Here is a 57,671-nt window from a genome sequence, read left to right as displayed (position 1 = left end):
GGATCACCTCGCCCCCGGGGGCGGGCTGGCCAGGCTGGGGCAGTTCGGCCGCCGCGTTCAGGCGCGGGGCCGGCAGCGCCAGTTCCAGCGCCGCCTCGGCCGTGGCCCAGACCTGCGCCAGCATCGCCGGATCGTCGTTCAGCTTGACGCCATAGCTGGGCACGATCTGGCGCAGCTTCGACTGCCATTCGGGCGTCTGCAGGCGCTGCGGGAAGACCCGCTCCAGCAGGTGCAGCATGATCGGCGCGGCGGTCGAAGCGCCGGGCGAGGCGCCCAGAAGCGCGGCCAGCGAGCCCTCGGCGCCGCTCACGACCTCGGTGCCCAGCTTCAGGACGCCGCCCTCTTCCGGGTCGCGCTTGATGATCTGGACGCGCTGGCCCGCCTGCCAAAGGCGCCAGTCCTCGTCGCGGGCTTCCGGATAGTATTCGCGCAGCGCGGCCATCTGGTCTTCGTGCGACTGCATCAGCTGGCCCGCCAGGTATTTCACCAGGTCGAACTCATCCCATCCGACGTTCAGCATCGGCCAGATGTTGTCCAGCGTGACAGAGGCCGGCAGATCCCAGAGCGAGCCGTTCTTCAGGAACTTGGTCGAGAAGGTCGCAAAGGGTCCGAACAGCAGCACCTGCTTTCCATCCAGGATCCGGGTGTCCAGGTGCGGCACCGACATGGGCGGCGATCCGACGCTGGCCTTGCCATAGACCTTGGCCAGGTGCTGCCGGACGACCTCGGGGTTCTCGGTCACCAGGAACGACCCGCCGACAGGGAAGCCGGCATAATCGTCGCCCTCGGGAATGCCCGACATCTGCAGCAGCGGCAGCGCACCTCCGCCCCCGCCCAGGAAGACGAAGCGCGCGTTGACCACCGTCTCGGTCCCGTCGGCCATGCTCTCCGAGGTGACGCGCCAAGTGCCGTCCTCGTTGCGGAAGATCGCGCGGACCTCGTGCCCGGTCTCGAGCGTGAACTGCTCGCGCGTTTCCAGATAGGCGACGTATTGGCGGGTGATCTCGCCGAAATTGACGTCCGTTCCCAGGTTCGACCGCGTCGCGGCAAGCACCTGCTCCGGGTCGCGACCTGCCATCATCAGCGGCACCCATTCCGCGATCTGCGCCGGATCGGTCGTGAACTCCATCCCCGCGAACAGCGGGCTGGCCTTCAGCGCCTCGTACCGCTTGCGCAGGTATTCGACATTCTCGTCGCCCCAGACCAGGTTCATGTGGGGGGTCGAGTTGATGAAGCGGCGGGGTTCCGTCAGCACGCCCGCGCCGATCTGGTGGCTCAGGAACTGGCGGGTGATCTGGAACTGCTCGTTGATCTCGATCGCCTTGGTGATCTGGACGTTGCCGTCCTTGTCCTCGGGCGTATAGTTCAGCTCGCACAGCGCCGAATGGCCGGTGCCTGCGTTGTTCCACCCGTTAGAGCTTTCCTCGGCCACCGCGTCCAGGCGTTCCACCATGCGGATCGTCCATTCGGGTTCCAGCTCGTGGAGCAGGATGCCCAGGGTGGCGCTCATGATGCCGCCGCCGATCAGCAGCACATCCACGGTCGCATCCGCAGCCTGGGCGCGCGCACCTGTGACGGGCAGCGCCGACAGGGCTGCGGCGGCGATGGTCGTTCCCAGAAGCTGACGGCGAGTCAGGTTCACCCGACCGCGCGTGGCCCCTTCGCTGCGCGCGGTCTCTTTGCTCTTGAATTCGTAGGGGGCTCTCAAGGGTCTGCCTTTCTAGTTTGTCTCGGCTCCCCCTCCCAAGGGCACCCCACCTATGCCCATTTTGAGGCGACTTCAAGAAAGGGTATGCCATGGCACACATGCTTTTCGGGCAGGGCCGCCATGCGTTGCCTGCATCCCCATCCCGCATAGCGCCGCAGGACACGGCACAGCACCGCCATCCGTCGCGGCTGCGCCTCGGCCTTCGGGGTGCGCCGACATCACCATGCTCAGGCGTCGGACCTGCGGGTTCCCGGACCTGAAGGGCTTCTGGGGCGGCGCTGGTCCTCAAGCTGACCGAGCGCCGCGCTGCCCTTCAGGTTACGGCAGCGGAATGAACTCCGCATCATCGCCAGGCGGCAATTGAAAGCGGCCATGCGCCCAATCGCCCTGGCGCCATGCCTCCTTGGCGGCATCGATGCGTTCCTGCGAGGAGGCGACGAAGTTCCATGAGATATAGCGCGGCCCGTTGAGCGTCTCGCCCCCCAGGACCATCAGGCGGGCGCCGCGGTCCCCCGCGGTCAGGGTGATGCGGTCGCCGGGGCGGAACACCATCATGCGGCCCGCCTCGAAGGTGTCGCCGGCAATGGTGACCGAACCTTCGGACACATAGACGCCGCGATCCTCGTGGTTGTCGGGCAGCGGCAGTTTCGCGCCCGCCGCCAGCACGGCATCGGCATAGAAGGTTTCGGTAAAGGTCTTGACCGGGGCCGTCGCGCCATAGGCCGAGCCGAGGATCAGGCGGACCTGCTTGCCACCCTCGTCGATGAAGGGCAGCGCCTCGCGCCCGTGATGCTCGAAGCTGGCCGCCGTATCCTCGGCATGCTCGGGCAGCGCCACCCAGGTCTGGATGCCGAAAAGCGAGCCGGGCCTCGTCTGCATCTCCTCGGAGGTGCGTTCGGAATGGGTGACGCCGTTGCCGGCGATCATCCAGTTCACCTCGCCCGGATAAACCATCTGGTCGGCGCCGGTGCTGTCGCGGTGATGAAACTCGCCCTTGTAGAGATAGGTCACGGTGGCAAGGCCGATATGGGGATGGGGGCGCACATCGATGCCGCCGCCGGTCAGGAACTCGGCCGGACCCATCTGGTCGAAGAAGATGAACGGCCCGACCATCTGGCGCTTCGGCGCGGGCAGCGCGCGGCGCACCTCGAACCCGCCAAGATCACGGGCGCGGGGAATGATCAGCGTCTCGATGCTGTCCAGGCGGTCCAGCGGGCAGTCGGGGTTCTGGGTGGGGTTCCAGCTCATGGGGTCAGACCTTTCCGGGTGCGATGGTGTGGTGGATGTCGGGAGGATTGCTCAAAGGCGCTGATGTCGTCCTGCAGGGACCAGGGGGCGGCGGCCGCGCGGGAGGGGGCAATCAAGGCTCAGTCCTTGATGGGCTCAAGATGCTGTTCCAGTTTGGCGCGCAGATGTTCGTGCTGGCGCGGCAGCTTGAGCGACTGGCCCAGCTGGTCCAGGGGCTCGTCGCGGGCGAAGCCGGGCTCGGCGGTGGCGACCTCGAAGAGGACGCCGCCGGGCGTGCGGAAGTAGATCGCCCAGAAGTAGTCGCGGTCGATCGGCGGCGTCACCTGATAGCCGGTATCGGCGATCGCCTTGCGGACCTGGTCCTGCGCCGCCCGGTCGGGAACCGAGAAGGCGACATGGTGGACAGAGCCGCCACCCTGCCGCGCGGCCGCGGCTTCGGGCAGCGTTTCCAGGTCGATGATGTCGGCCCCGTTGCCGTCCGGCAGCCGGAAGCGGGTCAGGTTGCCGTCGCTTGCCTCGGCTTCATAGCCCATGAAGCGCAGCAGTTCCGCCGTGGCACCCTTGTCGCGCAGCCGCAGGGTGGCGCCGCGAAAACCGCGCACCGCGTGGTCTCCGTCCACCGCGCCGGTCCAGCCTTGGCGAGGATCATCCGTCTCGACCAGGGCGAACCGGTCGCCATCCGGTCCGCGGAAGCGCAGCCGCGTTTCGCCAAAGCTGGTCTCATCCTGGCCGCCAAGGCGGTCCTTCCAGAAACCCAGGCTGCCGGGCGGGACGGCGAACACCGTTTCGGCCACCTCGCCCGTGCCGGGACGGCCGCGCGCGATATGGGGAAACGGGAAATAGGTCATCACGCTGCCGGGCCTGCCCTGCGCATCGCCGTAATACAGGTGATACACGTCTGGCGCATCGAAGTTGACGGTCTTCTTGACGCGGCGCAGGCCCAGCCTCCTGGTGAAGAAGTCGCTGTTCGCCTGCGGATCCGAGGCAAGCGAGGTGACGTGATGAAGTCCGGTGATCGGAAGGCTCATGGGGGTGCTCCTCGGGGGCGGTTGTCCTGAAGATGGGCCACGCTGCCGTTCCCGATAAGACAGATAACAGGCCATTCACTATTTCATCCATGGCAACTATCACTTGGCTCGAACCTGCAACCAGACGCGGCGCCATTGGCTGCGTCCCATCCGAGGCATTTGCATGGGCGAGGTCGAGGATCTGCGCGTCTTTCTGGCCGTGGCCCGCGAGGGCAGCTTTGTCGGCGCGTCCCGTGCCCTGGCGATGACCCCGCCGTCCGTCACCCGCGCCATCGCCGGACTGGAGGACCGGCTGGGTGTTCAGCTTTTCATCCGGACGACCCGGCGTGTGTCGCTCACCCCGGCAGGTGCCGCCTATGCGGCCCGCACGAGCCCGCTTGTCGAGGATCTGCAGCGTGCCGTCGAGGAGCTGCGCGAACGGCATGGCGACACGGCGGGGCTGATCCGGCTCAATGCACCGCTGGCCTTCGGCACACGCATCCTTCCCGATCTGATTTCCCAGTTCCGCGTGCTTCATCCGTCCGTGACCTTCTCGGTCACGCTGACGGACAGCTTCGTGGACAGCGTGGACGACAGCTTCGATCTGGCGATCCGCATATCCCGCGCGCCGCGCGAGGTGCTGAGCATCTGGCGCAAGATCTGTCGTGTCGACCGCACCCTTGCCGCTTCGGGCAATTACCTGCGCCTCCATGGCGTGCCAGGTCACCCTGCCGATCTGGATCGCCACGCTTGCATCGCACATGACCCCCTCGCCCTGTCAGAAACATGGGAGTTGCGGAACGGTGACGAGGTCTGCCGCGTCCGGGCCGGCAGCGTCCTGGCCGCGAACAATGCGATGCTGATGACGGGACTGGCGCGCAACGGCCAAGGGATCGTGCTGTTGCCCCGCTTCATGATCCAGCCGGATCTGGAAAACGGGACCTTGCAGCGCCTTCTTCCCGCATGGAGCGCGCCCGAGCTGTGGCTGACACTCTACTACCCGCCTCTGGACCGCATTCCGGCCCGCTTAGCGCTGTTCTCGGAGTTCTTCGAACAACGGGTCAAGGAGGACTACGCCTTCTTCAACTGACACGATGGCCAGACGGATCTTGTTGGCGGGCAGGTGCGCTCCAGAAAGGGCGGGCAGAGCCTCCCGACACATCTGCCAGTCTGAAGATTGTGCCAGCGGCACCATGATTCGTGCACTCAGGCAGTCAGAAAGCGCGCCGCCCGAAGTCGCGCGACCGCCCACTATCCACCAAGCAAGGCGCGCCTGGCGTCAGCCGATTTCGTTTTCAAGCGGGATGATTGACAACTCTTGCACCGCAGCATCCTCCCGGATCGCCCGGGCGAGACTTTCCGCATTGATGTCCTGCTTGTAGGCCGAGCCCAGAAGCGTATAGCGGCGCAGACCGGTCGCGCGCTCATGCTCAATCGAGGGAGAAGTCGCCCGAAGGCCCTGGGCCGCAAGAAGACTTGCAAGGCGGGCGGCGTCATAGCTGCTTTCTGCGTTCACGGCGACCTTGATGCGAACAACCGGCTGCGGCGGAGAGATGCGCCGCAAGGTGCGCTGGAATACAAGAACAACAAGGGCGATGGCCGTGGAAATGGTCGCAAGCTCCAGAAGGCCCGCGCCGAAGACGATGCCCAGTGACGCCGTCAACCAGAGCGATGCCGCCGTGGTCAGCCCGTGAACCGAAATTCCTGACCGAAAGATGACGCCCGCCCCCAGAAAACCTATGCCGGTCAGGATGGCATGCGGCATCCGCGCCATGTCCGACACGATCTGGGTGCCTTCGGGAAAGACCACTGTCCATTCCGCCATTCTCAAGCCCAGCAAGGTCATCAGGGCGGAAGCAAAGCACACAAGTGCATGGGTGCGCAGTCCGGCCGGCTTGCCCAAGAACTCGCGATCCGCGCCGATCAGGGCGCCCGCAATGACGCTGCCCAGCAGGGGCAGCATCGCGTCCGTGTCGCTCAATGCGGAAACCAGGCTGTCGAATGTCATATAGGCTCCTGCCGGCCGTGATCAGATCAGTATCTGACAGTCCGCCGTATCCCTCGGCAACAAGCATGTTGCCGTGCCGCCGCAGGATGGCCGGAAGGCCGTGGCTGTCAATCGGTCGTCGGGTGGCAATGGAGGATCAAGGCGGATGCGGTTCGTTCATCGGCAGGCAGGAAGGTCTCGATGACAAGGTCCGCAAGCGTGACGTCCACGGCCTTGCCGAAGACCGTCGTGGCACCGAGGAAGGACAGCGGGCCGTCGGGGCAGTCGAGGATCAGGGGAACGGCAATCTCAGGCGGCGGTCCGCGCTGAGGTCGATGTCATGGGAAAGCCTGCGCAGGATGTGACCCCGCCATGCGTCGAAGTTGACGATCCGCGGCGCAAGGCCCAGGGGGTGAAGGGTCAGGCGCAGCGCATTGACATCTCCCTCCAGCAAGGACGGATCGACACCCTCCGTCAGCAGGGCAACGGCCCTGTTCATGGCCAGGATTTTCCAGCCGCGATCCAGCGCCAGGGCCGGGTGGGGTTCGTATCCGGTCAGGATGCGCTCGATCAGCAAGCGCATTCCGGCCATGTCCGGGGATGCAAGGGGACGCTCTGCAAATGCAGGCGCATGTCCGGCCGCAACCAGCATGGCGTTTTGTTCGCGCAACGGCACCTGCAACTGCTCGGCCAGGCGCAGGACCACTTCGCGGCTTGGCCTGGAGCGTCCGGATTCCACGAAGCTGAGATGACGCTGAGAGATGCCCGCGTCCAGGGCAAGTGCAAGCTGGCTGAAACGCCGACGCTCGCGCCACAAGCGCAACAGCTCGCCGATGGAGGGAAGAGGCACGGTCATGGCGGCACGATGATACGGGAACGAAAGCGTTTCCATTACCTCCAAGGTAATCGCCCGGAAGACCCGCATGCCTGATGATCCGGGAAGCGAAACGGATTCGTGGAGACATCACCGTGGAAAAAACAACCAGCCTGCGACACTTGATGACCTCGGCCGCCGGGACCTGCCCCCGGATGGGAACGGCGACGACTTTGGTGGGGGGTTGGCAATGAGCGCCTATGCCATCGGCCAGTTGCGCAATGTCCGTCTGAATGAGGGAGTCGTCGCCTACCTGCACGGGATAGACGCGACGCTGGGGCCGTTCGGCGGGTGCTTCATCATCCACGGCGGCCCGAAGGAGATCCTCGAGGGTACGCCCCGCAACGACCTTGTCGTGATTGCCTTTCCGACGATCGAGGCGGCGCGGGCGTGGTATGCCTCTCCCGCGTATCAAGCGCTCATTCCGCTGCGGACCCAGGGTGCCGAAGGCGAGATTTTCCTCATCCAGGGCGTCGATGAAGCGCACCGCGCCACCGACATCCTTCGCTGACGCGGATGCGCGCGTCCGCATTCCCGGCTGTTCGGAATGGGTCGCCGCTGCCCCTGTTTCAAGATGCTGACGCGGTCACGGAGGACCGGTTCTGAGAAGCAGCAGCGCAGCACCATACCCGGCTTGATGGGCAGCTTGGGGCCGCATCTGTTCATCCACGGGTTGTCACAGCCCCTGCTTCCGCCCCTGCCTCAGCCGACACTGGCATGGACGAAGTCGATGAAGGCCTTGATGCGGACGGCGAGATGCGGGTGGCCGGCAAACACGGCATGGATGGTTTCGGGTTCGGGTTCGGCAAAGTCGGGCAGGACCTCGACCAGCCGGCCGGCGGCGATATCCTGGGCTACGACCGCGTCGCCCGACCACATGAGGCCCAGTCCCGCAAGGCAGGCCTGTCGCAGGATGGTCCCGTCGCTGGCGGACAGGGGGCCGCGAACCGGCTGCAGGATCCGGTCGCCGCTTCGGGGATCGTGGAAGGGCCATTCGTGCCCCATGAAGTTGTAGCGCAGGCAGGCATGGGCTTCGAGATCTGCGGGAACCCGGGGGATACCCCGCCGCGCCAGATAGTCGGGGCTTGCCACGACCACCCTCCGCATGGTGGCGATCCGCCGCGCCTTCAGCGCCGAGGACTTGAGCCGCCCGGACCGCAGGGCGACATCCGTGCGCTCCTGCCACAGATCGACCACCGCATCGCTGAGCGTCAGGTCCAGTTCGACCTCGGGATAGGTTTCCAGGAACCGCGGGACCAGCGGCACGAGCACCATGGCGCCGAAGCCCACCGTGACGCTGACGCGCAGCAGGCCGCGCGGCGTGCGGGCGCGTTGCCCGATGCGGCTTTCCAGGTCCTCCAACTGGTCCAGCAAGGTGCGGGCCTCGGCCAGATAGGCTTCGCCCTCGGCCGTGGGGGTCAGGCTGCGGGTCGAGCGGACCAGAAGGCGCACCCGCAACCGCTCCTCCAGCCGGGTGATCGCCCGGCTTACGGCCGAAGGCGTTTGCCCAAGCTGTCGCGCCGCCGCCGAGAAGCTTCCGGTCGCGACAACGCGTGTGAAGACCTCCATGTCCGCCAGACGATTGTCCATGCGCCACCTTTGCATCCCATGCACAAGCATTTCGCGATTGGGCGTGATTATCAAGGGAGCAGGGACACAGCATATCGGCACCGACAAAAGAAACGGAGCCCTTCATGCCCCCTGCCCTTATCGCGCTGACGATCGCGGCCTATGCGATCGGCACGACCGAGTTCGTGATCGTCGGCCTGCTGCCCACGGTCGCAAGCGACCTTTCCATCGACCTTCCCCTGGCCGGCCTGATCGTCAGCGTCTACGCGCTTGGCGTGACCTTCGGCGCCCCCATCTTGACGGCCCTGACGGCGCGGCTGCCGCGCAAGCCGCTGCTGATCGGGCTCATGGGCCTGTTCATCCTGGGCAATGCCGTGGCGGCGCTCAGCCCCTCCTATGCGCCACTGCTGGTCGGGCGGGTACTGTCGGCCTTTGCGCACGGTGTCTTCTTCTCGGTCGGGGCGACGATCGCCGCCAGCCTTGTCGCGCCCGACAAGCGGGCTTCGGCCATCGCGCTGATGTTCATGGGCCTGACCTTCGCCATCGTGACGGGCGTTCCGCTGGGCACCCTGATCGGCCAGACCTTCGGCTGGCGCGCGACCTTCTGGGGCGTCAGCCTGCTGGGAGCGATCGCCCTGGCCGGAATCGCGCTGCTGCTGCCCTCGACCATCGAGCGGCCTGCCGCCGCGCCGCTGAAGCATCAGCTTGGCGTCCTGACCAGCGGAAGGCTGCTGCTGGTCTATGCCATGACCGCGCTTGGCTATGGCGGCACCTTCGTGACCTTCACCTATCTGGCGGTCATCCTGGAACGCATCACCGGCTTTGCGTCGGGAACGGTCAGCCTGATCCTGGTGCTTTACGGCCTGGCCATCGCGGCGGGCAACCTGCTTGGCGGGCGCATCGCCAACCACGATCCGGCGCAGGCGCTGATCCGGCTGTTCGCGCTGCAGGCGGCCGTGCTGGTCCTGTTCACCTTCACGGCGCCTCATCCCGTGCTGGCGCTGGTCACGCTGGCGGCCCTGGGCTTCCTGTCCTTCGCCAACGTGCCGGGCTTGCAGCTTTATGTCGTGCAACTGGCGCAAGCCGAACGGCCCGGTTCCGTCGATGTGGCCTCGGCCTTCAACATCGCGGCGTTCAACCTGGGGATCGCGCTTGGCGCTTGGGTCGGCGGCCTCGTCGTCGCATCGCCGCTGGGGCTCGGAGCGACGCCCTGGGTCGGCGGAATGCTTGCGGCCGGCGCCCTGGTCCTGACCCTGCGCAGCGCGGCACTGGACCGCGCCCGCCCGCAGACCATACTGACCGCCTGAAAGGAGACCATCATGCCCAACGTCACCTCAAACGGGGCCAGCATCCCCGCGCTTGGCTTCGGCACCTTCCGGATGGACGACCGCGAGGTCGCCGAGGTCCTGCCCGAGGCCCTGCGCCTTGGCTTCCGCCACGTCGACACCGCGCAGATCTATGGCAACGAGACCGCCGTGGGCACCGCCATTGCCGCCTCGGGGATCCCGCGCGCCGAGATCTTCCTGACCACGAAGGTCTGGGTCGACAAGTTCGCCCCCGCCGACTTCATCCCCTCGGTCGAGGAAAGCCTGCGCAAGCTGGGCACCGATCATGTCGACCTTCTGCTGTTGCACTGGCCCGGCGGCAGCGACATTCCGCGCGAAGTCCAAATCGACGGGCTGAACAAGGCCCGCGCGGCTGGCATGACCCGGCATGTCGGCGTGTCGAACTACTCCTCGGCCCAGATGCGCGAGGCGGCCGGGATCAGCGCGGCGCCCTTGGTGACGAACCAGGTCGAATACCATCCCTGGCTGGACCAAGGCGCCGTGCTGGCGACGGCGGCCGATCTGGGCATGTCCGTGACCGCCTATTACGCCATGGCAGACGGCAGGTCGGCCACCGACCCGACGCTGGCCCGGATCGGCGCCCGGCATGGCAAGACAGCGGCCCAGGTGGCCTTGCGCTGGCAGGTGCAGCAGCCCGGCGTCATCACGCTGAGCAAGACCGCCAAGGTCAAGCGCCTGCCCGAGAACCTGGCGATCTTCGACTTCCAGTTGAGCGATGACGAGATGGTGGCGATCCATGCCCTGGCGCGGACCGACGGCCGGATCGTCAGCCCCAAGGAACTGTCGCCGGCTTGGGACTGAATAGTGACACCTGGCGCCAGGTTCCGCACCTGCGCGGTGCGCCTCGAGTTAGGAAAATGCCTGCTCGAGGGGGCTGAGGGGGGAATAGGGCCGGAAAGGGAACCGGCAGCCCTGTCCCCCCGGCCGTCGGGGCGGTCGCAGCATCACTGCGGCCGCAGCCGGAACCGAAAGCGTCCCAGATAACTGCCAAGCAGCTTGACCAACTCGGGCAGCAGCAGCAGTGGAAGCACCGCCAGCACGATCCGCAGCCAGACCTCGGGCCCTGGCAAGGCGGCGCCAAGAAGATTCTGCAGCAGCGGCATGGTCAGCGCGAGCAGTTGGAGAAGAGCCACGACAAGCACGGCCGCCAGCAAGACCGGATTCGATAGGGGCTGCGTCAAAAGCACCGGCACCCTGAGAGACCGAAAGGCAAAGACTGTCGCCAATTCGATCGCCGCCAGTGCCGTGAAGGCGGCGCTTCGGGCTTCGGTTTCGCCGCCAGGCAGCACCGTGCCATAGATCCAGAGCGTTGCGAGGCCCCCATAAAGGCCAAAGCCGAGGATCAGGCCCATTCCCCGCGCGTCGAGCAGTCTGGCGCCTCGGCCTTGCGGCGGGCGGGTCATCTGCCCGGCCTCGCGGGCTTCGAACCCAAGCGCCAGCGCAACCACCGAGTCCGTCACGAGATTGATCCAAAGCAGTTGCGGCACGCTCAGCAGCAGCGGCCAGCCGAGGAGCAGCGATGCGGCAAGGGCCACGACCTCGCCAAGGTTCGAGCAAAGCAGATACAGGACGACCTTGCGGATGTTGTCGAACTGTCGCCGGCCTTCGGCAATGCCCTGGATGATGGTGGCGAAGTTGTCATCCAAAAGCACCATGTCGGCTGCCTGCCGGGCCACTTCGGTGCCCCGCTGGCCCATGGCGATGCCGATATCGGCGGCCTTGAGCGCCGGGGCATCGTTCACGCCGTCGCCGGTCATGGCGACCACCTCGCCGGCCGCCTGCAGCACCCGCACCACCCTGCTCTTGTCCTCGGGACGCACGCGGGCCAGAACCGGCTCGGTTTCAAGGATCCGGGCGAATTCGTCGTCGGTCAACGCATCCAGCTCGCTTCCGGTCAGGACCGGCGGGCTGCCCAGTCCGACGGTGCGGGCGACGGCGGCGGCAGTTTCCGGCCCGTCGCCAGTGATCATCACCACCCGCACGCACGCCCTCCGGCAGGCAGCGATCGCGGCCGGCACCTCGGGGCGCGGCGGATCGATCAGGCCCACGAAGCCCAGGAAGGTCATGCCTTCTTCCAGCGTGTCGCCCTCGCTGGCCCGCCGGCTGGCCAGGGCGATGACCCGCAGCCCCTGTGCCGCCATGTCCCGGTAAGCGGCCAAGGCCTCGGACCGCGCGGCATCGTCCAGGATGGCGATACCTGCCTGATCAAGGTGATGGTCCGAAATCGCGACAATGATCTCGGGCGCACCCTTGGCATGCAGCACATATCCCTCTTCGTCCTTCACCAGGACGCTCATGCGCTTGCGCGTGCTCGAGAACGGGATCTGGTCCACGACGGCACCGCGCCCGGGCTCGGGGGCCTTTCCCTTGAGGGCCATGACGAGCAGTGCCGCATCCGTCGGCGATCCGGCGGGGCGCCAGCCACCCTTTTCGTCCCCTTCCAGCCGCGCGCTGTTGCAGAGCCGCGAGGACACCAGAAGCCCGGCTAGGATCGGATCTCCCGCCGCATGCCGCTGCTCGCCCTCTGCCGTGATATGCCCCGCCGAGCCGTCACCCGGACCCGTAACCTCATAGCTGCCAGTCGGCGTCCAGATCTGCACGGCCGTCATCTGGTTGCTGGTCAGGGTGCCGGTCTTGTCAGTGCAGATCACGGTGGCCGCGCCAAGCGTTTCCAGGGCCGGAAGACGGCGAACCAGGGCCCGTTGCCGCGCCAGCATCGAGGCGCCCAGGGCCAGGGACAGGGTCAGCACTGCCGGAAGCCCCTCGGGCACGATGGCAACGGCAAGGGCGGTGGCGGTCATGACCATTGTCGCAGGCGTTTCGCCCAGCCAGATGCCGAAGCCAAGAACGACAATGGCGACAAGAAGCGAGGCAAGACCGATCAGGCGGCTCAGCCGCGCGACGCGCGCTTCCAGCGTACCCGGCAGGCGCCTGGCGCCGACCGTCATGGCTGCGATATGGCCGAACCGGGTGGCAGCGCCGGTGGCTGTCACTCGGCCTTCGCCATGTCCGGTCAACATCAACGTGCCTTGAAAAGTCATCTCTCCCGCGCCGCGATCCACCGGAACGGACTCGCCCGTCAACGCGCTTTCATCGACCTGCAGATCCGACCCGGGGCCAAGCGCGATATCGGCGGGAACGCTCTCTCCAGCGCCAAGCCTGACAAGATCGCCCGGAACCAACTCCTCGGCTGCGATTTGCTGCAGCCGTCCGTCGCGCACCACCTGCGCGACGGGCGCAAGCATTCTGTCAAGCGCTGCCAGCGCGGTTTCGGCTCGCCATTCCTGAAAAATGCCGAGAGCTCCATTGACGAAAACCACCGCCATGATGGCAAGCGCCTCGACACGTTCGCCAACAAGGACTGCCACAAGCGCCGCGACAGCCAGCAGGGCCACCATCGGATTCAGAACTTGCCGCGCCACCAGCTTGGTCCAGAGCCTGCCTTGTGGCGCAGGAAGGCGGTTGGGCCCGTGGATCGCCCTCAGCCGCGCGACTTCGGTGCTTGCCAGTCCGGTCTCGGTTGCTGTGGGCTCATGCGGCACGCGTTGCTCCCTCGAGCCATGCCCGAATGTTGGTGACGGGGCCTGATCAGGCGCCAGCTTGAGGTTGCTTGATCCCGCCCCTGACCTCAATGCCTTGCATGATCTTTGGGGCTGGCGCCGCCGGTCGCTTGGCCCGGCGGCGCTTTCCGGACCCTGCTCCTGATCCGGATGCGCGATCAGTTCGGCGCCCGGGATTGCCGCGCAGAACCCCAGGCCGGCGACTTGTCCTTCCAGCCGCCTGCCTTGCGAAATTTCCTGTGTGGCGTCCGGCGTGCCACCGGATCCCTGCCGCTGCGCGTCGGGCCAATGCCCCGAGCGGGACGCTGGGCGCAAGGATCCAAGAAGGCCGACTGCGAGTTGCAAAAGAGAACATTTGACGGGCTGCGGACCACAGCCGCGCGTCAATCAGCGAAGGACCACCCTATGAGAAACACGGCTGAAAAAGACATGGGTTGGGCAATACCGCTCATGCAGGTTGGGTATTCCGGCCGGGGCCTTGTCTACCTTGCCGTCGCAGGCATCTCGCTTTACTCGATCTGGCGCGGCGGCCACGCGCAAGACACCTCCTCCGCCCTTGGCTGGCTCGAGCACACCTGGGGCGGAGGCGTGGCCCTGTTCCTCATCCTGCTCGGAATGCTGGCCTATGCTGTCTGGCGCACTCTCGACGCCGCATATGACCTCGAGGATTACGGCAGGGACGGAAAGGGCATCGTGGCCCGCCTCGGGATGCTGGTGACCGGCGGTCTTCATCTCGCGATCGGCGTCCTTGCCTTTTCCCTGCTGTTCGGTGCCGGCGGCTCAGAGGGACAGTCCAGCATTCCACGCTATGTCGGGGCCGTGATGGAGTGGCCCGGCGGTCGCTGGATCATCGGCCTGGCCGCGATCCTGATCCTGGCGACAGGCGGGTACTATCTCCGCCAAGGCTGGAAGAACGAGTACCGCCAGCATCTCCGGGCGAACCACTTCACGACACGCTGGAACCCGGTGCTGAAGGCAGGGGTGATGGCGCATGGCGTTGTCATCGGGGTGATCGGGCTGCTGTTCCTGTTCGCAGCATGGCGCGCCGACCCGCAGGCCGCGGGCGGCGTGGGCGAGGCTTTCTCCTGGCTCTCGAACCAGGCGTACGGGCGCCTCCTTGTGATTGCAGTATGCGTCGGTCTGGTCGGTTTCGCGCTTTTCTGCTTCGTCAACGCAGCCTACCGGATCATTCCGAAGGCTTCGGGTCCAGATATTCAGAGCCTGGCTGACAAGCTTATCGGGTAAGTTTTCACGCGGGTCCCCGATGATAGTGCCCCCGGGCATGGTGTATGAGCGCCGACCCCCGGAAAGATTGGGGTTCGATCAGGATGCCACGGCGGGCAGCCTGACGTTGGGATTGTCGGTGACGCGAGCGATCGTTTCAAGGCTCATATAGAGCCGGGCGACGGTCCATTCGTCGTTTGTCTCGAGCATCAGCGCGCCGACGAGACGAATGATTGCATTGTCGTTCGGAAAGATGCCGATGACGTCAGCGCGTCTCTTCACCTCGCGGTTCACCCGCTCCAGTGGATTTGTGCTGGCGATCTGGGCCCAGTGTTCGCGGGGGAAGGACATGTAGGCCAGCACGTCGTCACGGGAGGCGTCCATCAAAACGCCCAGCTTCGGCTGCTTCTCACGGAGCGCATCCGCGACAATATCCCACTGCTTTTCCGCCTCGGCCTTGGTTTCCTGGGCAAAGATCGTCTTCAGCATCGCCGCTATGGCGGTGCGGCTCTTGGCTGAAGCATGGGCCAAGGCGTTGCGCATCCAATGAACCCGGCATCTTTGGTGAGTTGCGTTGAAGACCCGGCGTGCCGCAGCCCGCAGCCCCTTGTGGTCGTCGGCGATCACCAGCTTGACGCCACGCAGGCCGTGGTCGGCACGGCTGCGGAGGAGCTGCATCCAGAACGCCTCGGCCTCCGAGAGGCCGGTCGCGACCCCCGGGACCTCGCGCTTTCCGTCCTCCTTGACCCCGACGGCGATTATCACGGCATGGCTGACAATCCGCCCGCCTTCCCGCACCTTCAGGTAGGTCGCGTCGAGCCACAGGTATGGCCAAGCGCCCTCCAGCGGACGGCTCAGGAACGCATTCACCCGCTCGTCGATCTCGGCACACAGGCGGCTGACCTGACTCTTGGACATGCCGCCCGCGCCCATGGCCTTGACCAGGTCGTCGGCCGAGCGGGTCGAGACGCCGTGGACATAGGCCTCCTGGAGCGAGCCATTGTCCGCCATTGGTTCGAGGACAATGGCGAGCGCCACCAAGGCCTTCTCGGCCGTGCGGCACGTTTCCAGGAAACTCGGGAAGTAGCTGCCCTTCCGGAGCTTCGGGATCTCCAGCGTGATCCGTCCTGCACGGGTGTCCCAATCGCGGTCGCGGTATCCGTTGCGCTGAACCTCCCGCAGCGGCGTTCGCGCGCCCTTGGCAGCCCCGGTCCGCGCCTCAACTTCGGCTTCCATGATCCGCTCGGCCGCAAAGGCCAGCATTTCGCGCACGCGATTGCCATCAGCCTGCTTCTCAACCAGCTCGAATAGCGCCATTCTGTCATCGGTCATCATTCGCCATTGTCGCTCGCACCAATGCCGCGACATGGCTCATTCTCCGTTCCAGGTTTCAGGTCTCGCAACCCAAACCCACTCCGAAGATCGGCGATGACCGCCAGCGTTACCCCCGGCCGCGCGGCTCGCGCTACGCCGAAGGCTCCGCGCGCGGCCTCCTACACCACCACATGGGACACAGCCCCCCGAGCGGATGAAAGCATCGGGGGCTGCTCGAAGCGTTGCAGTATTGAAGCAATGAACGGCATCGCAGCGACTGCCACGCTGTGGCGAGAGCATGGTCCATTGCGAACCTTAACCCGCAGCACACCGCAGACGAGGAAGGATCAGAAAGCCGGTGCCGGTGCGCTGTTTCCGCCCGCCCCAATGGCTTTGCCGTTCCAAGACGCCGTTCAGAACGGCATCAGTGACAGGGCCGATCAGATCGGCGACGGCTTGCAACCCGTATCGGCATGAAAAAGGCGGCTCCACCCCGGAGCCGCCTGGAAGTCGTCGCCGACAGATCGATCAGTTCGCTGCAGTCTGCAGCAGATCGGTGATCCGGCGCACCGATGCGCGGCGGTTCTCGCGAACGTCACCTTCCTGCTGGATCTTCGGAAACTGCTCCCCGTAACCCTGGACAACCATGTTTTCCGGCGGAACCTGGAAATACTCGGTCAGGGCCAGCGCGACGGACTCGGCGCGACGATCCGACAGCGCAAGATTGGCAGCTGCGTCGCCCACGGTGTCGGTGTGACCCTCGATCAGGAAGATTTCCTTCGGGTTGCTGCCGATCGCTTCACGGATCACATTGCCCAGATTGGTCAGCTGCTTGGCCTGGTCGGGGCTGATGGCAGCCGAGTTCGTCTCGAACGTGATGGCGCTGACGTCGACCGGGGCAACCAGCGACCGGACCTGCGGGATGTCGCGGATCTGCGACAGGCTGAAACGGCGGTCGACGGCCGATTCAGCCATCAGGGCTTCGCGCAGTTGCGTCTCGTCCAGATCGGCGGCAGGCCCGTCATAGCCTTTTGCCGGGGCGGGAAGGCTTGCGATGTCGACAGGCTCCACAGCCGTGGTTTCATCCAGCAGAACCGTTTGCGTGCCATCGGCCGACACCAGGGTGCGGCGCAGGACGCGCAGGTCGGCGTCGCGGATCGTCACGACGCGGCTGCCATCCGAGCGGGTGACCACCGTGCGCGAAGACCCGTCATCGAAGTTCTCGGTCGCGACGGTCGAACCCGGCTGGCGCAGCAGGGCCACGTCGTCCTTGATCAGCTGCTGGCTGCCATCCGAACGCGTCACGACGATACGATCAGGCGTCGACAGCGCCACCTGACGGTTGTTGTTCAGCATCGCGCCAACAGCAACGCCGCCCAGCCCCAGCAGAAGCGCCTTGGCCAGGTCGTTGTCGTCATCCTCATCGCCGTCCGGACGCGCCTGGTTGCCCTCGGTCGAGGTCGCCTGCTGCAGCGTCGTGTCGAAATCTTCACTCGACGAGCGGCTGTTTTCCTCGGTGACCTCTTCCTCCGTCACCTCGGCAGTGGCCGCGTCGTCAAGCGCGGCAGCGGCCGGCGGTTCGGTGCGCTGTGCGGCGTCGCGTGCAACCTCCGTTTCGGCTGCGCTCGACTCGGCGGACGCCTCGCCCCCGGCAGTGGTCGTTGCCCGCGCGTCGGTCGAAGTCTTGGCCCCGGTTGCGGCACCAGCGTCCGTTGCGGTCGTCCCGGCCTCGGGCGATGTTCCGGCGGCCTCGGGCGCGGCAGCATCGGCGCCCTTTTGCTCCGCAGCCATCGCCTCGTCCAGCGATGTTTCACCGCCGGCAGTGTCGGCTTTAGCGGCTGCATCGCTCTCGGTCGCTGCCTCGGCGGGTGCAGTCGAGGTCTCGGACGCAGTTCCGGTTGCCTCGGGCGCGGCAGCAACGGCGCCCTCTTGCTCGGCAGCCATCGCCTCATCCAGCGATGTTTCATCGCCGGCCGTATCGGCTTCAGCGGCTGCATCGGCGTCCGCGCCGGACGGAGCTGCCGCAGCGGGTGCATTGGTTTCGCCCTCTGCAGGGGCAGCCGAAGCCTCGGAGGGGGTTTCGGCTGTCCCGGTGGCCGCAGCATCGGCGCCCTCTTGCTCTGCAGCCATTGCCTCGTCCAGCGATGCTTCGTCGCCGGCCGTATCGGCTTCAGCGGCTGCATCCGCCTCCGTGTCGGACGGAGCTGCCGCAGCGGGTGCATCGGTTTCGCCCTCTGCAGGTGCGGCCGAAGCCTTCGAGGGGGCTTCGGGCGCCCCGGTGGCGGCAGCATCGGCGCCCTCTTGCTCCGCAGGCATCGTCTCGTCCGACAGCTGCTCCTCGGTGGCAGAAGCACCGCTTGTGTCCGTCTCAGCTTCCATCGCCGCGCCAGGCTCGGCGGAAGGCTCCTCACCCTCGGTCGCTGCCGGTGTGTCGGTCCCTGCCTCGGCAGCTTCCGCCGGGCTTGCCTCGGCGGCATTGCCCTCGGCAGGCGCGGCATCCTTGGTGGCTGCTCCGGTCGCGGCATCCGCTTGCGGCATGGTTTCGGCGGCGGGCGGCACCACCTGTGCTTCGCCATTCGCCGCCGCCTGGGCTGCTGCCATATGCGGGCTCAGCAACGACAGGCAGGCTGCGATAGCAGTCGTGTTCTGAAAGATTCGGCGCATTTCTGCTCCTTGAGTGCTAGATGTGGGCAGAGAACGGATGGGAGGGGAAAGGGTTCATCTTTCCCTGCTTCAGACTTGACCTTCTCAACCGTCTTCCGGCTTGTTCCCGGCCAGGTCGGCTGTTCTGGCCAGCCGGTTCCGACATGGCTGGCAACCTTTTGCGTTGTGATCTGCAGCCTTGAGGTAGGACTGGTTCCTTCTCTGTAACAGTGCCGTGAGCCGCCAGCGTTCTTCTCGGGTCAAAGCCCTGCACCGGACCTGCTGACGACCAGTCCCACCGCCCGGGGCCAACATGCAGGATCGGGTGAAGGTTTCTCATTCCAGCTTGCGGCAGGCCGGCACGACGGCCAGCCTGCCGGGGAACTTGTCACTCGTAGATGTGGACGATCTTGCGGCTTTGCGGCTCCACCAGGACGGGCCGGTCGTCGACATAAACGTAGCTGTACTGGGATTCGGGAATGGTATGGATCTCGGCCGACTCCGGCACCAGCGTTCCAACGGCTACGTCGCCATCGATGACCACCGATTCGGTCTGGTTCTCCATGACGTAGGTCTTGGTTTCCGGGGTCAGGGCGTCTTCGCTGATGTCGCCGACAACGCCGCCGGCAACGGCTCCGACGGCCGCGCCCACGGGACCGCCGACGGCCGCCCCCGCAATCGCGCCCGAGGCCGCCCCGCCCGCCGCACCGCCGCCCGTGGTCTCGGCATCGGTCTGGACTTCGGTGGTCGAGGGCGTGGTTTCGGTCACGATGGTGGTTTGTGCGACGACGGGACCCGCGACAAGGGCCGCAACAAGAGAGGTGGTAGACAGGATCGACTTCATCTCTGATCTCCAGATTGACAATATGCTATCCAATTCCTTCAAAGACAGTTGGTTCCGGGAAACTGCCGTCGGTCGCAGAGCTTTGAACATGCCGGCTTCTGCCAGCCTTCGCCGCCACATTTGTTCGAGACTGAGTGCCGACGCTGAAGCATATCACCGCACCACCGCAACCTGTGGCGGTCGGCGAAGATCACGCCACTAAGCACGCGCCGATCATCGACCCGCGGCTTCCATGGCTTTATGGGAAAGAAGCCCGCGGGCCTGACACCAGTGGGTTGCGGGCCCAAGCTGAAAGCTCCGGAAAAGCCGTGTTGCTACTCCGGAGCACAGATGCAGCCGCTGGCACCGTTTCATGCGTCGGAACAAGCCTTCCGAACAATGTCGCTGCGCATCCCGAGCCGCGCGAACAGGTCTGCGTCCTGCCATGAAGCCGGGTTGCCGGTGGTCAGAAGCACGTCGCCCGCGAAGATGGAGTTGGCGCCCGCAAGAAAGCACAGGGCTTGCAGCTCGTCGCTCATCCCCGTGCGTCCGGCCGATAGGCGCACGACGCTTTCGGGCATGAGGATGCGCGCCAAGGCCACGGCACGGACCAGAGAGAAGGGCTCGACCGGCTGCGCCATCGTCTTGACCGGGGTGTTGGCGATGGGCTGCCATAGGTTGATCGGAACGCTTTCCGGGTGGCGTTCAAGATTGGCCAGCAGGACAAGCATCGCGATGCGGTCCTCCTCGTCCTCTCCCATGCCGAGGATGCCGCCGCAGCAGACCTTGATGCCGCCCTTCCGCACATGCTCCAGCGTTTCCAGCCGGTCCTCCATGGTGCGGGTGGTGGCAATCCGGGCATAATAGTCGGGCGAGGTGTCGATGTTGTGGTTGTAGAAATCCAGACCGGCCATCTTCAGCCGCGCCACCTGATCGGGCGACAGCATGCCAAGCGTCATGCAGGTTTCCATTCCCAACTCGCGCACGCCTCTGATCATGGCGCAGAGCGCCTCGAGATCGCGATCCTTGGGGCTGCGCCAAGCCGCACCCATACAGAAGCGCTGCGCCCCGGCCGCCTTGGCGCGGCGGGCGGCGGCCAGAACGGCCTCCACCCCCATCAGCTTGGTGGCCTTTACGCCAGTGTCGTGGTGGGCGCTTTGCGAGCAGTAGCCGCAGTCCTCGGGGCAGCCGCCGGTCTTGATGCTGAGAAGGCTCGCCTGTTCCACGACATGGGGATCGAAATGGGCCCGGTGGATGGCTTCGGCGCGATGCATGAGGTCGGGAAAGGGCAGCGCATGAATGGCGCGGGCCTCCTCAAGCGTCCAGTCGTGGCGGATCATGCCCGGCCCTTCCCGCGCATTCTGGTCCAGAGGGCAGCGAGCAGCGCGGCCACGCCGATCTTCAGGAGATCGCCCAGGAGAAAGGGAAGGACTCCCACTGCCAGCACCTTGTCTGCCGGCACGAAGGCAGACAGCCATGCTGCGCCAACCGCATAGATCACCGCCAGACCGGCCAGCATGGCCAGGACCCGCCGCAGCGTGCCCCCGCCGAGCGCCAGCCATCCGACAAGGCCGGCCGCCAGCAGATAGCCGAGAAGATACCCACCCGTGGGACCGGCCATATAGGCAATGCCGATGCCCCGGGCCGGCGATCCGGAAAACACGGGCAGGCCCGCTGCGCCCGCCGCCAGATAGGCGGCCATTGCGCCGACCGCCACCCGAGGCCCTGCAAGAAGGGCAATCGTCATGACCGCAAGCGTGTGCATCGTCATCGGCACCGGCCAGAACGGCACCTGAACCTTGGCCGCAAGCGTGATGAGAGCGGCAAGCGCTGCCGTCAATGGAAGGTGGCGATAAAGAGTCCGGGCTCCTGGCCCGACCAAGCCTGTGCGCGACATCATCATAGGTCTCCCTCAAGAAGCTATCTATGACTAATCAGCGGCTAGCGCCTCGGGCAATGCGGATTATAGATAATCAGCCAAGTATAACGTAACGATTTGAACGGCCATCAGAATTTTGGACATTTCGTCTTCCCGGCCGGCTTACATGCTTTGACAGGATCGTGCAGGCCACATCCGTCTGGCCCCGGCGCAGCGCGGCAAGGATCGCACGGTGTTCATGATCTGTCTGCGCCTCCCATTCCGTGCGCCACGCCGCAAACAGGAAGCGCGCGCTGGCCATGTGCAGGCCATCGATGGTCGACAGCAGACGGGGCATCGCGCAGGGCGTCAGGATCAGGCGATGGAAGCGGCGATTGGCGGCTTCCCACTCGCGCACCTCGCGCGAGGCGTCTGCAGCACGTGTCGCTTCCTCGGCGGCATCCAGCATGGCAAGGGTGATCTTGGGTGCTGCGTGCCGCAAGGCCAGAACCTCGAGCGAGGCGCGCATCGCTGCAACCTCGTGCAGTTCTTCCACATCAAACGACGTGACCCGCATGCCGCGCCGCGGCTCACTGACTGCCAACCCCTGCGCCTCCAGATGACGGAACGCTTCCCGGACAGGTACATGGCTTGCGCCGAATTCCGTCGCGATGTGATCCTGCCGCAAGGGGGTGCCCGGAGGTATGGTCCCCGTGATGATGCGATCTGCCAGGCTGCGGGCGATCTTCACCGCCAGGGTATCTTCAGGCTTATGCTTCATTCGATTATAGATAATGGTCCGTCCGGCAAACGTCCACGCCGATGTTTGCGCGAAGAACCCTGTCCACGGTGATCGACACACTGCCATGGCGCAAGGCGATCGAGCAGATCAAATCCGCGCCGCACGGCCAATCAGATCAGCACTGCCAGCAATGGCAGGACCAGGATCGCGTGAGCAGACAGGCCGGGCACGGCGTCACCATCCAGCCGTTCGCGGATGCGCAGGGCAGCCGCGCGAGGTGCCCTGCGCTCTCCTGACGCCGGAGGATGTCTGGCCGCAGGGAGATCGCCTGCGGGTCCTGCAGCCGCCTATGACGACCATCCCTCCAGCGCCGCCACGAAGGCCGACAGCCAACTGTTGGTCTGGTGGCCGTCCAGCGCGCGGTGGTCGATGGTCAGCGAGACATAGGCCATCGGCCGGATCTGGATCGTGTCGGTGCCGTTCACCTCGCGCACGACGACGCGCTTTTCCAGCTTGCCGACGCCCAGGATGGCCGACTGCGGCTGGTTGATGATGATCGGCGCCGCCAGCAGCGACCCCGACACCCCGTGGTTCGAGATGGTGAAGGTGCCGCCCGCCATGTCGGCCGGGCCAAGCTGGCCCGCGCGGGCGCGGTTGGTCTGGTCCTGAAGCGCGGCCGCCACGCCCTTCAGCGACAGGTTCTGCGCCCGGGCGATCACCGGCACGACCAGCCCCTTGTCGCCAAGCGCCGTGCCGATGCCGATGTTGATGTCGCGGAAGATTTCCAGCCGGTCCTCGTGCCAGCGGCTGTTCACCTGGGGCACCGCCCGCATCGCGGCGACGCAGGCCATGACGACATAGGCCGTATAGCTGAGATTGATGCCGTCCCGGGCGAAGTCCGCCTTGTGCTTCGCGCGATGCGCCATCAGCGGGCCGAAATCCGCCTCGAAGACAGCCGTCACCTGCGGCGCCTGCGTGACCGAGGCCAGCATGTTGCGCGCGATGGCCAGCCGCATCCGGTCATGCGGCACGAAGGTCGAGCCCTCGGCGGACGCGCCCGTCCGGACCTGCGCAGGTTCCGGTTCAGCCAGCGGCTGTTCGGCCGGGGGCGCAGGCGGACGCGTCCTTGCCGCGGACAGCACGTCGTCGCGCGTCAGCCGCCCGTCGCGCCCGGTGCCCGTGATGCCGGCGGGATCAAGGCCGGTTTCGGCCAGCGCCTTGCGCACGGCAGGGGAATGGCGCGTTTCCGCCGCCTTCGCCTGCGGCTGATCCGGTTCGGCGGTCTTGTCCGGCCTGGCCTCCAACGGCGGCGGCGCATCCGATGCCGCGGTGTCGATGCGGGCCAGAACCGCGCCCGGCCTTGCCTCGGCGCCCGGCGCGATCAGGATCTCGGCCAGGACACCCGCGACCAGGGCCGGAACCTCAACCGTGACCTTGTCGGTTTCCAGTTCGACCAGCGGGTCGTTGACCGCGACCCTTTGGCCCGGCCGGACATACCACTGGTGGATCTTCGCGGTGGTGCCTTCCTGCTCCAGCGGAACGATGACGTCATGCATGGCTCAGAACCCCACCAGGTCGTCAAGCTTGGCGCCGATGCTGGCGACCGAGGGCACCACGTGATCCAGAAGCACCGGGTTATGCGGCGAGGGGATGTCGGGCATGGTCAGGCGCATGACAGGCGCATCCAGGTCCATGAAGGCGGCATCGGCGACGCGCGCCGCGATTTCCGCGCCAAAGCCTGCGGTCTGCAGATCCTCGTGCACGATCAGGCAGCGCCCGGTGCGGCGGACCGAGGCCAGCACGGTGTCCTGGTCCCAGGGCATGAGCGTCCGCAGGTCGATCACCTCGGCGTCGCGGCCCTCGGCCGCCTCCTCGCAGCGCGGGACCATGGCGCCCCAGGTGACGACCGTGGCCCTCGAGCCGCTGCGCGTGACGCGGGCCTTGCCGAAGGGCAGCGCGAAATCGTCGCCCGGCCATTGCCGGCGCGCCCAGGCATGATCCAGCATCGCCCGATGCTCGAAGAAGACCACCGGGTCGTTGCCGCGCAGGGCCGTGCGCAACAGGCCCACGGCGTCCTCGGCATTCGAGGGCACGGCGACCTTCCAGCCGGGATTGTGGACAAAGGCCACCTCGTTCGTCTGGCTGTGCCAGGGATCGCCGCATTTGAAGAACCCGCCCGGCATCCGCAGCACCATCGGCGCGGCAAAGCCGTTGGCGGTGCGCCAGCGCATGGTGCCGCAGTCGTTGATCTGCTCGGTCGCGGGTTCGGCATATTTGCGGAACTGGATTTCCGGCACCGGCATCAGCCCCGCAAGGGCCATGCCGACGGCGCGGCCGACGATGCCTTCCTCGGACAGGCTGGTGTCGAAGACGCGGCCGGCCCCGTATTTCTCCTGCAGGCCCAGGGTGACGGCATGGACGCCGCCCTTGGGGCCGATATCCTCGCCGAACAGCACCACGCGGGGGTTCAGGGCCATCTCCTGGTCGAGGACGCGGCGGATCGCCGTCACCATGTTGATGCGCTGGCCTTCGGGCCGAGGCTGGTCGCTGGACGGCACCACCACATGGCCATGCGCATGGATGCCGCCCATCTTCTGCATCTCGCCTTCGTAGAAGACATGCCGGGCCACGCGTCCGGGATCCGCGACCGGGCGCCGATCAGCCTCTTCAAGCGCCCGTTCGGCCATGGCGCGGCCTTCGGCGGACAGGCGGTCCCATTCCGCCTGGTCCATGGCGGCGGGGACAAGATGGTCCTGCAGGCGTGGCAGCGGATCGCGGCGCCATTCCTCGGCCACGAAGGCTTCGGGCTTGTAGGCCTGGGTGTCCTGGAAGCTGTGGCCCTGAAGGCGCGGCACAGTCAGGCGCAGCAGCGCGGGACCGCGCGTTTCGCGGACATGGGCGACGGCTGCGGCGGTCAGGGTTGCCGCCTCGGCGGGGTCGGCGCCGTCGCCCGACAGGATCTCCAGCCCCTGCCACGCGGCGAGACTGGCGGAAATGTCGCCTCCCGGCGCATTGAAGACCGACGGGACCGAGATGCCATAGCCGTTGTCCTCGATGTAAAACAGCATCGGCAGATTCTGGGTCGTGGCGATCATCAGCGCCGCCCAGAAGCCGTTGCTTGCGACCGACCCGTCGCCGCCCAGGACGACCGCGATGGAACGACCATGCTCCTCGGATCCCAGCATCTCGGCGTGATAGCGCAGCGCCTGCGCCCAGCCTGCCGTTGGCGTGTACTGAGAGCCCACGCCGCCGCACATCGGCAGGGCGGTCGTGCCTTGGGGATTGGGCCAGTTGAAGACCACGCCGATGTCGCGGCCATCCGAATAGCCGCCCTCGCGCGCCATCGAGGATGACAGCGCCTCGACCGGATCCACCCCGAGCGCCAGGAGCAGGGGGCGCGAGCGGTAATAGCCGCAGACCGCGTCATGGCGGCCGGTCAGGTTCCGGGCCAGCAGGATCTGCGCCATGTCGTGGCCGCGGGCCGAGAACTGGTAGAGCACCTTCTTTTCGGGAACGAGACGCGTTTCCTCCATCTCGTCAAGGGCACGGGACAGGGCCAGCACCCGCAGCACGGCGGGCCAGTCCACCGATGCGTCCGGTGTGTTCTGCAGGTTCTTCCTGATTGCGACCGACATCGGCGAAAGCCTCCCCTTGTGCGCGCTTTGCGGCGTATCCCCAGCTTCACGGTGACAGATCGGCGTGGTATGGGCTTATCTTGTTTGGTCGCGGATGACCGAAACATGAAATATCCGTTTCGCGGCAGCCAGGAACCAGAACAGTATGCCTCAACTTGACGCTTTGGATGAGCGGATATTGTCAGCGCTGCAACGCGACGGATCGCTCAGCAGCGCGTCGCTGGCCGAACGGGTCAACGCCTCGCCCGCATCATGCTGGCGGCGGGTGAAGGCGCTGGAAGACGCGGGCATCCTTGGCCCCGCTGTCCGGCTGGTCAGGCCCGAGGCCGTCGGGCGCGACCTGGATGTCTTCTGCCAGATCCGCATGCGCTCGCAGGACGCTGCGGCACGGCAGGAATTCCAGCGCGCCATGTCCGCCGAACCCACGATCCTCGAGGTTTATTCGATATCGGGCGAATGGGATTACCTGCTGCACCTGGTGGTGCGGGGCATGAAGGATTACGAGGACATCCTGATGCACCGGATCCTGGCGCACAAATCGGTCGCCACGGCATCCAGCGTCTTTGCCCTGCGCCGCGTGAAGCACACCACTGCGGTGCCCTGCTGAACGGCTTGGGGTGCCAGGACCGATCCTGACCGCGACGATGGCCCGGTCAGTCCCCCGGCCCCGCCAGGCGCAGCAGCGCGCGGCGGAAGGCCGGGGCGTCCTCGCCCAGTTCGGCCAGCAGTTCCGCCTGATAGGCTTCGGCAATGCGGCCAAGGCGGTCCATAAGCGCCCGGCCCGTCGCGGTCAGTTCCAGCGCGACCAGCCGCTGGTCCCTGTCATGGCCGGACCTGCTCAGGTATCCTGCCGCCTCCAGCCGCGTGGCCGCCCGGCTGACAACGGATTTGTCGAGGTTCACCCGCGCGGTGATGTCGCGCACGCTGACCGGGCCGGACCCGTCAAGATGCGCCAGCACCCGCCATTCGGGGATCGTCAGCCCGGCCTCGGCCGCATAACGCTCCGCGAAGCGGCGGCTGACCTGCGCGGCGGCCACGCTGAGGCGATAGGGCAGGAACTGGTCCAGTTCGAAGGGCATCAGCGCATCCTTTTCCCGGCAACAGACCAGAAAGACGTTGCGCTCGCAACAAGAATGCGCCGGATCAAAGATGGCCGTTGACATCGTTGCCACTGCAACATTATTCATTGCATCAGCAACGTTCATGGGAGGATCTTCCCGATGACCATCCAGCAGTTGCCCGACGGCATGATTCGCGCGACCGGAACGCAGGGCACCGCCCCTGGCTACATGCCGGGCTTCGGCAACGACTTCGAGACCGAGGCCCTGCCGGGCGCCCTGCCCCAAGGCCAGAACAGCCCGCAGAAATGCAACTATGGCCTTTACGCCGAGCAGCTGTCGGGCACCGCCTTCACCGCGCCCCGCGGGCAGAACGAACGGACCTGGTGCTATCGCATCCGCCCATCGGTCCATCACACCGGGCGCTTCAAGCAGATCGACGTGCCCTACTGGAAGACCGCGCCGCACATCCGGGACGGCATCGTCAGCCTGGGCCAATACCGTTGGGATCCGATCCCGGTGCCGGACCAGGACCTGACCTGGATCACGGGAATGCGGACCATCACCACGGCGGGCGACGTGAACATCCAGGTGGGCATGGCGTCCCATGTCTATCTGGTCACGCAATCCATGCAGGACGAATACTTCTTCTCGGCCGACAGCGAGTTGCTGGTCGTGCCGCAGGAAGGCCGTCTGCGGTTCTGCACCGAATTGGGGATCATCGACCTGGAGCCGAAGGAGATCGCCATCATCCCGCGCGGCCTCGTCTATCGGGTCGAGGTTCTGGAAGGTCCCTGCCGCGGCTTTGTCTGCGAAAACTACGGACAGAAGTTCGACCTGCCGGGCCGTGGGCCCATCGGCGCCAACTGCCTGGCGAACCCCCGCGACTTCAAGTGCCCCGTTGCGGCCTTCGAGGATCGCGAGGTCGGTTCCCGCGTTGTCATCAAGTGGTGCGGCCAGTTCCACGAGACCTGGATCGGCCATTCGCCGCTGGACGTGGTGGCCTGGCACGGCAATTATTGCGCCTACAAATACGACCTGCGCACCTATTCGCCGGTGGGCGCGATCCTGTTCGACCATCCCGATCCGTCGATCTTCACGGTCCTGACCGCGCCCTCGGGGCAGGAGGGCACCGCCAACATCGACTTCGTGCTGTTCCGCGAACGCTGGATGGTGGCCGAGCATTCCTTCCGCCCACCCTGGTATCACAAGAACATCATGTCCGAGCTGATGGGCAACATCTACGGCATCTATGACGCCAAGCCGCAGGGCTTCGCGCCGGGCGGCATCAGCTTGCACAACTGCATGCTGCCCCACGGTCCCGACCGCGACGCCTTCGAGGGCGCCAGCAACGCCGAACTGAAGCCCGAGAAGCTCGACAACACCATGTCCTTCATGTTCGAGACGCGCTTTCCCCAGCACCTGACCGAATTCGCCGCCAAGGAAGCGCCGATCCAGCAGGAATACATCGAAGTCTGGGACCGGCTGGAAAAGAAATTCGACGGCACGCCCGGCGTGAAATGAGGCGCCGAAGGCCGGGGGCTGTCTGCCCCCGGACCCCCGAGGATATTTCCGTGAAGAAGAAAGAGGCAGGATGCCCCTGGTCCGATCTTGGCTGGAAAGTGCTAATCATCCCGAATGTCCCTTTCCGCTGAACAACCTGCCTTATGGCGTCTTCTCGGTCGCGGGGGATGCGCCGCGCTGCGGGGCGGCGATCGGCGACAGGATCGTCGATCTGGCGGATGCCGAGGCGCGCGGGCTGCTGGATGCCGGCGGAACCTTCGCGCAGCCGCAACTTAATGGCTTCATGGCGCTTGGCCGGGCGAAATGGGCCGAGATCCGGGCGCGCCTGACCAGGTTGCTGGCCGAGGGTGCGACGGATGATCTGACGCTGGTGCCAATGTCCGAGGCCAGGCTGCACCTGCCGATCCGGGTGACGGAATACACCGACTTCTATGCCTCGAGGAACCACGCCTTCAACATGGGCGTGTTGTTCCGGGGACCGGAAAACGCCCTGCCGCCGCAATGGACGCACATGCCCATCGGCTATAACGGGCGCGCCTCGTCGGTGGTGGTCTCAGGCACGCCGATCCGCCGCCCGATGGGGCAGATCCGGGGCGAGAACGGACCGGAATGGGCCCCCTGCCGGCGGCTGGATCTGGAACTGGAACTGGGCGCCATCGTCGGCGCCGACAGCGTGATGGGCCAGCGCGTCAGCGTGGAGCAGGCCGAGGACATGATCTTCGGCTATGTGCTGCTGAACGACTGGTCGGCGCGCGACGTGCAGGCCTGGGAATACCAGCCCCTGGGTCCGTTCCAGTCCAAGGCGCTTGGCACCACCATCGGCCCCTGGATCGTCACGCAGGCCGCACTGGAGCCGTTCCGCAGCGCGGGCGCGGACCGGGTGAACCCTCTGCTGCCCTATCTGGCCGAGCAGCGGCCCGGACTTTACGATCTGGAGATAGGCTGGTCTATGAACGGGCAGGTCATGGCGCGCACGAACTACAACGTCATGTATTATTCCAGCGCCCAGCAACTGGCGCATCACACCAGTTCGGGCTGTCCGATGCGGGTGGGTGATCTGCTGGGTTCGGGCACAATCAGCGGCCCATCGCCCGACCAGTCCGGCGCCTTGCTGGAGATGACGGAGGGCGGCAGGAAGCCCGTCATGGTGAATGGCGAAAGCCGCACCTTCATCCAGGATGGCGACGAGATCGCGCTGTTCGCGACGGCCCGGGGCGACGGCTATCGCATCGGCTTCGGCCCCTGCACCGGGACCATCCTGCCCGCCCGGCCATGAGGGTGGTGCTGCACGATCATTGGCGGTCTTCCGCATCCTGCCGGGTGCCGTTCGCGCTGAACCTCAGGGGCATCGCCCATGGCTGCCGCCCGGGGTGGCCGACTGCACGCTGGTCCCGCAGCTTTGCTACGCGACCCGCTACGGCGTGGACTGCACCTGCCACGCAACGCCGCCATCCCGGCCTTGTTGCCGCCCATCCCGGCGCCTGCGCGCCTACGGCCGCATAGGCAGGCCTTCAGCCTGGCGAGATGCCGCGGTCGTCCTTCAGGGTCTTGAGCACGATCTCGGACCGGACCTGGGACACCTGCGGGTTCGGCAGCAGCTGCCGGTGCATGAAATCCGCAAAGGCTTCGAGATCGCGCACCCGCACGTCCAGGATGTAGTCCGCGTCCCCCGAGACCGAAAAGGCCGACCGGATCTGGCTGTGGCTTTCGACGAAGCGGGCAAAGTCGCCCTCGTTCGTCTGGCCGTGAATCGACAGGTTGACGCGGATGATCGCGCGCAAGCCGTAACCCAGTTTCGCGGCGTTCAGGCGTGCGGAATAACCCTCGATCACGCCCGCTTCCTCCAGCGCCGCGCGTCTGCGCGAGCATTGCGAGGCCGACAGGTTCACCACCTCGGCCAGGGCGGCATTGGTCAGCGACCCGTCCTTCTGCAATGCAGAAAGAAGCGCAATGTCGAAGGCATCCAGCTTCATCTCACGCGCCCTTCCGCTTTTCATGCACAATTCATGCAAAACTTGCCTCAAACCGGTGCGTTTCGCAAGCACCGTGCAGGCGATCCGTGGGACTGTTTCCTGTCCCGCAGCGAACAGGAGGAGATCATGGGCCCGTTCCCGCACAACGCCCCGAAGGCCACGATCAGCACGGCCAACCCCGCCGGCACCGACGGCTTCGAATTCGTCGAATTCGCCCACCCGGACCCCCAGGTGCTGGACCGCATATTTCGCCAGATGGGCTTCACGCCCGTGGCGCGGCACAAGACCAGGGACATCACCCTCTATCGCCAGGGCGACATCAACTATCTGCTGAACGCCGACCCCGACAGCCATGCCGCGGGCTTCGTGCGGGAACACGGGCCCTGCGCCCCGGCGATGGCCTGGCGCGTGGTGGATGCGCAGGCGGCGCTGAAGCGCGCGCTGGATCTGGGCGCCACCGAATATACCGGCCCCGGCAAGTCGATCGAGGCGCCCGCCGTTTACGGCATCGGCGGCTCGCTTCTGTATTTCATCGACACCTATGGCGAGGGGGGCAGCGCCTATCAGGCCGACTACCAATGGCTGGGCGAGGCGGACCCGCGCCCGGTTGGCTTCGGCTTCTACTACCTGGACCACCTGACCCATAACGTGATCCGCGGCAACATGGACACGTGGTACAAGTTCTACCACGACACGTTCAATTTCCGCGAAATCAGATATTTTGACATCAAGGGCAAGCAGACCGGCCTTGTCAGCCGGGCGCTGACCTCTCCCGACGGCAAGATCCGCATCCCGATAAACGAATCCACCGACGATCACAGCCAGATCGAGGAATACCTGCGCGAATACAAGGGCGAGGGCATCCAGCACATCGCCATCGCGTCGGAGGATATCTATGCCGGAACCGACCAGATCCGCGACGCCGGGATGGAGTTCATGCCGGGGCCGCCCGACACCTACTACGAGATGTCGCACCGCCGCGTGAAGGGCCATGCCGAACCAATCGAGCGGATGAAGAAACACGGCATCCTGATCGACGGCGAAGGCGTGGTCGGCGGCGGCGAGACCCGGATCCTGCTGCAGATCTTCTCGAAAACGGTGATCGGCCCGATCTTCTTCGAGTTCATCCAGCGTAAGGGAGACGACGGCTTCGGCGAGGGCAACTTCCGCGCGCTGTTCGAATCCATCGAGGAAGACCAGGTCCGCCGCGGCGTGCTGACCGCCGTGCCCGCCGCATGATTTCGCCACGACATGGCCCGCCCGCAGCCTGCGGACGGGTCTTGCAGGAGATCGCATGATGGCCTGGACCGACTATTCCTCTGCCCCGGCGGCGGGAACACCGGTCTGCGGCATGGCCCAGATCGATGGCGTGATGTCCCTGTCGGTGACAACGGACAGGGGCGCGTTCCCGCTGCTGCTGGTGCGGGTGGGGGACACCTTGCGCGCCTATGTCAACGCCTGCCCCCACCAGTACCTGCCGCTGGATTATCGCGGCAAGCAGCTTCTCTCGGCGGATGGAGCCATGCTGATGTGCACGGCCCACGGCGCCCGCTTCGACATCCTGACGGGCGAGGCGGTCGAGGGCGCGGAATGCGGGCTGGACCCGGTGCCGGTCGATGTCGTCGGCGGCACCGTTGTCATCGCCAAAGGCTGACCTGCCGGGCATCCCTCCCGCCGGGTCATTCCACCTGCGCCAGACCGTGCCCGGTGTCCTTTGGCCGCCCGGCAAGCCGTCGTGCAAGGCCGATTGCGAGCGACCTCGGCGCCGGTCGATCCTTGGCGCAAGGCGGCCGGCGCGCACCGTTTCCTCGTTCGATGCCCATGCCGCGTCCTTGCCGGTGGCTACCATAACGTCTCGAGCTCCTCGGACGCATCGGCATGTTGGACACAGGCATGGTGCGGCGCCTGCCGGTCACTGAGGGGCTCGACCTTCCAGACCCTGCGGAAGCTCCACCTGCGCAACCGCATCGGTCCGGCAAGGTCCTGACTACCCCGCCAGCAGGGCGGCGTTGCCGCCGGCCGCCGTGGTGTCCACGCACAGATGACGTTCATGGGCGACATGGGCCAGGTCCGGCAGCCCCGTGACAAGCTGCACGATCTCGCCGTCGCGGGCGGCCAAGGCCTCGGCATAGGCGCGCCCCTTCGCCTCGTCGCCCCACCACAGCGCGGCGGCAAAGGCGGGCAGGCGGGTCAATGCCTCGGGCGGCAGGGGACCGTCAGCGGCCACGGCATCCGCGCCAAGGGCCGCCACCGCAGCAACCTGAGCGGCCACCGTGTCTGCACCGGGGCCAAGGCACAGGACCGGCGGGCGGGTATGGGCGGTCAGGCGGTTCAGTTCCCCGGTGGGGCCGGGCATCAGCCGCTCGTCGAGCTTGCGGGATTGGTGGGCGTCAAGTCGGGCACGGATGCGGCCTTCGTCGGCCTGGCCCTGCCAGTCGGTCCCGCGGGCTTCAGGCGCATCGGGCGCGAAGAAGCGCGGCACATAGCGCGGCCCCCCCGCCTTGGGGCCGGTGCCCGACAGCCCCTCGCCGCCAAAGGGCTGGCTGCCCACCACCGCGCCGATCTGGTTGCGGTTGACATAGATGTTGCCCACGTGGATGGCGTCGCTGATCTCTTGCACGCGGCTGTCGATGCGGGTGTGCAGTCCGAATGTCAGGCCAAAGCCGCGCGCGTTGATGTCGGCCACGACCTGGTCCAGCCGGTCGCCCCGGAAGGTCGCGACATGCAGGACCGGGCCGAAGATCTCGCGCTCCAGATCGGCGATGCCTTCCACGCGCAGCATGGTCGGGGGGATGAAGGTCCCCCGGGTGGGCACTTCCAGCTTGTGGATCACGCGGTTGCCGTTGGCGGCAATATAGCCCGCGATGTCGCCCTGCGCGCCCGTGTCGATCACCGGGCCGACATCGGTGGCCAGATCCCAGGGATCGCCCACCACCAGCTCGTCCATGGCGCCCCGGATCATGGGGATGACGTGGGGGGCGATGTCCTCCTGCACATACAGGCAGCGCAGGGCCGAGCAGCGCTGCCCGGCCGACCGGAAGGCGCCGTTCACGATGTCGCGGACCGCCTGTTCGGGCAGGGCGGTGGAATCCACGATCATGGCGTTCAGCCCGCCGGTTTCCGCGATCAGGGGCGTGCCGGGGGTCAGATTCGCGGCCATGGTCCGCGCGATGGTCTGGGCCGTCGCGGTCGAGCCGGTGAAGACCACGCCCTTCACGCGCGGATCCTGCGTCAGCGCCGTGCCCACCACGCTGCCGCGACCCGGCAGCAGTTGCAGTGCCGAAACCGGCACGCCGGCCTGGTGCAGCAGCCTGACCCCATGGGCCGCGATGATCGGGGTGGCCTCGGCAGGCTTGGCGATCACCGCATTGCCCGCCATCAGCGCCGCCGCGATCTGCCCGGTGAAGATCGCCAGTGGGAAATTCCAGGGGCTGATCGCGCCCACGATGCCGCGCGGGCCGCCGGGGTTCGCCTCGCCCTCGGACGCGTAATAGCGCAGGAAGTCCACCGCTTCGCGCAGTTCGGCCACCGCATCGGCCAGCGTCTTGCCGGCTTCCTTCGCAAGGATGCCGAAGATCGGGCCGAAGTTTTCCTCATACAGGTCGGCGGCGCGGCGCAGCACGGCGGCGCGTTCGGCGGCGGGGGCATCCCAGGGGCAGGCGTCGTCGATGGCCCGCGCGGCGGTGGCGGCATCGGCCATCATCACCGTGGCAAGCCTGTCGCCCGTGGCCGGGTTCACCACCTCCTGCACCTGCCCCGAGGGCTCGGACACCGTCAGCGGCACCACATCGGGCAGGGCCGCATCACGGGCGGCCATGATCCGGGCCAGCGTTTCCTCGTCCGACAGGTCGAAACCGGCCGAGTTCCTGCGCGCGGCGCCGTAAAGATCCGCAGGCGCCAGCAGCGAGGCCGGGGCCCTGGCCGTCGCCAGCGCGGCAAAGGGATCGCGCGCGACTTCCTCGGGCGTCACGGCCTCATCGACGATCTGGTTGACGAAGCTGCTGTTGGCGCCGTTCTCCAGCAGGCGCCGCACCAGATAGGCCAGCAGGTCGCGATGCGCGCCGACAGGGGCATAGATGCGGCAGCGGCCCTTCGTCTCGCGCAGCACGATGTCGTGCAGCCGCTCGCCCATGCCGTGCAGGCGCTGGAACTCGAAGCGGGTGTCGCCCGCCATCTCCAGGATCGCGGCCACGGTATGGGCGTTGTGGGTTGCGAACTGCGGATAGATGCGGTCGCCATAGCCGATCAGCTTGCGGGCATTGGCGATATAGCTCACATCCGTCGCGACCTTGCTGGTGAACAGCGGAAAGCCCGGATGGCCCTCGACCTGGGCGCGCTTCATCTCGCTGTCCCAATAGGCGCCCTTGACGAGGCGCACCATGATGCGCCGGTCCAGCCGCTGCGCCAGATCATGCAGCCATTCAATGGTCTGGCCCGCGCGCTTGCCGTAAGCCTGCACCACCACGCCGAAGCCGTCCCAGCCGGCCAGCGAGGGGTCCGACAGCACCGCCTCGATCACCTTGAGCGACAGGACCAGCCGGTCCTGTTCCTCGGCGTCGATGTTCATGCCCATGTTTGCGGCCCGGGCCTGCTGCGCCAGCCGCAGCACCACCGGCACCAGTTCGCGCATCACCCGGGCCTCCTGCGCCACCTCGTATCGCGGATGCAGCGCCGAGAGCTTGATCGAGATGCCGGGGTTCTGCTCCACCGAGCCCTTGTCGCAGGCCCTGGCGATGGCCGCGATCGCATCGGCATAGGCGCGGGCGTAGCGGGCGGCGTCCGCCCCGGTCATCGCCGCCTCGCCCAGCATGTCATAGCTATAGGTGAAGCCCTGCTTTTCGCGCGTCTTGGCGCGATCCAGGGCGTCGCCAATGGTCTGGCCCAGCACGAACTGTCGGCCCATCTCTTTCATCGCCCGGCCCACGGCGGTGCGGATCACGGGTTCCCCCAGACGGCGGACCATGCGGCGCAGCGTGCCCGCCTGATCGTCGTCCAGAACCTTGCCGGTCAGCATCAAGGCCCAGGTCGAGGCGTTGACCAGGCTGGACGACGCCTCGCCCAGGTGTTTGCCCCAGTCCGACGGGGCGATCTTGTCCTCGATCAGCGCATCGATGGTGATCTTGTCGGGCACGCGCAGCATCGCCTCGGCCAGGCACATCAGCGCCACGCCCTCGCGGGTGGACAGCCCGTATTCGGACAGGAAATGCTCCATCAGCGACGGGCGCGCCTCGGCCCGGATGCGGCGCACCAGATCGGCGGCGCGGGCGCTGATGGCGGCGCGTGCCTCGGGCGAGAGGGCGGCCGACGCTGCCAGGCGTTCCAGAAGCGGCCCTTCCTCCGCGAACTTGGCAGAGGTGGAAAAGACGCCGGGATTGAAGGGGGCCATGGCCTGTCTCCTTGACTCGATCCGGCAAGATTACCAAGGATCGGCTAGGCCGTGTGCCTGAAGATCGCGCCAGGCCTGGTCGGATCGAACATTAAGGGGGCTGTTTTCAGGATGACCGTCAAGCTGGACGCGCTGGACCGCAAGATCCTGGCCGAACTGACGCAGAACGCCCGCGTTCCCATTGCCGAACTGGCCCGCAAGGTGGGGCTGTCGAAGACCCCCGTTGCCCTGCGTATCAAGCATCTGGAGGAGATCGGCCTGATCACCGGCTATCGCGCGATCCTGTCGCCGCTGAAGCTGGGCCTGACCCATGTCACCTATGTCGAGGTCAGCATGAGCGACACCCGCGAGACCGCGCTGCAGCAGTTCAACGCCGCCGTCCGCGCCATCCCCGAGATCGAGGAATGCTACATGATCGCAGGCGGCTTCGACTACCTGGTCAAGGTCCGCTCGCGCGACATGGCCGATTTCCGGCGCATCATGGCCGAGAAGATCTCGGGCCTTCCCCATATCAGCAACACCTCCAGCTATGTCTCGATGGAGGCGGTGGTCGAGCAGACCTTTACCCTGGGCTGAGGGTGTCGATGATCCACGAGGCGATCATCAGGTCCATGTGCGCGCCGCCGCCGTTCTTGAAGACGGTGATCTCGTCATCCGACTGCCGGTGTCGCGCGCCAAGCTGCACCAGGTCGTAGAAATCGCCCATCACGCTTTCCGGCGTGATCGCGCCCGAAGCGAGCGGCATCAGCAGCTCGCCGATATGGGCAGCGGTGTCGCGGCTATCCACGAACAGGCTGGCGCGCGCCATCAGCGCGTCGTCGGCCTCGCGCATGTCGGCCTTGTAGGCGCCGATCAGATCGACATGGGTGCCGGGGCGGACCCACTCGCCCCGGATCACCGGCTGGCGCGCCATGGTCGCGGTCGAGACCATGTCGGCCTGGCCCACGGCAGTCCCAAGATCGGGCACCGCCGCCAGGTCGGCATCAATACCGCTCAGTTCCGCCACCAGCGCCTGCGCCTGTTCGGGGCGGCGCGCCCAGACCGAGACGCGCTCGATCCCCGGCAGGACGGCCGTGTAGGCGCGCACCAGGCTGGCCGCAACGGTGCCCGCGCCGACGACCAGCAGATGCCGGCTGTCGGGCCTTGCCAGCAGGCTTGTGCCCAGCACCGAATCCGCGGCCGTCTTCCATTCGGTCACCAGCCTGCTTTCGACGATCGCCCGCAGATGCCCGTCATCCTTGTCGAAGACCAGCATCGCCCCCTGCACCGTCGGAAGGCCCCGCGCCGCATTGCCGTCAAAGACCGTGAAGGGCTTGGCCCCATAGCCCAGGCTCTCGATAAAGGCCGACCGGGTCATCATCGTCCCCGTGGCGGGGCCAAGGAAGCTGTCGGCGATCTCGGCCCTGGGCAACCGGTGCCCGGTTTCCAGCGCCCGGACGGCATCGCGCCAGTCCAGATGGCCTGCGGCATCCTCGTAGCGGATGAAAGGGGTCATGGGCGGCATGGTGGTCCTTCAGCGGGGTTCAAGGCTGGCCCGAGCGATAGCATCTGGCCGCCGGCCGTCCAGTCCATTCGCAAGGCCAGCCCCCTTCCGCCGCGCCTGGCAGCGCTGCCCACAGACCTCCCGGCGAAACGCGGCTTGCACTGGCCTACTCGGCAGCCCGTGCAAGCCCCGCGTCAAGAAGGTCCGTCACGACGCGGCGCAGGACGGGGGGCGGAAAGGGTTTCTGGATCAGCGGCACGTCGTCAAAGCCTTGCGGCAGGTGGTCACGGCCATAGCCCGACACGAAGCAGAACGGCGTCCGTGAACGTCGCAAGGCTTCCGCGACCGGATCCACCGGCTGGCCCTTCAGGTTTCCGTCCAGCAGCGCCGCGTCAAAGCTGCGCTCGTTCAGGGCGGAAAGCGCGGCATCGACGGTGCGGGCCACCTGGACGGGCCCTGCCCCCGCGCCTTCCAGTTCGGTCCGGATGTCCATGGCGACCAGGGGCTCGTCCTCGACCACAAGAATTCTGCGGCCGTTCAGGACGACGCCCTTGTCAGGCGGCTGGCCGGCCGGGATGTCGGCGGCGGCGGAAGGCGCCGCCAGCGCCGTGACGCCTTCGGAAAGCCTGAGGGTCCAGACGACGCCGGCGGGGTGCCATTCGACCGAAACGGCGCCCTCCTCGCCCCCCGCTACGGCGGCGATCAGATCCGACCCGAAACCCCGGTCCGAAGGGGGGCTGACGGGGGGGCCGCCGGATTCCCGCCAGGTCAGGCTGATGCCGCGGTTCCTGGCCACCCAGTCAAGATGCACGATGCCCTGCGGCACGGACATGGCGCCGTACTTGACCGCATTCGTCGCCAGTTCGTGCAGCGCAAGCGCCATGCGCAGCATGGTGTCGGGGGCCAGTTCCACGGCGGGACCCCGACGCCGCAGGCGGTCGCTGTCCAGGGTGCCGAGGCGGATCTGGTCGTCGATCAGCTGATCCAGCGGTGCGCTGGACCAGGTTGAATCCGACAGGATCGAATGGGCGCGCGACAGGGCCTGCAGGCGGCCGTTGAAGCTTTGCTCGAAATCGCCAAGGCTGCCCGACCGCCGAAGGCCCTGCCGGGCGATCGCCTGGACATTGGCAAGGGTGTTCTTGATGCGGTGGTTCAACTCTCCGATCAGCAACGAGCGGACCTCCTCGGCCCGCTTGCGCTCGGTGATGTCGAGGATCTGCAGCGACAGCGTCCGTCGCCCGGCTTCCGTCAGGATCGAGCCGTAAACCTCGCAGGGGATCGCGCCCCGGCTGGCGTGGCCAAGCTGCGTTTCGGCGGAATGGCGCGGCGCGGCACCGTCATGGGGACCAAGCCAGCCGCGCAGGGTCGCAGCGCCCGCCCGATCCAGCCAGCCGCTGTCTTCGGCGGACCGTCCCAGCAGGTCGGCGGTGGCATGGCCGAACATCCGTTCGGCACCCTTGGACCAGTCGCAAATGGTCAGGTCCTGGTCCAGCGTCACGAAGGCCAGGGGCGAATTGTCGGTATGGGCGCGCAGCTGGGCGGCGGCGCGGTCGCGGTCGCGGGCGATCTGCTGCATCTCGTCGCGCTGGCGCAGCAGATCCCTGGCCTGGCAGCCGATGCGGAAGAACACCTCGGCCTTGGATTTCAGCACCACCGGGTCGATGGGCTTGAAGATGTAATCGACCGCGCCGGCCTCGTAGCCGCGGAAGCGGCGCGTTTCGTCGCGCTCGGCGGCGGTGACGAAGATGATCGGGACCCCGCGCGTGCGCTCCGTGGACCGCATCAGTTCGGCCAGTTCATAGCCGTCGGTGCCGGGCATGTGGACATCCAGAAGCGCCAGTGCATAGTCGTGGACCAGCATCAGTTCCAGCGCGTCAGAGGCGGAATGGGCGTGATCGACCGCCAGCCCGTCGCGGCGCAGCAGCGCATCCAGCGCGAGCAGGTTTTCCGGAATGTCGTCGACGATCAGGAACCGGATGGGCCTATTGGGCATGGACAGCCTCGGGGTTCGGGATGCGCCGCCAGATCCGGACGGGTTCGTCGAAGGGGGCGAAGCAGCCGGCATGGGGCGAAAAGCGCAGCGTCTCGTGCGAGCCCAGCCCCAGGAAGCCGCCCCGCGTCAGCGCCTCGGCGAACAGGCCCAGGGCACGGTCCTGCAGCGTGCTGTCGAAATAGATCAGCACGTTGCGGCACGAGATCAGATGCACCTCGGAAAACACCTGGTCGGTAGCCAGGTTGTGTTCGGTGAAGACGGTGCGGTCGCGCAGGCCGCGGTCGAAGGCGACGCGGCCATAGGCGGCGGTGTAATGATCGGCCAGCGTGCCCGTGCCGCCCGCCTTCTGGTAGTTCTGCGAGAATGCGGGCAGCCGGTCGATGGCATAGACGCCCGCCTCGGCGCGGGCCAGCGCGCGGCGGTTGATCTCGGTCGCGTAGAAGATGGTGCGGTCGAACAGCCCCTCCTCGCGGAACAGGATCGCCAGGGAATACAGTTCCTCGCCGTCGGCGCATCCCGCCACCCAGACCTTGAGCGAGGGGAAGGTCCGCAGATGCGGGATCACCTCGCGGCGCAGGGCCAGGTAATAGCCTGGATCGCGGAACAGTTCGCTGACCTGGACCGTCATCGCGTCGATCACGTCGGGCAGGATCGTGGCGTCGCGCAGAAGCCGCCCCTGCAGGTCCGACAGCGTGGCGCAGCCCAGGCGTTCGCGGGCCAGGTCCGCGCGCCGGATCAGGGATGCGCGGGAATAGGACCGGAAATCATAATGCCAGCGGCGGTGCAGGGCTTCCAGGAACAGGTCAAGCTCGACGGCCTCGGCGGAACCGGCGGGAACGGGCGCGACACTCATCGCGGCATCCAGACGCGCGTCAGCGACAACAGCTTGTCCACGTCCAGGGGCTTGGACAGGTAGTCGTTGGCCCCGGCCTCGATGCAGCGGTTCTGGTCCTCGGCCATGGCCTTGGCGGTCAGCATGATGATCGGCAGGGTCTTCCAGCGGTCGATCTTGCGGATCTCGCGCGTGGCGGTCAGGCCGTCCATTTCCGGCATCATCACGTCCATCAGCACCAGATCGACCCTGGGGGCCGCGCCGTCATTGATCCGGCCAAGCGCCTCCAGCGCCTCGCGGCCGTTCCGGGCGATCTGGACCGTGGCGCCGTGCGGTTCGAACACGCCGGTCAGGGCATAGACGTTGCGGATGTCATCCTCGACCACCAGGATCCGGCGGCCTTCCAGCAGGGCGTCCCGGTTCAGCGAGGCCGCCAGCATCTCGCGCTGCTTCTCGGGCAGATCCGAGACCACCTGATGCAGGAACAGCGTCACCTCGTTGATGAGCCGTTCGGGCGATTTCGCGCCCTTGATGATGATCGACTTGGAGTAACGGCGCAGGCGCTGTTCCTCGGCCTCGTCCAGGGCGCGGGCGGTATAGACGATGACCGGCGGGAACGACGCCGTGCCGTCGGCGTCCAGCCGTTCCAGCAGGTCGAAGCCCGAGGCGTCGGGCAGCGTCATGTCCAGGACGATGCAGTCCACGGTCTGGCTGCGGCAGATGTCAAAGGCCTCGGCGGCAGTGCCCGCGCCCACGGTCTCGACCTCGTCGCTGGCCAGCAGGGCGCGCAGGCCCTCCATCTGGGCGGGATCGTCCTCGACGATCAGCACGCGGCGCAGGCGGCTTGCCAGCCGGCGTTCCAGGCTGCGGATGGCCGTTTCCAACTGGTCGCGCGCGACGGGCTTCAGCATGTAGCCGACAGCCCCCTGGGCCAGCGCCTCGCGCGTATAGTCCTCGGCCGAGATGACATGGACGGGGATGTGGCGGGTGGCGGTGTCGCGCTTCAGCCGATCCAGCGCGGACAGGCCCGAATGGTCGGGCAGGCGGATGTCCAACGCGATGGCCTGCGGCATGAAGCGCCGCGCCGCGCGCACCGCATCGTCCGCCCGGTCCACGCAGACGCAGCGGAAGCCAAGCTCGTGCGCCAGCTCATAAAGGACGCGCGCAAAGGCCGGATCGTCCTCGACCACCAGCATGACCCGGTCGCCGGGCTGCACAATGTCGCGGTCGTCGGACAGGCCAGGCAAGGCCGCCAGCGGCGCCGGCGTGTCTTCGGCAGGCGCGGCCTGATCCGGCGCGGGAAGCGGCGCGGGGGCGGCCCCCTGCCCTTCGGGCGCTTCGGGCAGGGTCAGCGTGAAAGTGCTGCCGCGTCCCTTGGCGCTCTCCAGCGTGATGCGCCCGCCCAGGAGGTCGGCCAGCTGGCGAGAGATCGACAGCCCCAGGCCCGTGCCCCCGAACTTGCGCGAGATGGTGCCGTCGGCCTGCCGGAAGGCCTCGAACACCGCCTGCTGCTGGTCGGCGTCGATGCCGATGCCCGTGTCGGCGACGGAAAAGGCGACGCCTGTGCCCGCAGGCGCGACCCGCAGCGTGACCCGGCCGCGGTCCGTGAACTTCAGCGCGTTCGACAGGAAGTTGCGGAGCACCTGCTCCAGGCGCCCCGGATCGGTCTGGATCTGCGGCGTGTCAGGGGCGACCTCGAGCGACAGCTGCAGGCCCTTGACGCGGGCCTGGTCCTGGAAGGCGCGCCCCAGCTTGGCCGCGATGGCCTGCGGGTCGACGGCTTCGCGCGCGAGATCCATCTTGCCGGATTCGATCTTGGACAGATCCAGGATGTCGTTGATCAAGGCCAGCAGATCCTTGCCGGAACTTTCGATCGTCTCGGCCCAGCGGATCTGTTCGTCCGACAGGTTCCTGCCCCGGTTTTCCGCCAGCAGCCGCGACATGATCAGAAGCGCGTTCAGCGGCGTGCGGAGTTCGTGGGACATGTTGGCCACGAATTCGGACTTGTAGCGGCTTTCGCGCGCCAGCTCGACAGTCTTGGCCTCCAGCTGCCGGCGTGACCGGGCCAGGGCGTCGCGCTGGTCCTCGAGTTCTTGCGTCTGGCTTTCAAGCTGGCTGTTCTGCTGTTCCAGTTCCGCCTGCTGCTGTTCCAGCCGCCGCTGGCTGTCCTGAAGGGCGCGGCTTTGCTCCTCCAGCTCCTCGTTGCTGGCGGACAGCTCCTCGGCATGGCTGCGCAGTTCCTCGGCCTGGTGGCGGGTTTCCTCCAGCAATTCCTGCAGGCGCTGCCGGTATTCCGCGGATCGCAGTGCCAGGCCAAGCCGTTCGGACAGGCGGTCGAACAGTTCAACCACCCGGCGCGGGGGCGGGGCGTCGAAGCCGAACTCCAGGATGCCGTCGGACCGCCTGTCGTCGCCCAGGGGCACGATCAATGCATGCGCCGCCCGCCCGCGCGCCAGCCCCGATCCCCAGCCAAGCGCCTGGTCGGGGGCCAGCGTCAACTGCACGGCCTGCCCCTCGGCCAGGCAGCGGGCCAGATGGCCGTCGGCCACCCCGTCTCGCTCCGCAAGCGCCGCCTGATCGACGCCCCAGGCCGCCAGCTTGCGAAGTCCGCCGCCACCGGCCGACCAGACGAGCGCCGCGCGCGCATTGACGCGCCCCGCCAGCACCGACAGGATCCGTTCGCCCAGCTGTTCCGCCGTGGGATCGCCCGGCACCGTCCGGGACAGCAGGGCCTCGCCCTCGCGCAGCCAGGCCTCGCGGGCCAGCACCTTGCGATTGCGGATCAGCACCCTGCCCGTGAAGCCCAGGACAAGATAGACGATCGCGGCCATCGTGCGGTTCGTCGCGGCCACGTGCGGAGCGACGCCGCCATTGTTCAGACCCAGCCAGAACCCGGCCAGCATCGCCAGGCAGCCGATGGCTGCGGTAGCAACCGGGGCCCAAGGCAGGGTCGTCGCGAAGCTGAGCGCAAGGGGAAGGATGTAGAGCAGCCAGACCGCCGTTCCCAGGGGAACATAAAGGTCGACAATGAACACGCAACACATCACAACGGCGATCGTGGCCAGGATCGCCAGGTCCTTCGTCTTTGACACGTTCTCTCCTTGCAACGCCATCTGGGCCGTCTGGCCGCACACGGCCAGCGCCGAACGCCCGCCGCATGGATGGGGTTCCCTGCCGGTTTCACAAAATTGCCAAGCATTTACAAGGCAGGTCAAGGGCCATGGTCAGCGCGGCACTGTCGCCGGCCCGTTGTGCCTGCCAGCACCAAGGAAGCTGGACACGAGAGCGGGCGGGACCCCGCGGTTGTCACCCACGACGGCCCCGGCTGACGGCGCCGACGATGCCACGTTCCGCCGGGGGTGTCGGGCGCAGCGCGCCAGGTCAGTAGATCGGCGGCGCGACGATCCAGATGACGACGGCCGGCTCGTCGCCATCGTTGCGCCAGGCATAGTCCTTTTCGGCGAATTGGAAGCTGTCGCCCCGCGCAAGCGCCAGCTCCGTGCCATCGACGATCAGCACCAGGGTGCCGGACAGCAATACCCCGCCGTCCTCCTTCGGGCGTGCCCTGCGCAGGCCGCCGCTGGACGCGCGGGGCGCGAAGACCGAGCGGATCATCTCGAAGGAGCCGCCGAGCGTGGGCGACAGCAGTTCCTCGACCAGTCCGCTCTCGTCGGAGCCGATCGAGGTCCGGTCGGCGGCGCGCAGGACCAGGCCGCGTTCCTCGGGCGCGCGGCTGGACGAGCGGAAGAAGAAGCTGATGTTCACCCCAAGTTGGCCCGCGATCTGGCCAAGATCCTGGACCGATGGGGTGGTCTGCCCGCGCTCGATCTGGCTGAGCCAGCCGACCGACCGCCCGACCGCCGATGCAAGCGCCTGGATGGTCATGCCCCTGGACTTGCGCAGCGCCCGGATGTCATCGCCGATGTGATGGGTCATTTCCAACTCTGAGAGGCTTGGGGCGAAGTTATCCTCGCCGGGCACAGCAGCACAACCGGGGTTCAGCCAAGAATTTGTTTCTGCCCACGTTTCCATGTGAGTGAAAATATCTGTTGATATTTCATTCATGGCGTCGCTTTCTTTGCCTGTGGACTGCGGATCAGACCGTCGCACCCATTCACTCCCCCTCGACTTCACAGCGGACCCTTACCCATGCCAGACGTTCCCTCCCGCGCCCGCGTCGTCATCATCGGCGGCGGCATCTCCGGCTGCTCGGTCGCCTATCACCTGGCGAAGCTGGGCTGGACGGACATCCTGCTGCTGGAACGCAAGCAGCTGACCTCGGGGACCACCTGGCACGCGGCGGGGCTGATCGGCCAACTCAGGGCCAGCCAGAACATGACGCGACTGGCCAAGTATTCCGCCGATCTTTACGCCCGGCTGGAGGGCGAGACGGGCCTAGCCACGGGCCTCAGGCAATGCGGCTCCATCACCGTGGCCCTGACCGGGGAACGGCACGAGGAGATCCTGCGCCAGGCGGCACTGGCCCGCGCCTTCGGTGTCGATGTGAACGAACTCTCGCCGCGCGAGGTGGCGGGGATGTATCCGCATCTGGAAACCCGCGACGTCGTGGGGGGCGTCCATCTGCCGCTGGATGGCCAGGCCGATCCGGGCAACATCGCGCTTGCGCTTGCCAAGGGCGCGCGGATGGCCGGTGCGCGGATCATCGAGGGGGTCAAGGTCACGCGCGTCACCACGGCAGGTGGCCGGGTCACTGGCGTCGACTGGGAGGCAGGCGGCGACCGGGGCCATGTCGCCACGGATCATGTGGTGAACTGCGGCGGCATGTGGGGCCGGGATCTGGCGGCGCAGAACGACGTCACCCTGCCGCTGCATGCCTGCGAGCATTTCTATATCGTCACCGAGAACATCCCCGACCTGGCGCAACTGCCGGTGCTGCGGGTGCCCGACGAATGCGCCTATTACAAGGAGGACGCGGGCAAGATCCTGCTCGGCGCCTTCGAGCCCAAGGCCAAGCCCTGGGGCATGGGGGGCATCCCCGAGGACTTCTGCTTCGACCAGCTGCCCGAGGACTTCGACCATTTCGAGCCGATCCTGGCGAGTGCCGTGGCCCGGATGCCGCTGCTGGCCAGCGCGGGCATCCACACCTTCTTCAACGGCCCCGAAAGCTTCACCCCCGACGACCGCTATTACCTGGGCGAGGCGCCGAACCTGCACGGCTACTGGGTCGCCGCGGGCTACAACTCCATCGGCATCGTTTCCTCGGGCGGGGCGGGCATGGCCCTGGCGCAATGGATGAACGACGGCGAGCCGCCCTTCGACCTGTGGGAGGTGGATATCCGCCGCGCGCAGCCCTTCCAGCGCAATCGCCGCTATCTGCGCGAGCGCGTCACCGAAACGCTGGGCCTGCTTTACGCCGACCACTTCCCCTATCGCCAGATGGCCACCGCGCGCGGCATCCGCCGCTCGCCCTTGCACGAACACCTGAAGGCGCGCGGGGCGGTCTTTGGCGAGGTGGCAGGATGGGAGCGCGCCAACTGGTTCGCGACCGAGGGCCAGGCGCGCGAGTACGAGTACAGCTGGAAGCGCCAGAACTGGTTTGACAACCAGCGGGCCGAGCACATGGCCCTGCGCGAGGGGGTGGGCCTTCTCGACATGACCTCCTTCGGCAAGATCCGGGTCGAGGGGCGCGACGCCCTGCCCTTCCTGCAGAACCTCTGCGCCAACGACGTGGACGTGCCTGCCGGCCGCATCGTCTATACCCAGATGCTGAATGCGCGCGGGGGCATCGAATGCGACCTGACGGTGACGCGGCTGACGGAAACCGCCTTCCTGCTGGTCGTGCCCGGCGCCACCCTGCAGCGCGACCTGGTCTGGCTGCGCAAGCATGTGGCCGAGGCTTTTGTCATCATCACCGACATCACCGCCGCCGAGGCCGTGATCCCCGTCATGGGTCCCCGCTCGCGGGAACTGCTGTCGCTGGTCTCACCCGACGACCTGTCGAACGAGGTCCATCCTTTCGGTGTCGCGCGCGACATCGAGATCGGCATGACCCTCGCCCGTGCGCATCGCGTCAGCTATGTCGGCGAACTGGGATGGGAGCTTTATGTTCCGACCGACCAGGCGGCCCATGTGTTCGAGGCCTTGGCCGAGGCCGGCGAGCAGGTCGGCCTGAAGCTCTGCGGGCTGCACGCGATGGATTCGTGCCGCATCGAGAAGGCTTATCGCCACTTCGGCCACGATATCACCGACGAGGACCACGTGCTGGAAGCGGGCCTCGGCTTTGCCGTCAGGACCGGCAAGGGCGAATTCATCGGCCGCGACGCGGTGTTGCGCAAGCGCGAGGCCGGGCTGTCGCGGCGCATGGTGCAGTTCCGCCTGACCGATCCCGAACCGCTGCTGTTCCACAACGAGCCGATCCTGCGCGACGGGCGGATCGTGGGCCAGCTGACCTCGGGCAATTACGGCCATGCGCTCGGGGGGGCCATCGGCTTGGGCTATGTTCCCTGCCGCCCCGACGAGACCGGGGCCGAGATGCTTGCCTCGGCCTATTCCATCGACGTCGCGGGCCGCATCGTGACGGCCGAGGCAAGCCTGACGCCCATGCATGACCCCAGGTCCGAGCGGATGCGCGGGGTGCCGGGAACCGCCGGAAGCCCGCCTATGGCAGCCGCAGGCGATGCCGCGTGACCAGGACCGCCAAGGCATCCTGAACTTCGCGCGCGCGCCGTGCCTCGTCCCAGTCCAGCGCCTGCGCGCAGACTGATGCGATGGTTTCCAGGTCGCGCCGCGACAGATGGCCGGTGATTGCCAGCGCCGTCCGGCGCATGATCAGGTCGGTCAGGTGGCGGACGGCCTCGTGGCGGGTCAGCCAGTCAAGTTCCGCCAGCGAATAATCGGCGTCCCGCAGCATCACAGGGGCCGCGCCCTCGGCGGCAAGGATGGCCGCTGCCGTGGTGCCATAGCGTGACAGCAGGGCCGCGGCGCGTTCGGGCGCGGCGCCGGTGTCGCGGGCGGCCTGCCGCGCCCAGGCCTGCGGATCGGACGGATAATCCCGCCCGCCGCCGATCGGGGCCAGCTTCGTGTCCCGCCGGCGCGCCCTGCCCAGACGGGCCAGGACCACGTCGGCCACCTCCTCGGCAAAGCCGCGGAAGGTGGTCCACTTGCCCCCCACCAGCGAGATGATGGGCCAGCGCCGCGTGCTGTCCGGTTCAGCCACGGGCGCGGAATGGTCGCGGCTGATCAGGCCGGGATTGGACGCGTCCGAGGCCGGCAGCGGACGGATGCCGGAATAGGCATAGACGATCTGGTCGCGGTCGAAGGACAGGCCCGGAAGCAATCCGCGCAGGGCGCCAAGGAAATAATCGATCTCGGCATCGTCGCAGGACACGTTGTCGGGATCGTCGTCGCGGGTGTCGGTCGATCCGACCAGGGCCCGGCCCAGGTAGTCATAGACCAGGCAGATGCGGCCGTCGTCGGCCTCGAAATAGATCATCCGGCCCTTCAGCGCCGCGATCAGTTCGGGATGATCCAGCAGGATATGCGAGCCCTTGGTGCCGCCGATCAGACGGGAGGGCGCGCCAAGCGCCTTGTTCACGCGGTCGATCCAGGGCCCGGCGGCGTTGGCCACCAACCGGGGCCGCAGGTGCTGCATCCCCTCGGGGGTCTCCAGCTGCACCGTCTCGCCATCGGTCGATTGCAGCGTGGCATAGTTCCAGGCGCGCGAGGCCGGACTGGCGCGCATCCCCTCGGCCAGCAGTTCCCAGACCAGCCGCTCGGGCAGGGTTACGGCTGCGTCATAATACTCTCCCGCCGCGACAACGCGAGGGGTCAGGGGCGGGATTTCCCGCAACGCGCGCTTCTTCGACCAAAGCTGATGGCGCGGCATGACGCGGTGGCGGCGGCCATAGAAGTCATACATCGCAAGGCCGGTCTTCATCAGGGCCGCGCCCCGGCTGCGGGGGGCCGTGGTGGACCCCAGCAGCGTGCGCAGCGCCGCAGGCACCCCCTTCAGCCAGGAAAAGATCGGGATCACCGTGGGCAGCGGACGCACCAGGTGCGGCGCGTTCTTCAGCAGCAGGTTCCGTTCCAGCGTGGATTGCGCAACCAGCCGGAACTCGCCCGTTTCCAGGTATTTGATGCCGCCGTGGATCAGCCGCGAGGGTGCGGCCGATGTGCCGCCGCCGAAATCGCCCTTGTCGGCGACCACGCAGGTCAGCCCCTGTTCGCACAGGTCGCGGAACAGGCCCGCGCCATTGATGCCTGCGCCAAGGATCAGCACGTCGATGTCTTGAATGTCTGTCATGTCGTCAGGTTCCCAATGCCTCGATCCGCGGCCAGAGCGGGGACAGGGCGTCAACAAGGTCGGTAAAAACGGCATAGCGGCGCGCCAGGTCGGCGGACCGCTGCGGATCGGGCTGGTAGGTGGTGGTCAGCGCGGCCATGTCCCGCGGGTCGTGGCGGGGGCTGTCGAAAAGCCCGATCCCGGACCCCGCGCAAAGCGCCGCGCCCCAGGCCGCGGCCTCCTCAGTGTCGGAGGTCGCGACGGGCATGGCCAGGGCATCGGCGAACAGCTGGGCAAAGACCGGGCTGCGGGAAATCCCGCCCGTCAGCCGCGCGGCCTCGGGCGCAAAGCCGTCGCGCAGCGCATCGACGTGATGGCGGTGGTTGAAGGCGATCCCCTCGATCACCGCGCGCAGCATCTGGCCCCGGTCGTGCCAGCCGTGCAGCCCCAGGAAGCCGGCGCTGGCATGGGGCCCATGCGGCGATCCGAACAGGAACGGGTGGAAGATCACGGTCGAGGGGCGGGCCATCGCGGCCTCGATTTCCGGAATGACGGTGTCATGGAAGGCGCGGCCTTCGGCCTCGGCCGCCGCGCGGTCATTGCCGCAAAGCGTGTCCAGGAACCAGTCGTAGTTCGCAGCCGACGCGGGCGAAATCGACATGGCGTTCCATTCGCCGGGGCGCAGCCCGTTGCGGCAGAACCAGCGCGGATCGGTGCGGGGTTCAAGGGACACGGTTTCGTTGATCGAATAGGTTCCGGCCACGATCGCGACGGTGCCTTCGCCATAGCCGCCTGCGCCCAGGGCGGATGCGGTGACATCGTGCAGCCCGGCAACGACCGGGGTGCCGGGAAGAAGCCCCGTCGCCGCGGCGGCGCTTGCGCTGATCTCGCCGATCACCTGGTCAGGCAGCGCGATGGAGGGCAGCGCGTCCGACAGCGCCTCGAGCCCGAAGATCGCCAAGGCCTCGGCAGAAAACCGCTGCGTGCGGACGTCGGTAAAGGCGGTGCTGGCCTCGGTCAGGTCGGTGCCGACATGGCCGGTCAGGCAGAAGGTCAGCCAGTCCTTGCAGGCCAGGACATGGCCGATCCGTCCAAATCGCTCGGGCTGGTTGTCCCTGATCCAGGCCAGGATCGCCGAAGGGGCCGAGGCATGGGGCACCTGCCCGGTCCGGGCCAGCGCGGCATCGCTGGTGCCGTCGCGCTCCCAGCGGTCGGCCATGTCGCCCGCGCGGCTGTCCAGCGACAGGATGCCCGGCCCAAGGGGGCGCGCGCCCCGGTCCAGCAGGTAAAGCCCGTCGCCATGCGCCGTGGCCGCGACGGCGGCGATCTCGGCCGCGGGCCGCCCGCAGGCCGACACGGCCTCGGCGATGGCGGCGGCGGTCTGGGTCCACAGCGCGTCCATGTCGCGTTCGACATGGCGGGCCTGCGGCATGGATTGCGCAACGCGGCGCCGGGCGGTCGCCAGCACGCGCCCCGCTTCGTCGAAGATCACCGCCTTTGTGACGGTCAGCCCGTTGTCGATCCCCAGCAAAAGCGGCATCTCAGCTGTCCCTGCCCTTGGCCATGGTTGAAGGTTCCGTCCCCGGGTCGTGCCCAGACCTTGGTCGATACACGATAAGGTCACGCTTGAAAAACCCCCCACGACGGTCGCGTTGAGCGACTCGGGCGCGGGGCGTATGATTGGCGGGCCACGACGACCACCCTTGAGGGAGGATGCGATGTCCAGGATGTCCACTTCGCTGGCATTCATGGCCCTGCTGCTTCCGACCATCGCCGCGCCCGAGGATGCGGGCGTCAGGCATGTCGAGGCTGCCGGAGCCCGGTTTCCCTATGTCGAATCCGGCCGGGGCGATACGGCCCTGTTCGTCCACGGCGCCTTCGCCGACCATCGTGCCTGGGAGGCGATGCGCGAGAAGGTGGCCGAGGACTTTCGCTTCATCGCCTATACGCAGCGCGGCTTCGGCACCGGCACATGGCCGGACCAGCCGGCATTCGCCCGGGATGTCCATGAGGCGGATCTTGCGGCGCTGCTCGATGCCTGGGCCGAGCCGATGCATCTGGTCGGCTGGTCCTACAGCGGTCCCATCGTCCTGCAGGCCGCGCTGGACCGGCCCGATCTGGTCCGCCGCATCGTGATCTTCGAGCCGACGCTGGAAACGGTGCTGGAAGGCATGCCGGAACACGAGAAGGCCCTGAAGGCCTGGGGCCAAGGATGGGGCCCGGCGGTGGCGGCCTCTCAGGCGGGCGACGACCGGAAGGCCGTCACGCTTGCCATCGAATATGTCTTCGGCCTGCCGCCGGGCGGGTTCGACACGCTTCCCGAACCGGCCCGCGCGATCTTCTTCGACAATGCCCCCACCGTTCCAAAGCTGTTCGGTGCGCCCGCGGCGACGCCCATGACCTGCGACGATCTTGGCCGGATCCAGGCTCCGGTCCTGATCCTGTGGGGGACGGAAACGCTGCCCTTCTTCCAGGCCGCGGCAACGGAGGTGGCCGCCTGCCTGCCGAATGCAAAGCTGGAGGAAATACCGGGCGCCGGGCATGGGGCGCCGCTGCAGAACCGCGATGAGTTCCTGGGGAAGACCCTGTCCTTTCTTCGCGAAGCCGACGGGTCCTGATCCATCGGCAAGGGCCTTGACGCGGCACGGCGTCAGGCCAGCGCGAAGATCCGCGTCGCGGTCGCGCGGCCCCGGACCTTGGCCTCGCCCAGGGGGCGCAACCCGGCCCCGGGGCCGAGCACGGCTGCGGTCGCCTCTCCGGCGATCAGGGGAACGCCCCATTCCTTTGTCATCCCCTCCAGCCGCGCGGCCAGGTTCACCGCGTCGCCAATGGCCGAATAGTCGAAGCGGGCGCCCGATCCCATGTTGCCGACGATGCAGGCGCCGGTGTTGATGCCGATTCCGATGGCCAGCGGCGCCATGCCTTCGCGCGCGAATTCCGCATTCAGCGCGGCAACCGCCGCGATCATGCGCCGCCCTGCCGCGATGGCGCGGGCGGCATGGTCGGGCACCTCCAGCGGCGCGTTCCAGAACGCCATGAGACAGTCGCCGATGTACTTGTCGATGGTCCCGTTCTCGTCCAGGACGGCCTGGGACAAGGGCTCCATCAGCCGGTGAAGGATGGTGGTCAGCCGCTCGGGCTCGGCCTGCAGATGCTCGGCCAGGGTGGTGAAGCCGCGGATGTCGCAGAACAGCACGGTGATCTCGCGGCTTTCGCCGCCAAGCCGCAACGCGCCCGGATCGGCGGCCAGGCGTTCCACCAGCGCGGGCGCAAGGTAATGGGAAAAGGCCCGGGTCAGCCCGGCGCGGAGCCGCCGCTCGGTGGCGAAGTCGCGCAGGGTCTGGCCCACCGTCGTGACGGCAAAGGCCGCCATCGGCGCAAGCGGCGGCAGCCACAGTCGCCCAAGGCGCAGCGCCAGCCAGCAGGCCAGCGGCAGGACGGCAAGGCCAAGGACCAGCGACAGGATCAGCCGCGTCCGCCCGCCGCGCCACATTAGCAGGGCCGCCAGCGCGCTGGTCGCGCAGATCGCGGCGATGCGCGCCAAGGCCGAGGCGGGCCGGATCCAGTCCCCGGCCAGCAGGTTCGCGGCCACCGTGGCGTGGATTTCCACCCCTGCCACCAGCGCGCCCGACCGCACCGTCGCGGGCGTCGCGAAGGCGTCAGGGCCGCCCTGATCGGCGCTTGGCGCCGCCTGAAGGCTGAGGCCCACGATCACGTCGCGCCCGGCAAGAAAGCCCGGCGGCAGGAATGTCGGCGGGTCCAGCGCCTGGTAATAGGACACCGTCGGGACGCTGCGCGCCGGGCCGTAGAACTGCAACAGCGCCCCCGGCGGGGCGACCGGTGCAGCAGGCCCGTGCCGCGCCAGCAACACGCGGGCCAAGGTATCGGGGCGCTCGGGCAGGCGGCGGGCCGTCCCGTCGCGGTCGAGCGGAATGGTGGACAGCCCCGCGACCGCGCCTGCCTCCAGCAGCAACGGCAGCGGATCGGTGCGCAGCAGCTGCACCGCCTGCGGCGTCTCCAGGACGCGTTCGTCGGCGGCCAGGACGGTGTCCGCGCGCATGGCATCGGCCAAGGCAGCGTCGGGGCCGGGCTGCGAGGGTTCGGCAAAGACCATGTCCAGCGCGATGGACCGTGCCCCGGCGTCGCGCAGGGCCATGACCAGCCGGGCATGGGTGTCGCGCGGCCATGGCCATTGCTGGCCCAGTTCGGCGAAGGACGGCTCGTCGATGGCGACGACCAGGGGCGTGTCCTCCGGCATGGAGGGCGGGGCGATCATCGACAGGTGGTCGAAGACCCGCGCTTCCAGAAGTTGCCAGGCCGGCCATTGCGCAAGCCCCGTGGCGGTCATTGCCGCCACGACTGCCAGCGCGGCAAGCCCGGCCTGCCGCCGGCGCGGGGTTGAAGGCCCTTCTTGCAGCACGCTCCACCAGGGACGGGACGGGGTGGTCATGCGGCGTCAGAAGCGGATCTTCAGCGAGGCCTCGACCGTGCGGCCCCAGCCTTCGATCTGCGGTGCGACCTCAAAGCGTTCGTCCAGCAGGTTCCAGGCATTCAGTTCTGCCACGAAACGCTGGTCCGGGGATTCCCAGATCGCCGCAAGATCAAGCGTCCAGATGCCGTCCAGGCGCTGGCCGGCCTCGTCCCCGGTCCGGGGTCCGATCCAGCTGGCCAGAAGACTCGCGCGGATATTCGCCGGATGCACCCAGGTCACGCCCAGCCTGGCGGCGCTGTCGGGAACGAACGGCAGGCCGTCGCCATAGCCGGGGCTGGCGGGATCGCGGTTTTCGCTGTCGCTGCGGGCCAGGGTCGCGAAGACCCCGAAGCCCTGGGGCAGCTTCCAGTTCACTGTGGCCGCAACCCGGTCCAGCCGACCTTCGGCCAGGTCGATCCAGTCAAGCCCGGTCGGATCGGGGATCGAGATGTCCGTGAACCGCTGGCGCTGCACGTCCACCACCGTGAACAGCCGGTCGCTCCATTCCGCGTCCCAGCGGAGGATCGCGGTTTCCGCTCTGCCGCCCGGGTCCAATGCCATGCGGCTTGCCTGCAGCGCGACGACGCCGATGGGGGACAGCGTGGTGTCGCCGGTCCCGGCGGTATCGGCGATCCAGGCCGCGCGCAGCCAGTGCCGGTCCACGGGGCGCCACGACAGGCCGATCCGAGGATCGACCCGCGACAGGTCCAGATCGCCCGTGAAGCGCGTGGCCAGCGCGCCCGCCTCGACCCGAAGCGCGGGGTCGATGTCCCAGATCAGGTCGGCCCAGGCACGGGCCACGTCGAAGTCCAGTTGCCATGCTTCGCGGGCGACATCCGGGACCGGTCCCAGGAAGGTGATGCTTTCCTGCGCCCGCGATGCGGTGACGCGGCCGGTCTCGATGCCGGTCCGCAGCACCCAGGGGCCACGGCCATAGCGCCAGCCAAGCGCCGCCATGCGCGTGTCCTGCGCGACGTCGGCCGCAAGGTTGCGGAGACCAAGCACGTCTCCGTCCCGCAGCGAGACGATCACGCCCGTCTCGTCTGTCTGCTGGCTGGCCTCGGTGCCGAACACCGCCACCTCGACCACGTTGTGCCAGGCGAAGCTGTGGCTGAAGCCAAGGCCCGCGCGGTCCAGGCGCGTGTCGCGGCTGCGCTGATAGGCGATGGCATCGAAGGGCAGCAGCGGCTGGTCCAGCAGGATCACCCCCTGGCCGATCTCGGACCGCTCGCGCGCGGACTGGGCATAGACCACAAGGTGGTCGTCCGGCGTGATGCTGGCCGTGGCATAGGCTAGGCCCGAACTTGCGCGTTCATCCAGGTCGAACTGGGACAGCGGGATCGCCGATCCGGGCTCGCGCCAGCGGCGCGTGTCGACCAGCCCGCCGTCCTCCCACAGCAGATAGCCGCTGACCGGCACCGGACTGTTGCCGAAGCCCTGCAATTCGATGCTGCGGCTGCCGCGCCCGCCGTCCTCGGTCTCGACCGTTCCCCCGCCCAGGGTTGCTTCCACAAAGGGGCGGCGCAGCACGTCGTTGCCGCGGCTGCGCCCTGTCAGGATCTCGGGCGACAGCAGCAGCCCCTGGAACAGCGCCGAAAATCCGCCAGGATCCGGCGTCGGATCGATGAAATCACTGCCATAGCGGAGGTTTGCAGCGACGGGAAAGGCGCTGCCCGCAACGGCCTGGTCAACCAGGCTGGCGCCATCGAAGGGGTTGAAGACCGCATCCCCATAGGACCGGCCCCAGGCATCCAGGCCCTGCAAGCGGAAGGCCTGGTTCAGCAGCGAGCCCTCGGTGCGGTTCGCCTCGGCGCCCGCGAAATCCCCGCCCCGCTCTCGTGCGCGGCGCATGGCGGACTGGGCGGCGGCAATGGCGCGGTCGGCCTCGTATTCGTCGATCGCGAAAGAGGCGACCGCCTGCGCCGTGACCGGGTCGTTGGGGTCAAGCCGTTCGGCATTTTCCAGCGCCTGCTCGGCCGGTTCGCGCTCGCCCGCTGCGATATGGGCGGCGGCCAGCAGCAGCAGGCCCTGCGAATAGGCGGGATTGGCGGTCGAACCCGCCAGCAGGTCCTCCTGCGCCGCCGCAATGTCACCGCGTTGCAGGTGCCAGCGGCCCCGGGCGAACAGCGCCACGTCAAAGGCCGGATCCAGCGCCAGCGCGCGGTCGATCAGCGGCTTGGCGCGGTCCGGCCGGTCCTGGTCCAGATACAGGAAGGCCAGGTTCGCATAGGCCACCGGATCCATCGGCTGCAGGGCAATGGCGCGGCGGAAGGCCGCCTCGGCCTCTCGGTTGGCGCCCCGTGTGGCCTGAACCAGACCGATCTGGTTCCACAGCGACGAAACGCCGGGCGCGGCGGCGGTGGCCCGCTGCAGATCGGCCAGCGCCTCGGCATAGCGGCCCTCGAAATGCGTGCGGTAGACGGCGCGCGCCTCCAGCGCGTTCGGATCGTCTGGGTCGATGGCCAGCGCGCGCGCGATCGCCGCCTGCGCCTGCGCGCGGTCGTCCATCAGCATGGCAAGCTGGGCGCGGGCGGCGGGCAGGCCCGCCTGATCGGGAAATCGCGCCTCGGCTGCCGCCAGGTCGGCCAGCGCGGCCGGGATGTCCAGCAGCACCGCCTGCGCATAGGCGCGGGCCAGCGCGCCTGCCGGGGTATCGGATGCAGCAGGCGGGGCCTCGACATGATCCGGGTCGGCCAACGCGCGGGAGAAATAGCCCGCGTTCTCGGCCACGGCCCTGCGGTCGGCGTCCAGATGTGGCGCGGCCTGCCGGAACAAACGCTGCGCATCGCCATAGCGGCGTTCGTTCGCGGCGATCAACCCCTCGACCAGGTCAAGCCGCGCGGCAAGGCCGGGCGTCAAGGCCTGGGTCCGGGCGCGCGCCACGGCCGCGCGCGCCGCGTCGCTGCCCTCCAGGGCAAAGGCCACCTCGGCGGCGGTCACAAGATCCGCCAGGCCCTGGGCGGCAGGGGCCACGGCCGCAAGCCGTGCGCGTTCGGCGCGCAGCCGGGCATGGGGCAGCGGCGTCGGCGCCAGCGCGGAAAAGGCCGAGCGCAGCGACAGATAGGTCAGCATCTGTTCGCGGTCCGAAGGGTCGGTGACGACGATCTTCGTGGGTGCCTCGCCGATGCGCGCCGCGGCGCCCTCGCCCTGCCGGACGGTGACGGCGCCTTGCGCGTTGGCAAGCGTGACGATGCCCTCCAAGACGGTCAGCGCGGTGCGGTCGCCCTCGACGGTCAGGGCAAAGTCGGTGCCCCGGATCGCCGCGGCAGCAGCGGGCGTTTCCACGGTCAGCCCCAGGCCGCCGCGCATGGCCCGCCCCCACAGGGTGCCGCGCTGCAACTCGAAGACGCTGTCGGCGGCGGGGCCGATCTTCTTGACAACCATGGTGGTGTTGCGCGCCAGCCGCATCTGCGTGCGGTCCGCGAAAAGAACGGCAAGATTGCCGGTGGCATTGGTGCGCAGCACGTCACCCGCCAGCAGATCCTGGGCCAGTTCGACGGCGTTCCAGCCGGCCAGGTCGATGAACTGCACCTCTTCGCCCGACTTTCGCGCAATGACCGATCCCGCCGGGGCCGCGCTTCGGGGTACCGGTTCCGCAAGGACTGGACCAGCCAGCAGGCACAGAACGACCGCCTGCCAGAGAAAGCGCAAACGCATGACCCGGAACCTGGAACAGAAGAACCTGATCCCCCTGTTATCCGGCCGGAAAAGTCATGCGTCAAGCGCGCCGTGGGGTTCGGATTCAGTTGCCGCCCCACGGGGCGGCATGGTAACCCGGCAAGGACATGTGACGCTTCAGCAGGTATGCCGGTGAAATCCGAACCCATGCCCGATGCCCCGGGACCGGACGCGCCAGGACCCGAGATCCTGCCCGAGCCCTCGACCGGTACCGACCCCTATTGGGAGCATCTGAAGAAGGTCAACGACGTCTTCTACGACCAGATCAAGACCGCCGACCAGAAGGCCGCCTATCTGTTCACCTTCATGGTGGCCTTCCTGCTGGCCTCGGCCGAGGGTCGGGACATCTTCTCGCTTGCCACCTATCGCGACGCTGCCCCCGCGCATGCGGTGATCACGGGCATCATGGCGCTGGCGGTGCTTCTGACGCTGTTCTCGGCCCTGGGCGTGGTGATGCCGCGCAAGCTTGCCAAGGGAACCTCGCTGTTCTGGGGCGCCTGGCCCGAGGGAGGCCGCCGCCTGCTGTCCGCCCGCCAGCATGGAGACAGGGCCTTCCTGTTCGACGAATATGCCCGCAATGTCGAAAACCTGGCCACCCTTGCCCGGCGCAAGTTCCGCCTGGTAGGCCTGGCGTTTCGCGGGTTGATGGTCTGGCTGGCCTGCTATGTGCTGCTGCTGGCGGTCAGTCCGCCGGCCTAAGGCCGCGGGAGTCACCCCGGACCGTGTAGCGGATGCGCGCCAGAAGGGCGTTCACGCCAATTTTGCGGGCAAAGTGAACAAGATCGCGTTTCGCAGGCTCAAGGACAGCAGGCGCATCGCGACACGGCATGACCGCTGCCCGGCACCCTTCCTGCCCGCCGGCGCACTCGCCGCGACAGTCCTGTTCCGGCGCCGCAACTCAGGGGTCGGAAGCTGCAAGCAGAAGCGGCCAAGAACTTATATGAGCCGTCCAAGTCATCTGACATAATGGTATAAGAACACGGTTGGCAGAAATCCTGAAGGTAGCCTGCAGTTGATTGAGTACTTCTGTAAGAAGGAGATCCTATCGTGAGACCTCTTGCCGTCACCCTTGCAATGTGCTGCGTCCTTGGCTTGTCTGCTTGCGAGAATACAAACCCCACCACATACCCGATCTCGGGCGAACCCTGTTCACCGACTGATCCGGTCAAGGAAATGGATGCCCGGGACTGCGTTCTGACGAGCTCGTAGGCTCCACAAGGCGGCGCGTGCCTCACAGGCCAAAGGGATAGGTCTCGTCTTCGCCGGCCTGCAGCGGGCCGGGGACCGGCACGACTGCCCGGGTTTCGTCGAACCAGACGAAGGCGTCATACTGATCCGGCAGGGAGGCGTAGGAATAGTGGCTCCAGCGTTCGGTGTCGGGTCGGTAGATCACGCCGATATAGCGCTGAAGGCGCAGGGTCGACAGCGCGCGGTGGACGGCGGGGTCAAGCTGACGACCCATCGGAAGCAGAAAGCGCGGCAGGCCGACTTCA

At 67.3% G+C, this 57,671-nt stretch carries 44 protein-coding genes and 1 pseudogene (1 of these 45 running past the window's edge); 17 read left to right on the top strand and 28 right to left on the bottom strand.

Annotated elements, in window-relative coordinates; genetic code table 11:
- The 3 genes from mqo to OU682_RS13680 all read right to left on the bottom strand — a co-directional run.
- On the bottom strand, positions 1-1,708 hold the 5' portion of the coding sequence (gene mqo / locus OU682_RS13690; RefSeq protein ID WP_268942714.1) for a malate dehydrogenase (quinone). Its footprint begins 23 nt before the window's first position; only the first 1,708 of its 1,731 coding nucleotides appear in the window; the start codon lies at positions 1,706-1,708; its stop codon lies beyond the left edge, outside the window.
- 318 nt (positions 1,709-2,026) lie between these two features.
- Positions 2,027-2,956, bottom strand: a complete 930-nt coding sequence (locus tag OU682_RS13685) for a pirin family protein (RefSeq protein ID WP_268942712.1) — start codon at positions 2,954-2,956, stop codon at positions 2,027-2,029.
- A gap of 119 nt (positions 2,957-3,075) precedes the next feature.
- Entirely contained in the window at positions 3,076-3,984 is a 909-nt protein-coding gene (locus OU682_RS13680) for a ring-cleaving dioxygenase (protein WP_268942711.1), read from the bottom strand.
- A 163-nt stretch (positions 3,985-4,147) separates the two neighbouring features.
- Here OU682_RS13680 and OU682_RS13675 point away from each other — a divergent pair, with 163 nt between their 5' ends.
- Positions 4,148-5,053 carry a LysR family transcriptional regulator gene (locus OU682_RS13675; protein ID WP_268942710.1) on the top strand — a complete coding sequence of 302 codons (906 nt, stop codon included), beginning with the start codon at positions 4,148-4,150 and terminating at the stop codon, positions 5,051-5,053.
- A 189-nt stretch (positions 5,054-5,242) separates the two neighbouring features.
- Here OU682_RS13675 and OU682_RS13670 read toward each other — a convergent pair whose 3' ends face one another.
- Both OU682_RS13670 and OU682_RS13665 read right to left on the bottom strand, forming a co-directional pair.
- Positions 5,243-5,971 carry an MgtC/SapB family protein gene (locus OU682_RS13670; protein ID WP_268942709.1) on the bottom strand — a complete coding sequence of 243 codons (729 nt, stop codon included), beginning with the start codon at positions 5,969-5,971 and terminating at the stop codon, positions 5,243-5,245.
- A 271-nt stretch (positions 5,972-6,242) separates the two neighbouring features.
- Complete coding sequence (locus OU682_RS13665) at positions 6,243-6,842, bottom strand: helix-turn-helix domain-containing protein (RefSeq protein WP_268942708.1); 600 nt, start codon at positions 6,840-6,842, stop codon at positions 6,243-6,245.
- 31 nt (positions 6,843-6,873) lie between these two features.
- Here OU682_RS13665 and OU682_RS13660 point away from each other — a divergent pair, with 31 nt between their 5' ends.
- Complete coding sequence (locus OU682_RS13660) at positions 6,874-7,335, top strand: DUF1330 domain-containing protein (RefSeq protein ID WP_268942707.1); 462 nt, start codon at positions 6,874-6,876, stop codon at positions 7,333-7,335.
- Between the two features lie 191 nt (positions 7,336-7,526).
- Here the strand turns inward: OU682_RS13660 and OU682_RS13655 are convergent, their stop codons facing one another.
- Positions 7,527-8,414 carry a LysR family transcriptional regulator gene (locus tag OU682_RS13655; RefSeq protein WP_268942706.1) on the bottom strand — a complete coding sequence of 296 codons (888 nt, stop codon included), beginning with the start codon at positions 8,412-8,414 and terminating at the stop codon, positions 7,527-7,529.
- Positions 8,415-8,518: 104 nt separating this feature from the next.
- On the opposite strand from OU682_RS13655, the gene OU682_RS13650 reads away from it, so the two are divergent.
- Positions 8,519-9,700 carry an MFS transporter gene (locus OU682_RS13650; protein WP_268942705.1) on the top strand — a complete coding sequence of 394 codons (1,182 nt, stop codon included), beginning with the start codon at positions 8,519-8,521 and terminating at the stop codon, positions 9,698-9,700.
- A 12-nt stretch (positions 9,701-9,712) separates the two neighbouring features.
- The gene (locus OU682_RS13645) at positions 9,713-10,540 is read left to right on the top strand and encodes an aldo/keto reductase (protein WP_268942704.1); all 828 of its coding nucleotides are present in this window, start codon (positions 9,713-9,715) and stop codon (positions 10,538-10,540) included.
- Positions 10,541-10,683: 143 nt separating this feature from the next.
- Here the strand turns inward: OU682_RS13645 and OU682_RS13640 are convergent, their stop codons facing one another.
- Complete coding sequence (locus tag OU682_RS13640) at positions 10,684-13,281, bottom strand: cation-translocating P-type ATPase (RefSeq protein ID WP_268942703.1); 2,598 nt, start codon at positions 13,279-13,281, stop codon at positions 10,684-10,686.
- A gap of 423 nt (positions 13,282-13,704) precedes the next feature.
- Between OU682_RS13640 and OU682_RS13635 the strand changes: the two genes are divergently transcribed.
- On the top strand, positions 13,705-14,544 hold the full coding sequence (locus OU682_RS13635) for a DUF1206 domain-containing protein (protein WP_268942702.1): 840 nt from the start codon (positions 13,705-13,707) through the stop codon (positions 14,542-14,544).
- 78 nt (positions 14,545-14,622) lie between these two features.
- On the opposite strand, the gene OU682_RS13630 is transcribed toward OU682_RS13635, so the two are convergent.
- The gene (locus OU682_RS13630; RefSeq protein WP_268942701.1) at positions 14,623-15,855 is read right to left on the bottom strand and encodes an IS256 family transposase; all 1,233 of its coding nucleotides are present in this window, start codon (positions 15,853-15,855) and stop codon (positions 14,623-14,625) included.
- 240 nt (positions 15,856-16,095) lie between these two features.
- On the opposite strand from OU682_RS13630, the gene OU682_RS13625 reads away from it, so the two are divergent.
- Complete coding sequence (locus OU682_RS13625) at positions 16,096-16,314, top strand: hypothetical protein (protein ID WP_268942700.1); 219 nt, start codon at positions 16,096-16,098, stop codon at positions 16,312-16,314.
- Between the two features lie 51 nt (positions 16,315-16,365).
- Here the strand turns inward: OU682_RS13625 and OU682_RS13620 are convergent, their stop codons facing one another.
- From OU682_RS13620 to OU682_RS13600, 5 genes are all read right to left on the bottom strand, one after another.
- Complete coding sequence (locus tag OU682_RS13620; RefSeq protein WP_268942699.1) at positions 16,366-18,501, bottom strand: OmpA family protein; 2,136 nt, start codon at positions 18,499-18,501, stop codon at positions 16,366-16,368.
- Positions 18,502-18,868: 367 nt separating this feature from the next.
- Positions 18,869-19,324: a DUF1236 domain-containing protein gene (locus tag OU682_RS13615; protein WP_268942698.1), complete on the bottom strand. Its 456-nt coding sequence runs from the start codon at positions 19,322-19,324 to the stop codon at positions 18,869-18,871.
- 350 nt (positions 19,325-19,674) lie between these two features.
- Positions 19,675-20,643: a biotin synthase BioB gene (gene bioB / locus OU682_RS13610; protein ID WP_268942697.1), complete on the bottom strand. Its 969-nt coding sequence runs from the start codon at positions 20,641-20,643 to the stop codon at positions 19,675-19,677.
- Complete coding sequence (locus OU682_RS13605; protein ID WP_371832245.1) at positions 20,640-21,206, bottom strand: biotin transporter BioY; 567 nt, start codon at positions 21,204-21,206, stop codon at positions 20,640-20,642. The genes bioB and OU682_RS13605 overlap by 4 nt, the downstream gene beginning before the upstream one ends.
- A 70-nt stretch (positions 21,207-21,276) precedes the next feature.
- Positions 21,277-21,942, bottom strand: coding sequence for a GntR family transcriptional regulator (locus OU682_RS13600; RefSeq protein ID WP_268942720.1), 666 nt, complete (start codon positions 21,940-21,942; stop codon positions 21,277-21,279).
- 68 nt (positions 21,943-22,010) lie between these two features.
- Between OU682_RS13600 and OU682_RS13595 the strand changes: the two genes are divergently transcribed.
- Positions 22,011-22,199: a hypothetical protein gene (locus OU682_RS13595; RefSeq protein ID WP_268942695.1), complete on the top strand. Its 189-nt coding sequence runs from the start codon at positions 22,011-22,013 to the stop codon at positions 22,197-22,199.
- 51 nt (positions 22,200-22,250) lie between these two features.
- Here the strand turns inward: OU682_RS13595 and OU682_RS13590 are convergent, their stop codons facing one another.
- Together OU682_RS13590 and OU682_RS13585 are read right to left on the bottom strand one after the other, a co-directional pair.
- Positions 22,251-23,459, bottom strand: a complete 1,209-nt coding sequence (locus tag OU682_RS13590; protein WP_268942694.1) for a dihydrolipoamide acetyltransferase family protein — start codon at positions 23,457-23,459, stop codon at positions 22,251-22,253.
- A 3-nt stretch (positions 23,460-23,462) separates the two neighbouring features.
- Positions 23,463-25,538, bottom strand: a complete 2,076-nt coding sequence (locus tag OU682_RS13585; protein ID WP_268942693.1) for an alpha-ketoacid dehydrogenase subunit alpha/beta — start codon at positions 25,536-25,538, stop codon at positions 23,463-23,465.
- A gap of 145 nt (positions 25,539-25,683) precedes the next feature.
- Between OU682_RS13585 and OU682_RS13580 the strand changes: the two genes are divergently transcribed.
- Complete coding sequence (locus tag OU682_RS13580; RefSeq protein WP_268942692.1) at positions 25,684-26,145, top strand: Lrp/AsnC family transcriptional regulator; 462 nt, start codon at positions 25,684-25,686, stop codon at positions 26,143-26,145.
- Between the two features lie 46 nt (positions 26,146-26,191).
- On the opposite strand, the gene OU682_RS13575 is transcribed toward OU682_RS13580, so the two are convergent.
- Positions 26,192-26,617 (bottom strand): MarR family winged helix-turn-helix transcriptional regulator, encoded by a 426-nt coding sequence (locus OU682_RS13575; RefSeq protein ID WP_268942691.1) that lies wholly within the window; start codon positions 26,615-26,617, stop codon positions 26,192-26,194.
- Between the two features lie 141 nt (positions 26,618-26,758).
- On the opposite strand from OU682_RS13575, the gene hmgA reads away from it, so the two are divergent.
- On the top strand, positions 26,759-28,120 hold the full coding sequence (gene hmgA, locus OU682_RS13570; protein ID WP_268942690.1) for a homogentisate 1,2-dioxygenase: 1,362 nt from the start codon (positions 26,759-26,761) through the stop codon (positions 28,118-28,120).
- Positions 28,121-28,190: 70 nt separating this feature from the next.
- Positions 28,191-29,396: a fumarylacetoacetase gene (gene fahA, locus OU682_RS13565; protein WP_268942689.1), complete on the top strand. Its 1,206-nt coding sequence runs from the start codon at positions 28,191-28,193 to the stop codon at positions 29,394-29,396.
- A gap of 235 nt (positions 29,397-29,631) precedes the next feature.
- Here the strand turns inward: fahA and OU682_RS13560 are convergent, their stop codons facing one another.
- Positions 29,632-30,117, bottom strand: coding sequence for an Lrp/AsnC family transcriptional regulator (locus OU682_RS13560; RefSeq protein WP_268942687.1), 486 nt, complete (start codon positions 30,115-30,117; stop codon positions 29,632-29,634).
- Positions 30,118-30,219: 102 nt separating this feature from the next.
- Between OU682_RS13560 and hppD the strand changes: the two genes are divergently transcribed.
- Together hppD and OU682_RS13550 are read left to right on the top strand one after the other, a co-directional pair.
- On the top strand, positions 30,220-31,332 hold the full coding sequence (gene hppD, locus OU682_RS13555) for a 4-hydroxyphenylpyruvate dioxygenase (RefSeq protein WP_268942686.1): 1,113 nt from the start codon (positions 30,220-30,222) through the stop codon (positions 31,330-31,332).
- Positions 31,333-31,387: 55 nt separating this feature from the next.
- Positions 31,388-31,747, top strand: coding sequence for a Rieske (2Fe-2S) protein (locus OU682_RS13550; protein WP_268942685.1), 360 nt, complete (start codon positions 31,388-31,390; stop codon positions 31,745-31,747).
- Between the two features lie 333 nt (positions 31,748-32,080).
- Here OU682_RS13550 and putA read toward each other — a convergent pair whose 3' ends face one another.
- The gene (gene putA / locus OU682_RS13545; RefSeq protein ID WP_268942684.1) at positions 32,081-35,479 is read right to left on the bottom strand and encodes a bifunctional proline dehydrogenase/L-glutamate gamma-semialdehyde dehydrogenase PutA; all 3,399 of its coding nucleotides are present in this window, start codon (positions 35,477-35,479) and stop codon (positions 32,081-32,083) included.
- A gap of 111 nt (positions 35,480-35,590) precedes the next feature.
- On the opposite strand from putA, the gene OU682_RS13540 reads away from it, so the two are divergent.
- Entirely contained in the window at positions 35,591-36,055 is a 465-nt protein-coding gene (locus tag OU682_RS13540) for an Lrp/AsnC family transcriptional regulator (protein WP_268942683.1), read from the top strand.
- On the opposite strand, the gene OU682_RS13535 is transcribed toward OU682_RS13540, so the two are convergent.
- The 5 genes from OU682_RS13535 to OU682_RS13515 all read right to left on the bottom strand — a co-directional run bounded on the left by OU682_RS13535 (position 36,042) and on the right by OU682_RS13515 (position 43,723).
- Complete coding sequence (locus OU682_RS13535; protein WP_268942682.1) at positions 36,042-36,974, bottom strand: ornithine cyclodeaminase family protein; 933 nt, start codon at positions 36,972-36,974, stop codon at positions 36,042-36,044. The two genes, OU682_RS13540 and OU682_RS13535, sit on opposite strands and share 14 nt — an antisense overlap.
- 154 nt (positions 36,975-37,128) lie before the next feature.
- Positions 37,129-38,955: a response regulator gene (locus OU682_RS13530; RefSeq protein ID WP_268942680.1), complete on the bottom strand. Its 1,827-nt coding sequence runs from the start codon at positions 38,953-38,955 to the stop codon at positions 37,129-37,131.
- Positions 38,945-39,808 carry a CheR family methyltransferase gene (locus OU682_RS13525; protein ID WP_268942678.1) on the bottom strand — a complete coding sequence of 288 codons (864 nt, stop codon included), beginning with the start codon at positions 39,806-39,808 and terminating at the stop codon, positions 38,945-38,947. Before OU682_RS13525 ends, OU682_RS13530 begins: the two co-directional genes overlap by 11 nt.
- Positions 39,805-42,879 carry a response regulator gene (locus tag OU682_RS13520; protein WP_268942677.1) on the bottom strand — a complete coding sequence of 1,025 codons (3,075 nt, stop codon included), beginning with the start codon at positions 42,877-42,879 and terminating at the stop codon, positions 39,805-39,807. Before OU682_RS13520 ends, OU682_RS13525 begins: the two co-directional genes overlap by 4 nt.
- Before the next feature lie 289 nt (positions 42,880-43,168).
- The gene (locus OU682_RS13515) at positions 43,169-43,723 is read right to left on the bottom strand and encodes a helix-turn-helix domain-containing protein (protein WP_268942675.1); all 555 of its coding nucleotides are present in this window, start codon (positions 43,721-43,723) and stop codon (positions 43,169-43,171) included.
- A 213-nt stretch (positions 43,724-43,936) separates the two neighbouring features.
- Here OU682_RS13515 and OU682_RS13510 point away from each other — a divergent pair, with 213 nt between their 5' ends.
- Positions 43,937-46,435, top strand: coding sequence for a GcvT family protein (locus OU682_RS13510; protein WP_268942673.1), 2,499 nt, complete (start codon positions 43,937-43,939; stop codon positions 46,433-46,435).
- On the opposite strand, the gene OU682_RS13505 is transcribed toward OU682_RS13510, so the two are convergent.
- On the bottom strand, positions 46,407-48,050 hold the full coding sequence (locus tag OU682_RS13505; protein WP_268942671.1) for a glycerol-3-phosphate dehydrogenase/oxidase: 1,644 nt from the start codon (positions 48,048-48,050) through the stop codon (positions 46,407-46,409). The genes OU682_RS13510 and OU682_RS13505 overlap by 29 nt on opposite strands.
- A gap of 4 nt (positions 48,051-48,054) precedes the next feature.
- Positions 48,055-49,569 carry an FGGY-family carbohydrate kinase gene (locus OU682_RS13500; protein ID WP_268942670.1) on the bottom strand — a complete coding sequence of 505 codons (1,515 nt, stop codon included), beginning with the start codon at positions 49,567-49,569 and terminating at the stop codon, positions 48,055-48,057.
- 178 nt (positions 49,570-49,747) lie between these two features.
- Here OU682_RS13500 and OU682_RS13495 point away from each other — a divergent pair, with 178 nt between their 5' ends.
- Positions 49,748-50,647: an alpha/beta fold hydrolase gene (locus OU682_RS13495; RefSeq protein WP_268942669.1), complete on the top strand. Its 900-nt coding sequence runs from the start codon at positions 49,748-49,750 to the stop codon at positions 50,645-50,647.
- Positions 50,648-50,679: 32 nt separating this feature from the next.
- Here the strand turns inward: OU682_RS13495 and OU682_RS13490 are convergent, their stop codons facing one another.
- The gene (locus tag OU682_RS13490; RefSeq protein WP_268942668.1) at positions 50,680-52,479 is read right to left on the bottom strand and encodes a CHASE2 domain-containing protein; all 1,800 of its coding nucleotides are present in this window, start codon (positions 52,477-52,479) and stop codon (positions 50,680-50,682) included.
- Positions 52,480-52,485: 6 nt separating this feature from the next.
- Positions 52,486-56,157: a FecR domain-containing protein gene (locus OU682_RS13485; RefSeq protein ID WP_268942667.1), complete on the bottom strand. Its 3,672-nt coding sequence runs from the start codon at positions 56,155-56,157 to the stop codon at positions 52,486-52,488.
- A 153-nt stretch (positions 56,158-56,310) separates the two neighbouring features.
- Between OU682_RS13485 and OU682_RS13480 the strand changes: the two genes are divergently transcribed.
- On the top strand, positions 56,311-56,877 hold the full coding sequence (locus OU682_RS13480; protein WP_268942666.1) for a Pycsar system effector family protein: 567 nt from the start codon (positions 56,311-56,313) through the stop codon (positions 56,875-56,877).
- A 79-nt stretch (positions 56,878-56,956) separates the two neighbouring features.
- Positions 56,957-57,064, top strand: a pseudogene (locus tag OU682_RS13475) (IS5/IS1182 family transposase); the annotation flags it as partial.
- 345 nt (positions 57,065-57,409) lie between these two features.
- On the opposite strand, the gene OU682_RS13470 reads toward OU682_RS13475, so the two are convergent.
- Positions 57,410-57,671 (bottom strand): erythromycin esterase family protein (locus tag OU682_RS13470; protein WP_268942665.1); only part of this gene is annotated, 262 nt, incomplete at its 5' end.

It is taken from the genome of Paracoccus benzoatiresistens, from assembly GCF_026913015.1.
In the GTDB taxonomy this organism is placed as follows: Bacteria; Pseudomonadota; Alphaproteobacteria; order Rhodobacterales; family Rhodobacteraceae; genus Paracoccus; species Paracoccus benzoatiresistens.
The sequence above is the reverse complement of the archived record's forward strand: the minus strand, read 5'-3'. Positions and strand labels throughout refer to the sequence as shown.

Bases quoted from the DNA above. Each gene is read 5' to 3' on its own strand.
- OU682_RS13625 (WP_268942700.1), top strand. From the start codon at position 16,096: ATGAACGGCATCGCAGCGACTGCCACGCTGTGGCGAGAGCATGGTCCA.
- OU682_RS13620 (WP_268942699.1), bottom strand. From the start codon at position 18,501: ATGCGCCGAATCTTTCAGAACACGACTGCTATCGCAGCCTGCCTGTCG.
- OU682_RS13670 (WP_268942709.1), bottom strand. From the start codon at position 5,971: ATGACATTCGACAGCCTGGTTTCCGCATTGAGCGACACGGACGCGATG.
- OU682_RS13490 (WP_268942668.1), bottom strand. From the start codon at position 52,479: ATGACCACCCCGTCCCGTCCCTGGTGGAGCGTGCTGCAAGAAGGGCCT.
- OU682_RS13680 (WP_268942711.1), bottom strand. From the start codon at position 3,984: ATGAGCCTTCCGATCACCGGACTTCATCACGTCACCTCGCTTGCCTCG.
- fahA (WP_268942689.1), top strand. From the start codon at position 28,191: ATGCCCCTGGTCCGATCTTGGCTGGAAAGTGCTAATCATCCCGAATGT.
- OU682_RS13550 (WP_268942685.1), top strand. From the start codon at position 31,388: ATGATGGCCTGGACCGACTATTCCTCTGCCCCGGCGGCGGGAACACCG.
- OU682_RS13510 (WP_268942673.1), top strand. From the start codon at position 43,937: ATGCCAGACGTTCCCTCCCGCGCCCGCGTCGTCATCATCGGCGGCGGC.
- OU682_RS13580 (WP_268942692.1), top strand. From the start codon at position 25,684: ATGCCTCAACTTGACGCTTTGGATGAGCGGATATTGTCAGCGCTGCAA.
- OU682_RS13540 (WP_268942683.1), top strand. From the start codon at position 35,591: ATGACCGTCAAGCTGGACGCGCTGGACCGCAAGATCCTGGCCGAACTG.
- OU682_RS13530 (WP_268942680.1), bottom strand. From the start codon at position 38,955: ATGCCCAATAGGCCCATCCGGTTCCTGATCGTCGACGACATTCCGGAA.
- OU682_RS13685 (WP_268942712.1), bottom strand. From the start codon at position 2,956: ATGAGCTGGAACCCCACCCAGAACCCCGACTGCCCGCTGGACCGCCTG.
- OU682_RS13575 (WP_268942691.1), bottom strand. From the start codon at position 26,617: ATGCCCTTCGAACTGGACCAGTTCCTGCCCTATCGCCTCAGCGTGGCC.
- OU682_RS13505 (WP_268942671.1), bottom strand. From the start codon at position 48,050: ATGACAGACATTCAAGACATCGACGTGCTGATCCTTGGCGCAGGCATC.
- OU682_RS13590 (WP_268942694.1), bottom strand. From the start codon at position 23,459: ATGCATGACGTCATCGTTCCGCTGGAGCAGGAAGGCACCACCGCGAAG.
- OU682_RS13630 (WP_268942701.1), bottom strand. From the start codon at position 15,855: ATGACCGATGACAGAATGGCGCTATTCGAGCTGGTTGAGAAGCAGGCT.
- OU682_RS13675 (WP_268942710.1), top strand. From the start codon at position 4,148: ATGGGCGAGGTCGAGGATCTGCGCGTCTTTCTGGCCGTGGCCCGCGAG.
- OU682_RS13605 (WP_371832245.1), bottom strand. From the start codon at position 21,206: ATGATGATGTCGCGCACAGGCTTGGTCGGGCCAGGAGCCCGGACTCTT.
- OU682_RS13655 (WP_268942706.1), bottom strand. From the start codon at position 8,414: ATGGACAATCGTCTGGCGGACATGGAGGTCTTCACACGCGTTGTCGCG.
- OU682_RS13645 (WP_268942704.1), top strand. From the start codon at position 9,713: ATGCCCAACGTCACCTCAAACGGGGCCAGCATCCCCGCGCTTGGCTTC.
- OU682_RS13485 (WP_268942667.1), bottom strand. From the start codon at position 56,157: ATGCGTTTGCGCTTTCTCTGGCAGGCGGTCGTTCTGTGCCTGCTGGCT.
- OU682_RS13500 (WP_268942670.1), bottom strand. From the start codon at position 49,569: ATGCCGCTTTTGCTGGGGATCGACAACGGGCTGACCGTCACAAAGGCG.
- OU682_RS13650 (WP_268942705.1), top strand. From the start codon at position 8,519: ATGCCCCCTGCCCTTATCGCGCTGACGATCGCGGCCTATGCGATCGGC.
- OU682_RS13665 (WP_268942708.1), bottom strand. From the start codon at position 6,842: ATGGAAACGCTTTCGTTCCCGTATCATCGTGCCGCCATGACCGTGCCT.
- OU682_RS13515 (WP_268942675.1), bottom strand. From the start codon at position 43,723: ATGACCCATCACATCGGCGATGACATCCGGGCGCTGCGCAAGTCCAGG.
- hmgA (WP_268942690.1), top strand. From the start codon at position 26,759: ATGACCATCCAGCAGTTGCCCGACGGCATGATTCGCGCGACCGGAACG.
- OU682_RS13615 (WP_268942698.1), bottom strand. From the start codon at position 19,324: ATGAAGTCGATCCTGTCTACCACCTCTCTTGTTGCGGCCCTTGTCGCG.
- hppD (WP_268942686.1), top strand. From the start codon at position 30,220: ATGGGCCCGTTCCCGCACAACGCCCCGAAGGCCACGATCAGCACGGCC.
- OU682_RS13525 (WP_268942678.1), bottom strand. From the start codon at position 39,808: ATGAGTGTCGCGCCCGTTCCCGCCGGTTCCGCCGAGGCCGTCGAGCTT.
- OU682_RS13600 (WP_268942720.1), bottom strand. From the start codon at position 21,942: ATGAAGCATAAGCCTGAAGATACCCTGGCGGTGAAGATCGCCCGCAGC.
- OU682_RS13495 (WP_268942669.1), top strand. From the start codon at position 49,748: ATGTCCAGGATGTCCACTTCGCTGGCATTCATGGCCCTGCTGCTTCCG.
- putA (WP_268942684.1), bottom strand. From the start codon at position 35,479: ATGGCCCCCTTCAATCCCGGCGTCTTTTCCACCTCTGCCAAGTTCGCG.
- OU682_RS13660 (WP_268942707.1), top strand. From the start codon at position 6,874: ATGCCTGATGATCCGGGAAGCGAAACGGATTCGTGGAGACATCACCGT.
- OU682_RS13585 (WP_268942693.1), bottom strand. From the start codon at position 25,538: ATGTCGGTCGCAATCAGGAAGAACCTGCAGAACACACCGGACGCATCG.
- bioB (WP_268942697.1), bottom strand. From the start codon at position 20,643: ATGATCCGCCACGACTGGACGCTTGAGGAGGCCCGCGCCATTCATGCG.
- OU682_RS13560 (WP_268942687.1), bottom strand. From the start codon at position 30,117: ATGAAAAGCGGAAGGGCGCGTGAGATGAAGCTGGATGCCTTCGACATT.
- OU682_RS13535 (WP_268942682.1), bottom strand. From the start codon at position 36,974: ATGACCCCTTTCATCCGCTACGAGGATGCCGCAGGCCATCTGGACTGG.
- OU682_RS13635 (WP_268942702.1), top strand. From the start codon at position 13,705: ATGAGAAACACGGCTGAAAAAGACATGGGTTGGGCAATACCGCTCATG.